Annotated in this window: 43 protein-coding genes and 1 tRNA gene; 15 read left to right on the forward strand and 29 right to left on the reverse strand. The window is 61.6% G+C overall.

Translation table 11 applies throughout. The annotated features are described in order from the left end of the window. Positions 1-212, reverse strand: a 212-nt coding sequence (locus tag VMA09_21270; protein HUA36153.1) for a hypothetical protein, incomplete at its 3' end; no start/stop codon positions are given. A gap of 310 nt (positions 213-522) precedes the next feature. Between VMA09_21270 and VMA09_21275 the strand changes: the two genes are divergently transcribed. After that, positions 523-2,040, forward strand: a complete 1,518-nt coding sequence (locus VMA09_21275; GenBank protein ID HUA36154.1) for a choice-of-anchor Q domain-containing protein — start codon at positions 523-525, stop codon at positions 2,038-2,040. A gap of 282 nt (positions 2,041-2,322) precedes the next feature. Here VMA09_21275 and pgl read toward each other — a convergent pair whose 3' ends face one another. The 3 genes from pgl to VMA09_21290 form a co-directional block, all read right to left on the reverse strand. After that, positions 2,323-3,066, reverse strand: a complete 744-nt coding sequence (gene pgl / locus VMA09_21280) for a 6-phosphogluconolactonase (GenBank protein ID HUA36155.1) — start codon at positions 3,064-3,066, stop codon at positions 2,323-2,325. 62 nt (positions 3,067-3,128) lie between these two features. Beyond that, a complete protein-coding gene (gene tkt / locus VMA09_21285) occupies positions 3,129-5,159 on the reverse strand; it encodes a transketolase (protein HUA36156.1) in 2,031 nt (676 codons plus the stop codon). A gap of 123 nt (positions 5,160-5,282) precedes the next feature. Next, positions 5,283-5,582: a hypothetical protein gene (locus VMA09_21290; GenBank protein ID HUA36157.1), complete on the reverse strand. Its 300-nt coding sequence runs from the start codon at positions 5,580-5,582 to the stop codon at positions 5,283-5,285. Between the two features lie 224 nt (positions 5,583-5,806). On the opposite strand from VMA09_21290, the gene fabF reads away from it, so the two are divergent. The 5 genes from fabF (at position 5,807) to VMA09_21315 (ending at position 11,667) form a co-directional block, all read left to right on the forward strand. Continuing rightward, on the forward strand, positions 5,807-7,057 hold the full coding sequence (fabF, locus tag VMA09_21295) for a beta-ketoacyl-ACP synthase II (GenBank protein HUA36158.1): 1,251 nt from the start codon (positions 5,807-5,809) through the stop codon (positions 7,055-7,057). A 17-nt stretch (positions 7,058-7,074) separates the two neighbouring features. Continuing rightward, complete coding sequence (locus tag VMA09_21300) at positions 7,075-8,052, forward strand: beta-ketoacyl-ACP synthase III (GenBank protein ID HUA36159.1); 978 nt, start codon at positions 7,075-7,077, stop codon at positions 8,050-8,052. A gap of 33 nt (positions 8,053-8,085) precedes the next feature. Next, a complete protein-coding gene (locus tag VMA09_21305) occupies positions 8,086-9,042 on the forward strand; it encodes an ArsA-related P-loop ATPase (GenBank protein ID HUA36160.1) in 957 nt (318 codons plus the stop codon). A 194-nt stretch (positions 9,043-9,236) separates the two neighbouring features. Next, positions 9,237-11,177: a methylmalonyl-CoA mutase family protein gene (locus VMA09_21310; GenBank protein HUA36161.1), complete on the forward strand. Its 1,941-nt coding sequence runs from the start codon at positions 9,237-9,239 to the stop codon at positions 11,175-11,177. Positions 11,178-11,196: 19 nt separating this feature from the next. After that, positions 11,197-11,667, forward strand: coding sequence for a hypothetical protein (locus tag VMA09_21315; GenBank protein ID HUA36162.1), 471 nt, complete (start codon positions 11,197-11,199; stop codon positions 11,665-11,667). A 7-nt stretch (positions 11,668-11,674) separates the two neighbouring features. On the opposite strand, the gene VMA09_21320 is transcribed toward VMA09_21315, so the two are convergent. The 18 genes from VMA09_21320 to VMA09_21405 all read right to left on the reverse strand — a co-directional run bounded on the left by VMA09_21320 (position 11,675) and on the right by VMA09_21405 (position 34,567). Continuing rightward, entirely contained in the window at positions 11,675-12,229 is a 555-nt protein-coding gene (locus VMA09_21320) for an MFS transporter (protein HUA36163.1), read from the reverse strand. A 1,137-nt stretch (positions 12,230-13,366) separates the two neighbouring features. Then, positions 13,367-13,858: a hypothetical protein gene (locus tag VMA09_21325; GenBank protein HUA36164.1), complete on the reverse strand. Its 492-nt coding sequence runs from the start codon at positions 13,856-13,858 to the stop codon at positions 13,367-13,369. A gap of 346 nt (positions 13,859-14,204) precedes the next feature. Beyond that, positions 14,205-14,280, reverse strand: a tRNA-Cys gene (locus VMA09_21330). A 106-nt stretch (positions 14,281-14,386) separates the two neighbouring features. Next, on the reverse strand, positions 14,387-16,816 hold the full coding sequence (locus tag VMA09_21335; protein ID HUA36165.1) for a response regulator: 2,430 nt from the start codon (positions 16,814-16,816) through the stop codon (positions 14,387-14,389). Then, positions 16,816-17,262, reverse strand: coding sequence for a response regulator (locus tag VMA09_21340; protein ID HUA36166.1), 447 nt, complete (start codon positions 17,260-17,262; stop codon positions 16,816-16,818). The genes VMA09_21335 and VMA09_21340 overlap by 1 nt, the downstream gene beginning before the upstream one ends. Next, a complete protein-coding gene (locus tag VMA09_21345; GenBank protein ID HUA36167.1) occupies positions 17,216-19,501 on the reverse strand; it encodes a CHASE3 domain-containing protein in 2,286 nt (761 codons plus the stop codon). Before VMA09_21345 ends, VMA09_21340 begins: the two co-directional genes overlap by 47 nt. A 233-nt stretch (positions 19,502-19,734) precedes the next feature. Continuing rightward, entirely contained in the window at positions 19,735-21,156 is a 1,422-nt protein-coding gene (locus VMA09_21350) for a cytochrome b N-terminal domain-containing protein (protein ID HUA36168.1), read from the reverse strand. Between the two features lie 12 nt (positions 21,157-21,168). Beyond that, positions 21,169-21,681: a Rieske 2Fe-2S domain-containing protein gene (locus tag VMA09_21355; GenBank protein ID HUA36169.1), complete on the reverse strand. Its 513-nt coding sequence runs from the start codon at positions 21,679-21,681 to the stop codon at positions 21,169-21,171. Next, positions 21,671-21,904, reverse strand: coding sequence for a hypothetical protein (locus tag VMA09_21360; protein ID HUA36170.1), 234 nt, complete (start codon positions 21,902-21,904; stop codon positions 21,671-21,673). Before VMA09_21360 ends, VMA09_21355 begins: the two co-directional genes overlap by 11 nt. 3 nt (positions 21,905-21,907) lie before the next feature. Beyond that, a complete protein-coding gene (locus VMA09_21365; GenBank protein ID HUA36171.1) occupies positions 21,908-22,729 on the reverse strand; it encodes a cytochrome c oxidase assembly protein in 822 nt (273 codons plus the stop codon). Next, positions 22,726-23,283, reverse strand: a complete 558-nt coding sequence (locus VMA09_21370) for a cytochrome c oxidase subunit 3 (GenBank protein ID HUA36172.1) — start codon at positions 23,281-23,283, stop codon at positions 22,726-22,728. Before VMA09_21370 ends, VMA09_21365 begins: the two co-directional genes overlap by 4 nt. A 2-nt stretch (positions 23,284-23,285) precedes the next feature. Further along, a complete protein-coding gene (gene ctaD, locus VMA09_21375) occupies positions 23,286-24,950 on the reverse strand; it encodes a cytochrome c oxidase subunit I (GenBank protein ID HUA36173.1) in 1,665 nt (554 codons plus the stop codon). Continuing rightward, positions 24,947-25,879 carry a cytochrome c oxidase subunit II gene (coxB, locus tag VMA09_21380; protein ID HUA36174.1) on the reverse strand — a complete coding sequence of 311 codons (933 nt, stop codon included), beginning with the start codon at positions 25,877-25,879 and terminating at the stop codon, positions 24,947-24,949. The genes ctaD and coxB overlap by 4 nt, the downstream gene beginning before the upstream one ends. Before the next feature lie 148 nt (positions 25,880-26,027). Beyond that, positions 26,028-26,723, reverse strand: coding sequence for an SOS response-associated peptidase (locus VMA09_21385; GenBank protein ID HUA36175.1), 696 nt, complete (start codon positions 26,721-26,723; stop codon positions 26,028-26,030). 39 nt (positions 26,724-26,762) lie between these two features. After that, complete coding sequence (glgP, locus tag VMA09_21390; GenBank protein HUA36176.1) at positions 26,763-29,285, reverse strand: alpha-glucan family phosphorylase; 2,523 nt, start codon at positions 29,283-29,285, stop codon at positions 26,763-26,765. A 9-nt stretch (positions 29,286-29,294) separates the two neighbouring features. After that, positions 29,295-30,467: an acetate/propionate family kinase gene (locus VMA09_21395; GenBank protein ID HUA36177.1), complete on the reverse strand. Its 1,173-nt coding sequence runs from the start codon at positions 30,465-30,467 to the stop codon at positions 29,295-29,297. Positions 30,468-30,472: 5 nt separating this feature from the next. Further along, on the reverse strand, positions 30,473-32,137 hold the full coding sequence (gene pgm, locus VMA09_21400; GenBank protein ID HUA36178.1) for a phosphoglucomutase (alpha-D-glucose-1,6-bisphosphate-dependent): 1,665 nt from the start codon (positions 32,135-32,137) through the stop codon (positions 30,473-30,475). Between the two features lie 63 nt (positions 32,138-32,200). Beyond that, a complete protein-coding gene (locus tag VMA09_21405; GenBank protein HUA36179.1) occupies positions 32,201-34,567 on the reverse strand; it encodes a phosphoketolase family protein in 2,367 nt (788 codons plus the stop codon). 642 nt (positions 34,568-35,209) lie between these two features. Here VMA09_21405 and VMA09_21410 point away from each other — a divergent pair. Together VMA09_21410 and VMA09_21415 are read left to right on the forward strand one after the other, a co-directional pair. Continuing rightward, positions 35,210-35,392 carry a hypothetical protein gene (locus tag VMA09_21410; protein HUA36180.1) on the forward strand — a complete coding sequence of 61 codons (183 nt, stop codon included), beginning with the start codon at positions 35,210-35,212 and terminating at the stop codon, positions 35,390-35,392. A 490-nt stretch (positions 35,393-35,882) separates the two neighbouring features. Beyond that, positions 35,883-37,484 (forward strand): carboxylesterase/lipase family protein, encoded by a 1,602-nt coding sequence (locus tag VMA09_21415; GenBank protein ID HUA36181.1) that lies wholly within the window; start codon positions 35,883-35,885, stop codon positions 37,482-37,484. A 13-nt stretch (positions 37,485-37,497) separates the two neighbouring features. On the opposite strand, the gene VMA09_21420 is transcribed toward VMA09_21415, so the two are convergent. Then, positions 37,498-38,748, reverse strand: coding sequence for a family 1 glycosylhydrolase (locus VMA09_21420; protein ID HUA36182.1), 1,251 nt, complete (start codon positions 38,746-38,748; stop codon positions 37,498-37,500). A gap of 257 nt (positions 38,749-39,005) precedes the next feature. On the opposite strand from VMA09_21420, the gene VMA09_21425 reads away from it, so the two are divergent. After that, the gene (locus VMA09_21425) at positions 39,006-39,965 is read left to right on the forward strand and encodes a transporter (protein ID HUA36183.1); all 960 of its coding nucleotides are present in this window, start codon (positions 39,006-39,008) and stop codon (positions 39,963-39,965) included. A 10-nt stretch (positions 39,966-39,975) separates the two neighbouring features. Continuing rightward, positions 39,976-45,786 carry a PAS domain S-box protein gene (locus VMA09_21430; protein HUA36184.1) on the forward strand — a complete coding sequence of 1,937 codons (5,811 nt, stop codon included), beginning with the start codon at positions 39,976-39,978 and terminating at the stop codon, positions 45,784-45,786. A gap of 7 nt (positions 45,787-45,793) precedes the next feature. On the opposite strand, the gene VMA09_21435 is transcribed toward VMA09_21430, so the two are convergent. The 5 genes from VMA09_21435 to VMA09_21455 form a co-directional block, all read right to left on the reverse strand. Beyond that, complete coding sequence (locus VMA09_21435) at positions 45,794-46,744, reverse strand: oxidoreductase (GenBank protein ID HUA36185.1); 951 nt, start codon at positions 46,742-46,744, stop codon at positions 45,794-45,796. A gap of 56 nt (positions 46,745-46,800) precedes the next feature. Next, positions 46,801-47,886 carry a transaldolase gene (gene tal / locus VMA09_21440; GenBank protein ID HUA36186.1) on the reverse strand — a complete coding sequence of 362 codons (1,086 nt, stop codon included), beginning with the start codon at positions 47,884-47,886 and terminating at the stop codon, positions 46,801-46,803. A gap of 154 nt (positions 47,887-48,040) precedes the next feature. Continuing rightward, positions 48,041-51,259 (reverse strand): AAA family ATPase, encoded by a 3,219-nt coding sequence (locus VMA09_21445; GenBank protein ID HUA36187.1) that lies wholly within the window; start codon positions 51,257-51,259, stop codon positions 48,041-48,043. A 273-nt stretch (positions 51,260-51,532) separates the two neighbouring features. Further along, positions 51,533-53,098 (reverse strand): ammonium transporter, encoded by a 1,566-nt coding sequence (gene amt, locus VMA09_21450; GenBank protein HUA36188.1) that lies wholly within the window; start codon positions 53,096-53,098, stop codon positions 51,533-51,535. Positions 53,099-53,463: 365 nt separating this feature from the next. After that, complete coding sequence (locus VMA09_21455) at positions 53,464-54,084, reverse strand: response regulator transcription factor (GenBank protein HUA36189.1); 621 nt, start codon at positions 54,082-54,084, stop codon at positions 53,464-53,466. Between the two features lie 67 nt (positions 54,085-54,151). Between VMA09_21455 and VMA09_21460 the strand changes: the two genes are divergently transcribed. The 5 genes from VMA09_21460 (at position 54,152) to VMA09_21480 (ending at position 57,008) form a co-directional block, all read left to right on the forward strand. Next, on the forward strand, positions 54,152-54,430 hold the full coding sequence (locus VMA09_21460) for a hypothetical protein (GenBank protein ID HUA36190.1): 279 nt from the start codon (positions 54,152-54,154) through the stop codon (positions 54,428-54,430). Positions 54,431-54,529: 99 nt separating this feature from the next. Beyond that, positions 54,530-55,486, forward strand: a complete 957-nt coding sequence (locus VMA09_21465; protein HUA36191.1) for a hypothetical protein — start codon at positions 54,530-54,532, stop codon at positions 55,484-55,486. Between the two features lie 163 nt (positions 55,487-55,649). Then, positions 55,650-55,988, forward strand: a complete 339-nt coding sequence (locus tag VMA09_21470) for a hypothetical protein (protein ID HUA36192.1) — start codon at positions 55,650-55,652, stop codon at positions 55,986-55,988. After that, a complete protein-coding gene (locus VMA09_21475; GenBank protein HUA36193.1) occupies positions 55,985-56,413 on the forward strand; it encodes a hypothetical protein in 429 nt (142 codons plus the stop codon). The genes VMA09_21470 and VMA09_21475 overlap by 4 nt, the downstream gene beginning before the upstream one ends. Before the next feature lie 109 nt (positions 56,414-56,522). Next, positions 56,523-57,008: a hypothetical protein gene (locus tag VMA09_21480; protein HUA36194.1), complete on the forward strand. Its 486-nt coding sequence runs from the start codon at positions 56,523-56,525 to the stop codon at positions 57,006-57,008. A 43-nt stretch (positions 57,009-57,051) separates the two neighbouring features. Here the strand turns inward: VMA09_21480 and VMA09_21485 are convergent, their stop codons facing one another. Then, complete coding sequence (locus VMA09_21485; protein ID HUA36195.1) at positions 57,052-57,576, reverse strand: hypothetical protein; 525 nt, start codon at positions 57,574-57,576, stop codon at positions 57,052-57,054. Between the last annotated feature and the right edge of the window lie 95 nt (positions 57,577-57,671).

Raw genomic sequence — 57,671 nt, forward strand, 5'->3', positions numbered from 1 at the left:
CACGTTTCCCTTGCGCTCAGTCGCGCCAATAACGCCGGTGTGCCGTATCCGACGTTCTCACCTAGTTTCTCCAATCCAGCGCGCGGAGCGCGGCCCGAACGCCGCTGCGCGCTCTTTTTCTTCCAGTGCCGATTGCGGTCCTTGCCGCCAATGTAAGTCTCGTCCATTTCAACGCGATTGCCGCCGGTGATGTCGAACGCATCGCCATGCATCGCAGAACGAATGCGATGGCAGATATACCAGCAGGTCCGCCAATCAGTGGTGGGGGCTGCGCTACCGCGCGGTGTACCGTCCAGAAACCTTTCCCGCAGGAGTCCCAGAAGCCACCAGCCCTTTCCTGTGCTGGAATTTCTAAACAGTTTGTTGTTCGGGATTTGCCTCTAAGTTTTGCGCCGGGTAATCTCCGTCCGCGAGTTAAAGCCGGCCAGCGCGCTTCAAGGCACAACGCGGCCGCGAACTATCCGGGCGTGCCTGCCAAAAACCGGCTCTGCGAGCCGGGCCTACCGTTTGGGGGAGAACGACATGGGTCAGGGAACCTGCCGACGAATCCTCAGCCAGGCGAGCATCTTCACGGCAACAGTCATCGGAATGATCGCAGTACTCGCGGCGACTGCAAATGCCACGAGCTACACGGTCACTACGACCTCCGATACCAGCTCGTCGGGACAATGCACCCTGCGTGACGCGATCAACGCGGCCAACGGCAGCGTGACATCGGGATCGAGTTGCTCGGCCGTAAACACCGGGACTGACACCATCGTCTTTGCTGGCGGCGTGACCGGTACCATCGCAATCGCCACGAACGGTACCTTGCCAGCCATCGTGAGCGGCGAGACGCTTACCATCACCGGCCCGACCACCGCGCCTGGAATTACGATCGATGGCGGCATGGCGGTGGAACTGATGAAGGTGAACCAGGGCGCTACGCTCAATTTGCAAAGTCTGACGCTGACCAACGGCAGCGTCACTTGCTCCAGCGAGAAGTGCGGCGTCGAGGGCGGTTCCATCGATAACTTTGGGATTCTCACGATCACCAACGGCACTCTTTCAAGTAACCAAGCCACCTGCACTAGCGCGGGCTGCCTAGCTGACGGAGGCGCAATCTTTAGTGCCGGACCGTTGACCATCACCAACAGCACATTTTCCGGCAACGAGGCGAACGGCGAATCTCATGGCGCAGGCCAAGGTGGTGCCATCTATAACGCCAGTGGCCAAACCATGACCATAACGAATGCAACATTTTCCGCCAACGTGGCAGCGGGCGACACCGCATTAGGGGGCGCAATTAACACTGAGGGCGGCACCGTCAACCTCAAGGGCACCATATTGGCGGCGAGCACTCCATCCAATTGTTCCGGTTCCGCGACAACAGCCACCTACAATATCGCCGATGACGGCACCTGCTTCATCAACAGCGTCGACGGCAACCAGGTCATAACCCCGACCAGCGACATTGACCTCGCTTCTACGCCCGCTGCCAACGGCGGCCCGACCTTTACGCTCGCACTGACTTCAACCAGCAGCCCTGCCGTAAATGTGGTACCACCCGCCGATTGCCCAGCTACAGATCAGCGCGGGTATATTCGTCCCGCGCCGGGCCAGACCAACTGTGACGTTGGCGCGTTTGAGTTGAACGCTCTGCCCCCGGTCACTGTTGATTGCAGCAAGGCTGCGGCGAGCACTCCGAATCTGACCGCAATCTCGCCGTTCACCTTCTACCCTGAGAACGTGACGGGCGTGACCGATTCGAGTGGCGGCGGATTCAGCATCAGCATCACCGGCGTCGCGCAGAGCGCGCCGATCATCGATTTCCCGCCGCTCTTCTGTCCCAACGCCACGGTCCTCGGCTCAACGGCATTCGTGCGTACTACGAGCCCGCTGGGCTCTAGCGGGATGCTCTACGGGATCGCATTTACCGCGACCGACAAGTCAAGCGGTACGAGTTGCAAGGGCAACGTTCCGGTCTGCGTGCAAGGTGTTCTCAATCACGGCAAACCCTGCACCGGCAGCGCGACCTACAACGCGACCAGTTGTCGCTAGAAGCGAGCGCCAGGGGGCTTAGCAGCCCGTGGTGTAAGTCCGTGAGGATTCGAAGGATGGCCAGAAAGGAGTGATCGCTGTCAACTGTTGGGTAAGGCGATAGAGACCTGGAGTTGGTGCGATGAGGAAATCTCGAGCAGCCAGCGTCGGGTAGCGCTCCGAAGCGCCTGATGAAGCACCCGACTACGAGCAGGGCTACGAGAGCACTCGGATTGAGACCCGAGACTGTCAGCCTTACGCGGCGGTCGTCAGCGTTCATGACTCCGCCGCGCCCAGCTGAACTCAGCGCTTCGTCAACAGGCTGGCGGCGGCTTTGTCGAGGAACCAGAAGAGTTCGCCGCCCGTGGGAGATACTATTTGCGCGGGATACTTGTCGGGATCGCGCGGGCCTTCGAGGATGTCGCGGACGGCTTCGGCTTTGTTGGCGCCCGCGGCGAGGAACATCACCCGCTGTGCGTTGTTGATGACCGGCGGGGTGAATGAAAGTCGCTTGCGGGGCTCTGCGTCGACGTCGACCGCGACGACCAGCCGCTTGCGTTCGTGGATCTCAGGAGCGCCGGGAAATAGCGACGCGGTGTGACGATTGTCGCCGAGTCCCAGCATGACCAGATCGAAGCGTGGGAACTCGCCCTCTGCTACGGAAAGGGATTTCTTGATTTCCGCTTCATACTCGAGCGCGCCCTTTTCAGGCTCGAGTTCGCCGCGCATGCGATGCACCTGCTCGGGGCGGAGTCCCAGCTTGCCGAGAAGGGTGCGGTTCGCCATCCCATAGTTGCTCTCGGGACTGTCGGGCGGGACGCATCGCTCGTCGCCCCAGAAGAACTGCACTTCCTTCCAATCGACGCTGTAATGGAACCGCGTTCCGAGTAGCTCGTAAGTCGCGGCGGGAGTCGATCCGCCCGACAAGCAGATCGTGAACTCGCCGTGCAAGGACACCGCTTCGCCTGCGATGTGCGCGATTTCTTCGGCGGCATGCACGAACAAATCCGGCGGATCGTTCAAAACAATAATTTTCGGCTCGGCCATCCTCAGCGATCAGCCTCCACTTCCTAGATTAGCCAAGCGCGCGCGCGACTGCATCTGTGGCGTTACTTTCCGATAAGCTTCGTCGCCCGCTCGACGACGTTCTCCACGGTGAATCCGAAGAACTTCATTACGTCAGCGGACGGCGCGGAGCGGCCAAACTCCGTCATGCCGAGCATATCGCCCTCCGGACCGATCCAGCGGTACCACGATTGCGGCACTGCGGCTTCGACTGCGAGCCGCTTCTTGACCGCCGGCGGCAGCACGCTGTTGCGATAGGCTTCGTCCTGGGCCGCGAAGATCTCCATGCTCGGCATGCTGACGACGCGCACGGCGTGGCCTTTCTTCTCGAGCTCGGCTTTCGCATCGACGACGAGCGAGAGCTCCGAGCCGGTGCCCATGAGAATGATCTCAGGCGTTTTGCCCCTGGTCTCGGCGATCACATACGCGCCGCGCTTCAGCTCGCTCGCGGGCGCCATGTTGGTGCGATCGAGAGTCGGCACTTTCTGGCGGCACAGCGCGAGCAAAACGGGGCCGTGCTTGTGCGTCATGATGTAACGCCAGGCTTCGACCGACTCGTTGGCGTCGCCGGGGCGAATCACGGTGAGATTCGGAATCGCGCGCAGCGCCGCGAGATGCTCGATCGGCTCGTGCGTCGGACCATCTTCGCCAACGCCGATCGAATCGTGGGTGAAGACGAATACGACTTGCAGACCCATGATCGCGGCGAGCCGGATCGATGGCCGGCAATAGTCGGTGAAGACCATGAAGCTCGAGCCGTAGGGAATGATGCCGCCGTGCAGCGCCATCCCGTTGAGGATCGCGGCCATGCCGTGCTCGCGAATCCCGAAATGCGGATTGCGCCCGGCGTAACTGCCGCGCTCCAAGTCGCCGCCGCCTTCGACATCGGTGAAGGTCGATTCGTTGAGGTCGGCGGAGCCGCCGAACAGGTTCCAAACCTTCTTGGCGATTGCGCCTTGCGCCTTCGAGGCTGACTGCCGCGTCGCGAGGGAATCTTTGGGCGTGAACGTGGGCAGCTCGGCGTCCCATCCCGCGGGCAGCTCGCCCGCGACGATGCGCTTGAACTCAGCGGCGTCCTGCGGATACTTGGCCGCGTATTTCTCGAAGCGCGCGTTCCAGTCCTTCTCGGCCTCAGCGCCCCGCTCGATACACTTGCGGAAGGTCGCCATCGCCTCGTCAGGAACGTAGAAGGCGGGCTCCTGCGGCCATCCGTAAAATTCCTTGGTCAGCTTCAACTCTTCAGGGCCGAGAGGATTGCTGTGAATCTTCGAGGTGCCCTGGCGATGCGGGCTGCCGTAGCCGATGATCGAACGGGTGCGGATTAGAGTCGGTCGATTCTTCTCCGCGATTCCCTTCTCAACCGCCGCCGTCAGTGCGGCCAGATCGTTCGCATCGTTGACGACCTCGGTATGCCATCCATACGCCTCGAAGCGCTTGGTGACGTCTTCGGAAAAGCTGAGCTCGGTGTGACCGTCGATCGTCACGTGATTGTCGTCATAGAAGAAAATCAGGTTGCCGAGTCCCAGATGTCCCGCGATCGATGCCGCTTCGTGCGAGATTCCTTCCATCAGATCGCCGTCGCTGCAGATGCCGAAGATGCGATGGCTGAAGAGGCCAGAGTCGTCGTGCTCGAAGCGTGCCTCAATATGCTTGGCCGCGAGCGCCATCCCGACCGCGTTGCCGATGCCCTGGCCGAGCGGCCCGGTCGTCGTTTCGACGCCCGGCGTGATGTGGCTCTCAGGATGACCGGGAGTTTTGCTGTTCAACTGGCGGAAGCGCTTGATCTCGTCGAGCGAGAGGTCGTAGCCGCACAGGTACAGTATCGAGTACAGGAACATCGAGCCGTGACCGCATGAGAGCACGAACCTGTCGCGCCCGAACCACTTCGGGTTCTTCGGGTTGTGGTGCATGATTTTCGTGTAGAGCAGGAAGCCGGTCGGCGCCATTCCCATCGGCATCCCGGGATGCCCCGAATTCGCCTTCTGCACCGCGTCGATCGTAATTACGCGGATCGAGTTGATGCACTGCTGGTTCAGATCGGTGCTCATGCCTGTGATTTTGCTTGCAGCTGCCACTTGTTGTCCCCTGATGTTGCGGTGAATTGGCCCCGCCAATTGCCTTGTTTGATGCCGCGCTGGATGAAGGGTTTCCTCGCACCAAGCCGATCGCGGCCCGCTTCGCCGCCGGGTTAGCTCGGTCTACCAGTCGTTATGATCGTCGTCTTTGGGGTCGCCGGCTTTCTGACGCATCACGTTGACCACCGTCTTCGCTTCGCCCTTGAGGTCCTTCTTCATAGCCTCGGCAAAGCGCTCAGCGATCATCCGCATCATCGTGCCCTCTTCGGGATCGAGCCCCGCGCCAAGTGCGGCGAGACGTTCCATGGCGCTGCGAATCGACGAGAGCGCGCCCGGAATGTCGCCGCGCTCGCGGCATGCGATCGCGTCGCCCAGCGCGGCACGCACCTGCGCGATGGCAGGACGCGCTTGTTCGCCGATCACCACTTCAAGCTCGCCAAGGTTTTGCGCGAGCCTCGAGAAAGGATCGTCTGCGGAAAAGCTGGACGGCACGCGTGAATTGTTTCACTTGTGTCCGGCGGGATTCAAGGCTGGATTAGTTACCCGGTCGCGACACCGGCGTTACGCGACGGCGCCACCTGCTCGACCGCGAATCGGATTTGGTAGAATATGAAGGCTATCGCCCACGGAAGGATGATGAGGTTCAGATGAGAAAGATTCTGGATCGACGCGTGGTGATCACGGGCGTGGGCCTGGTGACACCGCTCGGAACCGGAGTTGAGAAAAACTGGGAAGCGCTGATGGCCGGGCGCTCGGGCGTCGGTCCGCTCACCCGCTTCGATACGGCGACGTTCCCGGTGAAGTTTGGCGGAGAAATCACGGATTTCAAAGCCGAAGACTGGATCGAGAAGAAGGACATCAAGAAGATGGACCTCTTCATCCAGTACTCGCTGGCCGCGACCGAGCAGGCGATGCAATCGTCGGGATTCAAGATCACCGAGGACAATGCCGACAGCGTCGGGGTGCTGGTCGGCGTCGGCATCGGCGGCCTCACGACAATCGAAGAGTCGCACAAGATCCTGCTCAACACGGGGCTCAACCGCCTGACGCCCTTCTTCATCCCGAAGCTGATCGGCAACCTCGCTCCGGGTCAGATCTCGATCAAATACGGCGCACGCGGCGTGAGCTTCACGACCACCAGCGCCTGCGCGTCGAGCTCGCATGCGATCGGCGAAGCCTATCGCATGATTCGGCTTGGCTATATCGACGCCGCGATTACCGGCGGGGCCGAGGCCGCGCTCACTCCGCTCGGCGTTGGTGGCTTCGCTGCGATGCGCGCGCTATCGACGCGCAACGACGCGCCGCAGAAGGCGAGCCGGCCCTTCGACAAGGAGCGCGACGGATTTGTAATCGCCGAAGGCGCCGCGGCGCTGATCCTCGAGACGCGCGAGGCCGCGATCGCGCGCGGCGCGAATATCATCGCCGAGATCTGCGGCTATGCCGCCAACAGCGACGCCAATCACATCACGGCGCCCTCGCCCGAAGGGCGCTTCACCGCGCGATGCATGATGATGTGCCTCGAAGACGGCGACCTCGATCTGAACCAGGTCGATTACATCAACGCTCACGGCACCTCGACCGAACAGGGCGATATCGCCGAGACGCAGGCGGTAAAGCGCGTGTTCGGCGAGCGCGCGCGCCAGGTCGCGGTCAGCTCGACGAAGTCGATGACGGGCCATACTCTGGGCGCGGCGGGCGCGATCGAATCGGTGTACACGGCGCTGGCGGTACAGCGCGGGATGCTGCCGCCGACGATCAACCAGGAAGTGCCTGATCCGGAATGCGATCTCGATTACGTGCCGAACGAAGCGCGCCCCTGCCAGGTGCGGGTCGCGCTCAATAATTCGTTCGGTTTCGGCGGCACCAACACTACACTTGCCATCCGCCCGGCGGATTAACGCGAACGGATTTTGCTATGGGTTCCAGAATCGTCGCCACGGGGCGTGCCCTTCCCCATACCGTCCTCACCAACAAGGACCTGGAACGGTACATGGACACGTCCGATGATTGGATAACGACCCGCACCGGAATCCGGCAGCGCTTTGCGATGCGCCAGGACGAATCGCTCGCCGATATCACGGCGGCGGCGGCGCGAACCGCGCTGGATCGCGCGGGCGTGAAAGCTTCGGAACTCGACGCGATCGTCGTCGGCACGGTTTCCTCCGAGTACGGCTTCCCCTCGTTCGGCTGCCAGATCCAGGCGCGCCTCGGCATCGATTCGATTCCGTCGTTCGACGTCGCCGCGGCATGCTCAGGCTTCATCTATGCGATCAGCGTCGCCGACTCGATGATGCGCGCGGGCGATTTCACGCGCGTGCTCACGATCGGCGCCGACGCGTTATCGACGATGGTCGACTGGAACGATCGCCGCACCGCAGTCCTGTTCGGCGACGGCGCCGGCGCAGTCGTGATGGTCCGCGAGCCGGGCGATCGCGGCGTGCTCGGCAGCCTGTTGCGATCTTCGGGACGGCAGGCCGACTTGCTCGCGGTTCGCGCAACCGGAGTGCGCAGCACGATCGATTCCGAAGTGCGGCGCGATCCCAACGACTCGATCCAGATGAAGGGGCCCGAGCTTTTCAAAGTCGCGGTGAAGAGCATGGCCGAAGTGACCGCCCAAGTCGCGGAGCGAGCGGGTGTTGCGCTCGGCGATATCAACCTGGTCGTGCCGCATCAGGCCAACATGCGAATCCTCAGTGCGGTGGCAGAGCGGCTCGGAATCCCGCAGGAAAAGCTCTTCACCAATATCGATCGTTACGGCAACACCTCAGCCGCATCGGTCCCGATCGCGCTCGACGAGGCGATGGAGCAAGGGCGAATCCACGACAACGACCTGGTGATGCTCAACGCATGCGGCGGCGGTCTGACCTGGGGCGCCAATCTGCTGCGTTGGTAGAACGCTCGCACACCGCGCGTTGCCGCGCCGTCGATGCTTAAAGAACTTCTCGCGCGGCGCGTTGTCGTCCTGCTCGGCAAGGGCGGCGTCGGCAAATCGAGCCTGAGCGCGGCCCTCGCGCTCGCGGCGAGCCGGCGCGGCGCGCACACGCTCGTGATGGAATGCGATTCGCGCGCGCCGATCGCGTCGCTCTACGGCATCGAGCCGGTTTTCGAACCAACGGAAGCTGTAGGCTTCAATCTGATGGTGCTCGACGGGCGGCACACGCTCGAAGAATACCTGCGCATCGTCGTACCCGGACGACTTCTACTCAAGGCCGTGTTCTCGAGCCGCCTCTACCAGTTCTTCGTGCAGGCGGCACCCGGACTGCGCGAGCTGATGGCGCTCGGCAAGATCTACTATGAAACCGAGCGCAAGCCGGGCGATGACAGGCGCTGGGATCTGATCATCGTCGACGCGCCCGCCAGCGGGCAGGCGCTGAGCTGGCTCAAGATGCCGACTGCGGCGCGCGCCACCTTCGGTGACAGCATCGTCGGCAAGGAAGCCAACAACATCACCGGGATGCTGACCGATCGAGAGCGATGCGCGATCGTGCAGGTGACGACCGCCGACTCGCTCGCGGTCTCGGAAACGATCGAAACGTTCGATGATCTCGACAAACTTGAACTGACACCCGCGGCGATCTTCTTCAACCGATACGTTAAGTTGTCCTTCAGCGAAGACGATGCGGATGCGCTCGCCAAGCGCCGCGTTGCTCGCGAGCAAAAGAAAGCCATCGAGCATCTCGGTGAGATCGCGCGCGCCGAGCTGCGCCGCAATTCGGAATCCGCCGCCGCGCTCGCTCAAGTCCAGCACAAAGCCGGCGATATCGTGATCGAAATTCCGGAGCATCGCGGGCTCTTCGGCACGACACTCGTCGACGCGCTCGCCGACGACCTGAATGCGGTGCCCGCACGAAGCCGCTCACGCCGCGCCGCCGTGAAGCGCTAGCATCGCACGACTGGAAACGCTCGCCCCGCGCCGTTACGCTGAGGTTCTGTGAATTTGAATCGCCGCCTGCCTATCCTTCATCCCGAGCAAAGTCGAGGGATCTTGGAGGCCCCAAAGGGGCCGGTGCCAGACATCGCGCGCAGCGCCTTGCTTGGTTTCCGGCGCTCCTATGGCACAACGCACGAGGCATCGAAATGAGCGAGGCCAAGCCAAAAGCATCGGAGAGCGCGAAGAAGCCGCGCGAGCCGTGGATCATCCGCACCTACGCCGGCTTCGGCGATGCGCGCCAGGCCAATGAGCGCTTCCATCAGAACCTCAAGGCGGGGCAGCGCGGACTTTCGATCGCGTTCGATCTGCCGACCCAGAACGGCTACGACCCCGACGCTCCGGTCGCGCGCGGCGAAGTCGGCGGCGCGGGCGTTTCGATCTGCCATACGCAGGACATGGAGCAGCTCTTCGCCGGTATCCCGCTCGGCTCGATCAACACCTCGATGACGATCAACTCGACGGCGCCGTTCCTGCTGGCGCTCTACCTCGTCGTCGCCGAAAAACAGGGCGTGCCATGGACGGAGCTGCGCGGCACGACGCAGAACGATCTGCTCAAGGAATTCGTCGCCCGCGGCACCTCGATATTTCAACCAGAACTTTCATTTCGTCTTTCGACCGAGCTGATTCGCTTCTCGGTCGAGCGCGTGCCGAACTGGAACCCGATTAATTGCTGCGGCTACCATTACATGGAAAGCGGCGCAGGCCCGGCCGAGGAAATCGGCTATGCGTTCGGCAACGCGCTGATGATCCTCGATGCGCTGCGGCCGCAGCTCAAGCCCGAAGCCTTCGAGCAGACCGTTCGCCGCATCTCGTTCTTCATCAACAGCGGAATCGAGCTGGTGCCCGAGATCTGCAAGGTGCGCGCGTACTTCAAGCTGTGGCGCGAGCTGTGCCAGAGCGAATACGGCATCGCGGACGTCGCCTTCCGCGCCGGATGCCAGGTGCGCTCACTCACGCTCACCGAGCAGCAACCCGAAGTTAACATTATCCGCATCGCATACGAGGCGCTGCCGGTCGTGATTTCCGCGAGCGCGCGCGTCAACGCGCTCCAGCTTCCCGGCTTTCGCGAGGCACTCGCCCTGCCCGACCAGGCCGAACAGATGCTGAGCCTCCGCACGCAGCAGGTGTTGATGCACGAGACCGAGCTCGCGCGCTACGGCGACATTTTCGAGGGCAGCAAGATCATCGAGAAGCTCACCGACGAGACCGCGGCGAAAGCCCGGGAGATCACGGTGCGCCTGCGCGAAGCGGGCTACGCGCGCGCGATCTCGATCGTCGGCGGAGAACTGACGCAGCAGCTCGCGGAGCGGCAGCGGCGCCTCGAAACTGGTGAGATCTCGCAGGTCGGTGTGAATGCGTTCCTCGGCGAGATCGGACTCACGCCACCGCCGCGCGATCTGGTCGATCACAACGCGCAAGCGCGCGGCGAGCGCGAGCGTATCGCGGCGATCCAGCAATGGCGCGCGCATCGCAATAACGCATCGGTGGCGAAGGCGCGGGAAACGCTCGCGCGCACGACCGCCGAGAATGGTCCGCTGATGGACGCGACTATCGAGCTGGCGCGCGCGGGCGGCACGGTCGGCGAATGGACCGAGACGCTCGAGCAGATCGGGCGCGGCCGCTATACGCCGGAGATTCTGTCGGCGGGGGCCAACGTGCCGCATCTGGATGTGCCGAGCACATCGCACAAGATTCGTATCGCGCTGGGCAAGGCCGGCCTCGACGGGCATATCAACGCCGTCAAGTTGCTCGCGCACGCATGTATGCAGGCCGGGATGGAAGTCGTGCTCGCAGGCTTCAAGCAGACGCCTCAGCAGATGGTCGAGACGGCGTTGCAGGAGGACGTCGACGTGCTCGCGATCTCGAGCCTCGCGGGCGCGCACATGACGATCGCACGCGAGGCGCTCGAGCTGCTGAAAGCGCGCGGCGCGGACGACATTCCGCTCGTGATCGGCGGCATCATTCCGGAAAACGATCGCCAGGCGCTGCTCGGCCTCGGTGTCCGGGCAGTCTTCACCCCGAAGGATTCGAACCTCGGCCAAATCGTCACGAGCATCGCTGCGCTCGGTGCAAAGCGCGCGGCATAATCTTCACTGGAGAGGCATGATGGCGGAGCGGCGGGATTTGCAAACGATAGTCAGCAAGCTGACTCGACTTTTTGTCACAATCGCGCTCAGCATCGCTTGCGCGGCGCCGCTCGCGTCCGCCGGTGAAGCTCGGCCATGGCTATGCCGCGATAAGCCGGTGTTCTCGTACAACAGCGGGATGCGCTACACGCTCACCTCGAGCCGCGGCCGCGCTTGGAAAGTATTTTTCATGGCCTTCGACCCGGCCGGCGGGCATGACGGCTTCGAGATCGTGCGCTCCGCCGCTCTCGCGGGCGGTTCATCCGCGTCGGGCTTCCTCGAAGGCGGCAGATATTTCGCGGTCGCGATGTATCATCAAGGCAGCAACTGGATCTGCCCCGGCTACGCCCAGGACCAGGAGCATCCCCCCGCAGGACAGCTTAACAACATCTGCTACGGCGAAGACGGCCCCCCCTGCCTCGTGAGCCTCGCCGTCTTGGCGGCGCATTAGGCAATCGTCAAGCGGCTCTGCGTTGAGTCGCGCGAACCTGGTCGCGGCCAGCGGTTCGGCTTAACGCAGTCGCGATAACGAGGCCGGCGATCGCGAGCACCGCGAAGACCGCGAAGGCTCCGGCGTAGCCGCGCTCAGCATGCGTCGCTGCTAACGCCATCAGCGGCGGCAACACGAATCCTCCGAGCGCGCCCAATCCTCCGACCAGGCCCGCAGCGCCGCCGACTGCGTCAGGCACGCACTGCGGGACCATCTTGAAAATTCCCGCGTTGGTGACGCCGATCGCGATCGCGATGATCGCCGTGCCGGCAATCGCCGAGACGTAACTGTTCGCTCGCATCATGACGAGGGCGCCGCATAGCAGAATCGTCAGCGCAATCGATACCAATCTGCCTCCCCCGTTTCGATCTGAAAATGGTCCCGCTACAACGCGCACCGCTGGCGCGAGCAGCGAGAAAAATGCTGTCAGCGCGCCGGCGATCGCGAGGCTCGCGCCGGGCCCAGCGCGCCAATTCAGCTCGGCGCAGGGGTCTATCGCGAATTGTGCCTCGCCTATCACCACGGCACCCAGCTATCCGGCGTGCGCCGCAACTTCCTGCGAATCTGCGCCGAAGAAATGCCCCGCCTGCTCAGCTCAGCCTCGAAGTTCGACCTGCAATACGCGAACGGCGCTCAGCATCAATTGTCGGAACCTACGACAGCGCAGACGTCTTCTGATTCGGAGTCCGATCTCAGTTAAGCTTCGCGAGCAAATGGATCGGCAGACCGATACGGCTTGTGCTGTTCGTACAAGGATAGACGCGCTTCCGTCACGCTGGTGTCCCAACCCATATGAGGCAGCGACATCGCCATCCGCTCCCACTTGATCGCATCGGCAAACTTCCCCGACTCGGCGGACCGGAATCCCGGAATACCGCAAAACCGTGGATCGGATCGTCGAGCGCGCATCCGCTCATGATCAGCAGCGATACGAAAACAATCTCGAGCAGCAACCGGCGGCGACCTGGCATTCGACCCGACTCGACAATGAGTCTAACATGCTGTCGACACAAAGTCATTCAACCAGGAACCGGTGCGGCAGCCAGGCGCGGGCGGATCAGGCCGAAGGCATCCACCAGCACCAAAAACTCCGCTAGCAGTTCGAGGCCGCGAATCGGAAGCGGAAGACGCACACTTTGCACAGCAGCAGTGCTGCCAGGACATGACAACAATCATTCGGTCCGTGCCGGGAGCTCTTTCATCCAGAGCGACCGCCAGGCACAGAATCGTTCCCGGCAGGATCGGCACCGCGTGGTAGGGCTCGAGCCAGGGACTCGATGGCAGAGGCGCCAAGAGCAGGACGGTCCAGTCGGCCAGCGCCGCTCGCGACGGCGCCACCGCGTATCCGCCGCTGAGCGCACGCGTCGCATACCATCCAAGCGCCGTGAGCCAAATCGCCCACATCACGCCGAGCAGCCATCGCGTGATTACTGCGTCGGCCCGCGCCCTCGTCAACACCATGGTAACAAATACCGGTACTGAGGCGCGGAACTTTGTGTGCGCAGTAATGCGCTGGATATCCGAAGCGATGTTACGTTTCCGGATGCGTGCTGGTGTGGCTTTTCGAGCGGCGAACCGAATTTAGTATTCAGCAAAAAGTGAAACAGACGCACCCAGCCAGATCCAGCGCTGACCAGGTGCGTCGTGCTTCATCAAATCGTCACTTCACCAAGTGAATCGTACCGAGGATGTCATTCAAATAGAATGCATTCAGTCGCTCATCGATTTCGTAGGCCCGCAATGCCTGTTCCATCGGCATGACGCTTTTCAGCGAGTGCAGGTAAGTTGACTCGGCGATCACCCGATTTCTGTCCAGTATGAGGTTAGCATTGAGAATCCTGGTCGCATCGGCATCCGAGATTACGCCGTTTTGCTGCTCGTTCTGGTATTCGTCAAGCAGCTTCTTACGCTGCTTGAGGTTGTTCATGAGCTTTTCCTGGTAAGGAACGTAAATCGCAAGAAACTTTGTTTTTTGTTCATCGTTGGAAAACTTCATGTTGGCGACGACGATTTCCTGGCGGCGATTTTCGAACTCCTCGCGTCCCAATCCAGCCAACGCGTCATTCTTCATCTCAGCCTTGGCCTGAGTTGCAGGGGCGGTATCCTGCGCCCACGAGTTGATTGGAAGCAGACCGGCGACCAGGACGAGCATACTCACTTTCTTGATTAGTTGATTCATTGCGACCATTCCTCCGATGGTTGTGGTTGATCGACCGTTTATACGAACCGTGATTTTCCCCCTGACGCCGAAATACTACGTAGCGATTCGGACTTCAGCCATTGGCCCTTAGTACCATGTCGGTGAAAGCGCTATTTCAAATGATACGAAGAATATCGCTCGCGGGAGATGACTCATCGCGGAAGATTTTTGGACGGTTTTTGGTGATTGTGACCGGCGCGCGGCCAGACCAACCGGCACATGATCACATCGTCATGTGCGCCGGCAGGCGCTAAGCCGGATCCTGATCTGACATATTGGATCAGTTTGAGGATAAAAATGGAGGCGGCGATCGGATTCGAACCGATGCGTGGAGGTTTTGCAGACCTCTCCCTTAACCACTTGGGTACGCCGCCCCCCGAGCCGAGCGTATCGGCGCTGCAGGAGTGAGACACTTATCACGCCCTGTCAGACGCATCAATTACGAGGACTTCCGACCGCTCTTGTACCATGCCGACCCGCCTAAGAAGCGCGCGCTTGCGGAGCACGATGCACTTCCAGTGCGGCCGACACACGCGCCGCCTCCCTCAGCAGCTCTTCGATTCGTTCACCCAACCCCTCAACGGCACCCGCGCGACTCGCCCGTTCCACTTCTGCACAGATACGCATCAGGCGCCGTCCGCCGAAATGGCTGCAACTGCCCTTGAGCGTATGAGTCACCTGCGCCAGCGCCGCGGAATCGCGGTTCGCGAATGCCTCGCGGATCGTCGCCAGCCGCTGCTGCAGGTCATTTAGAAAGACGTCGATCATCTGGAGAGCGAAGCTGTCGTCGTCAGGATCGCCGAGCTTACTTATCGCTGCGGGATCGATCGGCGATTCATCATCTTCCTGCCCCGCAATTGGAGGTTGGCTATCAATCGCTGGATGATCGGTTTCGGCGGCGGGCTTTGCCAGCCATTTCGTGATAACGCGAGCAAGATCCTCGGGCTGCACCGGTTTGCTCAGATAGTCATCCATTCCCGCTGCGATGCATTTTTCGCGATCGCTCTCGAGCGCATGCGCGGTGAGCGCCACGATCACCGGCTGATGCTCGAGGCTTTGGGCGCGAATCTCGCGCGTCGCCTGGTAGCCGTCCATCTCCGGCATTTGGCAGTCCATCAAGATCAGGTCGTAACCCTGCGCACTTACGGCGCTCAAAACCTCGCGCCCGTTGTGCACGGCGTCGGCAAAAAATCCGAGCCGTTTGAGCATCCGCATTACAACGCGTTCGTTAACCGGATGATCTTCGGCCAGAAGAACCTTCGCATGCTGTCTTATCGATTGCGGGATCTGCCGCGAGGTGATGTCGAGCGCGCCGGGCTTCGATCGCGCAAGATCGAACTCGTGATGGCTCTGCAACTGGCCCGCCAGTGCAGATGCGAGGCGATCATAGAGCTGCGATTGACGCACCGGCTTGGGAAACCACGCCGAGATACCCGCCTTGCGCATCGCTTCTTCGTCCGGGCGATGACCCAGCAGGTAAGCCACAACCATTTTGGGGGATCCATAGCGAGGATCGTCACGAATCGCGCGAGTCAATTCGTAATCGTCCGCCGTTGCGAGCTGCGAATCGGCCACAACGAGCCGATAGGGATTGCCGTCAGAAGTGGTGCGGGCAAGCGTGGCGAGGGCTTCTTCTCCGGTTAATACGCTATCGCACTCGAGGCCCCAGCCAGTCAGTTGGCGGCGGAGGAATCGGGCGCTTACGGCTGCCGGATCGGCCACCATCACGCGCGTGCCCCATAAGAGGCGGCGCAATTGTCCCTCGGTCTGGAATTTACCAGGCGCCCGCTCGAATGCCGCCGTGAACCAGAAGGTGGCGCCATGGCCGAGCGTGCTTTCGACGCCGATCTGCCCGCCCATCAGCTCGACTATCTGTGCCGAGATCGCCAGCCCAAGTCCGGTGCCGCCGTGGCGGCGGGTCATCGAGTTGTCGGCCTGGTAAAACGGAGCGAACAGTTTCTGCTGCGCTTCGATTGGGATTCCGGGTCCCGTATCGGCGACCGTAAAGTGCAGCATCACCGCATCCTGGGTCTCCGAATGCTTGCGCACCGCGAGCGAAATCTCGCCGTGCACGGTAAACTTGGCGGCGTTGCCGACCAGGTTGATCAATACCTGCCGCAGCCGCCCGGGATCGCCGCGGAGCGCGGCCGGTACGTCGCCATCGACCAGCGAGGCGAGCTGGATCTCGCTGTTCTGAATTCGCTCGGCGAAAAGCTCGATCACACTTTCCACCACGGCGGTGGGGCTGAACTCGGATTCGCGCAGGGTGGTCTTGCCGGATGAGACTTTCGAGATCTCCAGGATGTCGTCGATAACGCCGAGCAGCGCGTGCGCGCTGTTCCATACCGCCTCGGCGAACTCGCGTTGATCGGGATCGAGGGGAGTGTCGAGGAGCATCCGCGTCATGCCGATAACCGCGTTCATCGGCGTGCGAATCTCGTGACTCATGTTGGCAAGGAAGCGAGCCTCGTGCCCGGCGGCTTCGACGGCGGCGTCGCGCGCGCGCGCCAGCTCCTCGCGCGAGCGCTTCCGTTCGATCGCATAGTAAAGGGCGCGCGCCAGGAGACGGCTGTCGAATTGGCCCTTGACCAGGTAGTCCTGGGCGCCGAGCCTCACGACCTCGCGGCTGAAGCGCTCGTCCTCGTAGCCGGTCAAGACGACGATCGGCAGATGCGGTGCGGCCGCGGCGATGCGCGACACGGTTTCCTGCGGCAGGCAATCCGGCAGCGACAGGTCGAGCAGCACGATATCGATCCGGCTACGCGCCAGGATCTCGATTCCATGCGAGAGGCGAGAGGCGATGCTCAGCTCGAAGCGATCGCTGGGACTTTCACTCAGTGCAATCTCAACCAGGCGCGCGTCGCCGGGGTTGTCCTCGATTAGGAGGACTTTGATCGTTCCCTCGGGCATCATGCCTCCGGCAACTTGACGATCGTCAGCCAGAAGTTCTGGATTTGCTGGATGATGCGCGTGAACTGGTCGATAGTGACGGGCTTGGTGATGTAGCAATTGGCGCGCAGATCGTAGCTGCGCAACACGTCTTCATCGGCCGACGAGGTGGTCAATACTACTACCGGGATCTGCCGGAACTGGGGCTGGTTCTTCACTTCTTCGAGCACCGCGCGCCCGTCCTTGCCAGGCAGGTTCAGATCGAGCAGCACCAGGTCGGGCCGGAAAGCGTTGGCGTAGGGGCCCCGGCGATAGAGGAAATCGACTGCGGATTCGCCGTCGGTCACGACTTCGATCCGGTTACGAATTTTGCTCTCTTTGAGCAATTCCATCGTTAACCGGATGTCACCGGGATTATCTTCAACCAGCAGAATGTCCACTTCCTTCCAGCTCGCGGGCTCGCTCATCCCGTCCGCCTCCTTCGCCACACGGAATTGAAAAGAAAAACGTCGCGCCGGTGCCGGGCGCCGATTCAACCCAGATTCGTCCGTGCAACCGCTCGACGACGCGCTTGCAGATGGCCAGCCCGATGCCGGTGCCGCGATACGCCTCGCGCCCGTGCAGCCGCCGGAACATCACGAAGATTCGTTCCTGGTACTGCGGCGCGATCCCGATACCGTTGTCGCGCACCGAGAAGATGTATTCGTTTGCGTGCCGCACACAGCCGACGTGGATCTCCGGCGGCTTTTCGGCGCGGAACTTGACCGCGTTCTCGAGCAGATTCTGCAGCAGCTCGCGCATCCGCACCGGATCGCCGAGCAAGGTTGGCAGCGTATCGCTGGTGATATGGGCCTTCGCTTCGTCGATCGCAAGATGAAGATTGGCAACCGCCTCGTCACGGACGCGATTCATGTCGACCGGCTCGTGGCGCGGGGCCTGGCCCGCGCGCGAGAAATGCAACAGATCGTCGATGAGCTGCTTCATCCGCGTCGCACCATCGACCGCAAAGGCGATGAACTCGTCGGCATCGGAGTCGAGCTTGCCCCGATAGCGCCCCGCGATGAGCTGCAAGTAGCTCGTGACCATGCGCAGCGGCTCCTGCAGGTCGTGCGACGCGACGTAGGCGAATTGCTCGAGCTCGCCGTTGGAGCGCGACAGCTCTTCGGTGCGCGCGATAAGTTCGCGCTCGACGCGTTTGCTTTCGGTCACGTCGCGCGCAATCGAACCGATCGAGACTCGGCCAGTTTCATCCGCGATCGGAAAATCGGTAATCGATGCGTCGAACTCGATGCCGGTCTTTCTGAGCCGGCGCGTCTCGAACTGAACCGAGCAGTCACCGGATGCAACGCGGCGCAGCGCAGCACGAAATTCCGGGCGCAGATCCTCCGATACGACCAAGGTCTCGTAGAACTGTCCGACAGCTTCGGTGGCGGTGTGTCCGTACATGGCTTCGGCGCCGCGATTCCAACTGCGAATCATCCCGTCGGGGGCGATCGATACGACTGCGTCGGGCGTCGCGGAGACGATCGCGGCCAGGGCACCCTGGCTTTCCTCGAGGCGCTTGCGCTCAGTGTCGTCGCGAAACACGAGCACGCCGCCGCGAATCGCGCTTTTCTCGTCGCGCAGCGGGCGTAGACTCGCAACGAAGCGGCGCATCGACCCGCCGCCATCGCGGATCGTCAGCTCGATATCGTCGCGATTCGCACCATTGGCGATGAGCGCAAAGGGACTGGCGCCGTTTGAAAGCCGACCTTCGGGCTCGGAGACGATTTCCGCCCCCGCGAGCCATCGCGCAAATCCTCCCGGAGCGTCCGCGATTCCAAGCAGTTGGCGCGCGGCGGGATTGAGTTGCGGCTCGGCTTCGTCTTGCAGCGAAACGATCACGCCCTCGCCCATCGACGCGAATACCGATTGCAGGACTTCCGTGTTGGCCGTCAGCTTGAGCTCGGCAGCGTCGAGCTGCCGCGCGCGACTTGCCGCAAGCTCGGTCGCCCTCCGAAGGCCGCCAAGCGCGAGGCCGATGTAGACGCCAGTGATCGACAGAAACACAAAGCCGAAGATCCAGCCGACAGAAATCACGCGATACGCAAGGCGCGCGGCGCGATGCTCCGCCGTTGTTCGCGTCGCCATCAAGCCATCTTCGTCAGCGCTCATCAGACGAATAAGGTCGCGCACCTTGCTTCCAAGGCCGCCGCTGGAGTGCGCAACGATGAAGTCCTCGGCTGCTTGATTGCCGGAGCGCTTGCGGATCTCGATCCCCTGGTCGAGGAACTCGAGCCGTCTATCAATCAGCGGCGAGATCCGATCGAGATTGCGAACCTGCGCGGGATTGTCGGCCGTGAGTTTGCGAAGCGCGGCGAGATTCTCGCGGGTTTCGCGCTCGGCGTTGGCAAACGAATCCAGCCGCGCCAACTGTCCGCTGATAATAAAGTTACGCTGCGCGTTCTCCGCTTCGCTGATCGACGAACGGAGCGCTCCCAGGTGCTCCATCACGAAGTGCGTATGCTCTACCCATTGCGCACTGGCTTCGAAGTTGTAGCTCGCCCAACCCACAACTGCCGACACCAACGCACACACCAGCGCCGCCAAGCCGAACCCGATCCAGATTGGCGCCGAATGAAAGGTCACCTCCGAACGCTCGCTGAAGCTCAGGCGCGATGCGGAAGACGTCAGTCCCAGGGTAACCCGACTCTCAGCGTGAACCATCTCTCGAACTCCGCGAGGAGTGAGAGCTCCACGCGATTTCAGGTCTCAATTCAAATCGCATGCCACGGCGAACTCGGCGTCGATGGAATGTGTTGCTTAGTCAGGAGCAGGAAGGACGAGATAAGTCTCGCTCAATCGCTCATGGAGAGACATCCGAAGCGACGATACTCACGGCTAGCGACCTTAGACGGACGCTCGCGCCCGATGCGCGGCAAGAAAATGCCGATTTGCCTCTATTGGGCTGCCGAGGATTCGTACGTGTGCTTGCGCGATCCCAGGAACATGACGATGTCATCGAGTTCGCCCGGCTTCAGATTCGCCGAGAACGACGGCATGTTGTAGCCGCCGTTCATGATCCTGATCACCAGGTCGTCGCGCGTCAGCCGATCGCTAACGTAGGTGAGATCCGGCCCGCGATGCCCGCCGTAGCCGCTCACTGCGTGACAATATTCGCATCCCTTTTCGTGAAACAGTACCGCCCCTTGGGCGATCGATGCGTCATTCGACGCGACTATCGACGGCGGCAGCTTCTCGGCGGTGAAATCGGGCGACCAGGGCTCGCGCACCCCCTCAACCCATAGCGTGCCGATCATCAGAACGATCGTCAGCACCGATGCGACCGCCCACGGCCGTCGCGACGCATGACGCTCGCCCCTGTTCGATGCGATCGGAACCACGAGCAGGATCACCAATCCCACCATCGGCGAGAGCAGAATTACCGGCGTGGTCCATCCATGCGGAATCAACGCGAGCACGGCGAAGTACCACACGAGATACCAGTCGGGACGCGGGTCGCGTGCGAGCAGACTCGGATTCGGCGGAGCTCCCAGGAGCGGCGGTCCGAAGGTCAGCGCGAGCAGGAACACCGCGACGACGACTGCCGCGCAAAAGACCGCATCACGCCACGCAGCATCGGGCCAGAACGGCACGCCGCGCTCATGAACGAGCTTCTCGTACTTCGCATCGTAAGTATCGGGATCGACGGGCTCGCCAGCGACGGGCGGCTCCGAGATTCCGTCGTGCATCACGAGATACAGATGAATCCCGACCACCGCGAAGATAATCGCCGGGATGAAAAACACGTGGAACGCGAAGAAGCGGCTGAGCGTCGCGCCGCCGAGCGTATTCCCGGCGAGCAGAAAATGCGCCATCGTCTGGCCGATGAAGGGAGTGCGCCCCGCCTGCTCCGCACCGACGACGACCGACCACACCGCGTTCTGATCCCAGCGCAGGAGCTGTCCCGTGAATCCCATCCCGAGCGTGAGGAACAACAGGATCGCGCCCGACACCCAGTTGAACTCGCGCGGATATTTGTAGCATCCCATCAGGAACACCTGTCCCATGTGGATGCCGATCAGCAGCACCATCGCGGAGGCACCGAAATAATGCATCCCGCGCAGCAGGTTGCCGAACATCGCCTGGTGCGTGATGAACTGCAGCGATGCGTAGGCATCGCCGGTCGATGAGATGTAGGTCGTCGCCAGCGCGATACCGGTCACGACCTGGATCATGAATGCGACCAGGGTCGCGCTGCCGAACACGTACCACCATCCCGTATCCGGCGGCACCGGATGCTCGGCGAGGTCCGTCATCAGCTTTATGAGGCCGGTGCGTTTCTCGAAGGCGTCGACGAGGCGCTTCAGCAGGGTGAACAAGGCAGCCTCCGCTTAGACGATCGGTACCGGGCTCGTGCGAATCTGCACGATTCCGTTTACGACGCGTACCGGATAGCGCGACAGGGGATGCGGCGGCGGACCGGCCGCGACGCTGCCGTCGTTGTAGTAAACGCCGCCATGACATGGGCACATAAAAAGATTGGCGGATGGCAGCCAGCGCACGGGACAGCCGAGATGAGTGCAATTCATCGCGAATGCAATGAAGGTGTCGTCGCCCGTGCGGCGCAGCCACGCCGCGCTCTCGGCGGTTACGCCAGCCCACGCAAGCGGCGACGGATCGCGGAAGTTCACCTTGACCGTCGTGCCCACGATGAACTCCTCGAGGCGGCCGATATTGCGCCAGCCCTGCGGCGTCTTCTTGATCAGCGGGCCGAGGATAAATCCCACTACCGGCACCGCGACGAACATCGCCGCGATCCCCGCGAGCGCCATGCTGAGCTTGCCGAGAAACGCCCTGCGCTCGGGGCTCAGCGCCTCGCCGCTTTGCTGCGTCTCATTCGTCATGCACGAGTTCTCCGATCCATTTGCCGAGCGATAGGGCGAAGAGCCCGGCGCCAACGATGGTGAATGCCCATGAAGTCACCACACCGAAAAAAGCGAAGTTGATTCCGAGCGCCATCGCAGCCGGCCAAAACGTCGGATTGGGCAGCTTCGCCGGCTGCGGAATGTTCCAGTCCGATTTGTCGATCGCGCGAAACGCGCCGCTCTGTCCATTCTCCGATGCCATGAGCTAGTTCGCGCCTCCTTGATGATGTGCGTAAATGCCCGCCGTGACGCGTTCTTCGCCGTACCAGCGCGCCATCACCGCGATGATTGCGAGCAGAAATACGGCGCCGCCCGGAACCCACATCAACAGCCCGCCGAGCTGCTGATCGGCCGCCGCCGTGATTCCCCAACTGTCGCGGACGAGACTGAGAATTCCGTACACGTCGTTCGGCTTGAGGTACGCCGGATAAAGGCCCGCGTCCGCAAACGTGAGGAGGATTCCAAGCAAGCTGCCAGCGAGCGCGCCGGCGGCCAGGTAGAGCATCGCGGCCAGTGGCGCGAGCCGGCATCGCGCCAGCGGCGCAAAGATCGGCCACCAGAAAATCACCGCGCTGACAAGGAAGCAGAGATGCTCGACGACATGGAGGCTCTCGGACGCGAGGGCCGCATTGTAAAACGCGGGCCAATGCCACAGCCATTCGGTCGCGATGCCGATCGTCCATGCGAGCGCGGGTTGTGCGAGGATTCGCTCGCCGCGCGCAACGCCAGGAAGCTTGAGCGCGCGTTCGATCAGCGTCGCGGGCAGCCCGAGAATCAGCAGCGGTGGAACGACGAGGATCAGCAGCATGTGCTGAACCATGTGCGCGCTGAACAGGTAGTTATCGGCGAGCGCGTCGAGCGGCGACACCAGCGCGAGGAACATTACGACCACGCCGCTGACGAACCACGCCGCACGCGAGAATGGGCGCGGGCTCGCCGCGAAATATCCCGCGAGCAGGGCCGCGCAGCCGATAACGATCGACGGCTCGAAATCCCAGGCGGTCAGCATGAAAGCGCCGAGGGTCATAGGAACGCCCACAAGTAGACGAGGGTGAAGATCACCACCCAGACCGCGTCGACGAAGTGCCAGTAGAGACTCACCGCCTCGAACGCCTGGACGTGGCGCTCCTTCTCCTTCATCTCGCCCAGCAGCACCAGCCACGCGACGATTGCGATCGCGGTCAGGCCGACGAACACGTGGATACCGTGAAAGCCGGTCAGCGTGAAAAACGTCGTCCCGAACATGTTGCGGCTGAACGTGACTCCGTGTGAATAGAGCTCGATGTATTCGTAGATCTGCCCGAGCAGGAACGCACCGCCGAGCAGAATTGTGAGGATCAACCACACGGCGACGCCGCGCTGACCTTCGCGCTGATAGCATCGACCCGCCATCCACATAGTTGCGCTGCTCGAAAACAGCAGCACCGAAAAGGCCGCGGTGCGCGGAACGTCGAGGCTGTCCGCAGCGGTCGGGCCCGCACCGGGATACGCGTGGTAGAAGGCGTAGGCGACGATCAACAGCAGGAAGAAGTTAACTTCCGACACGATGAACATCGCGACTCCGAGTTTCGCCTTCGACATCGCTAGAGCCCCGCCTTATCCAGCACAGCATCGGTGCGGTCAGGATGCTTCAGATCCCACAGCGGCCGGCGGCCGCGGATCGGCGGCACCCGATCGAAATTCTCTTCAGGCGGCGGCGAGGTCGTCAGCCATTCCAGCGTCCAGCCGTCCCACGGATCGTCGCCCGCGCGTTCGCCATTGAGGCGGCTGACATAGATGTTCCAGACTAGCAGCAGAACCCCCGCGGCGAGCATGAACGCGCCGAAGGTCGAGATGAGGTTGAGCGTCGCCCATCCGGGCAAATCAGGATAGGTGAAAACCCGCCGCGGCATGCCCATCATGCCGAGGAAATGCTGAACGAAAAACGTCAGGTAAAAGCCGATCACGGTCAGCCAGAACTGCCACCTGCCGATGCGCTCGCTCAGCATCCGGCCCGACATCTTCGGGAACCAGTAATAGAAGCCGCCGAACATCGCGAACGCGGCGCCGCCGAAGACGGTGAAATGAAAGTGCGCGACGACGAAATAGGTATCAGTTAACTGCCAGTCGATCGGCACGACACCGAAGGCCACGCCCGTAAGCCCGCCAATCGTGAACGTGACCAGGAATGCAATCGCAAACAGCATCGCGGTCTTAAGCCGGAGCTGGCCGCCCCACATGGTCGCGATCCAGTTGAAGATCTTTATCCCGGTCGGCACCGCGATCAGCATCGTGCAAGCCGCGAACACCGCATCCCAGTAGTGGCCCATCCCGACCGCGAACATGTGATGCGCCCAGACGGTGAAGCTCAGGAACGCGATCGCGAGCGTCGAGCCCGCGACGAATTCGTAACCGTAGATCGGCTTGCGCGAGAACACCGGCACGATTTCCGAGATAATGCCGAAGGCCGGCAGTATCATGATGTAGACTTCAGGATGTCCGAAGCCCCAGAAGAAATGCTGCCAGAGCATCGCCGAGCCGCCGCCGGACGGATTGAAGATATTGCTGTACAGGAATCGGTCCGCGACCAGCAGCACGATCGACGCGTTGATAATCGGCATCGCGAGCAGGATAAGCCACGAGTTGATGAAGCTCATCCACACGAACAGCGGCACCTGCGACATGCGCATTCCCGGCGCGCGCAACGTGATCACGGTCACGATGAAGTTGAGGCCCGCCGCCAGCGTGCCGATTCCAATCGCGGCCAGGCCGATCGCCCAATAGTCCACTCCGAGTAACGATGTGTATGCGTGTTCGCTGAGCGGCGCGTAGGCGAACCACCCCGCGTTCGGGGCGCCGCCCGCGGCGAAGCTGAAGTAGAGCAGGATGCCGCCCAAGGCCTGCGTCCAGAAGCTCATCGCGTTGAGGCGCGGAAAGGCCATGTCGCGAGCGCCGATCATGAGCGGGACCAGGTAGGTCATAAAACCCAGCAGCATCGGCACGACCACCAGGAAGATCATCGTCGTGCCGTGCATCGTGAAAAGCTGGTTGAACATGTCGGGCGAAACGATGTGCAGGCCAGGTGCGGCGAGCTGCACGCGCATCACGAGTGCCTCGATCCCGCCGATCACGAAAAACGAGAACGACGAGATGAAATACAGGATGCCGAGCTTCTTGTGATCGACCGTGGTGACCCAGGCCAGCAGGCCCTCGTGACTCTCGGCGACGGGCAACGCGGCGACAGCTTCGGGCGCGACGGCCTGACTCATTTCAACGTCTCCAGGTAAGCGGTCAGCGCGTGCGCATCGGCGTCGCTCAGTTGAAAATTGGGCATATGGCTCTGCGGCTTGATCGAATCAGGATCCTTGAGCCATCGGTAGAGATTCTCCTGCGTGTTCTCGGCAGCACCCGCGCCGAGCGTGGTGCGGCTCGCGATATGGGTCAGGTCCGGACCGATGCGTTGATTGCCGGGCGTGCCGACGATCGTATGGCAGTTAACGCAGGTGTCGGCGACGAACAGCTTGGCGCCCTGCCCCGCCTCGCCGTCCGCCGGGGTAGCCGGCACGCTCAGTTGCGCGCGCTGCCACGCGTCGAAGTCCTCCTTGGATTGCGCGATGACCTTGATTCGCATCCAGGCGTGCTCCTGGCCGCAGAACTCAGCGCACGCGCCGAGGTACTCTCCGGGCTGATCGGCCTGTAGCCACAGGTGATTTGGATGGCCCGGCACGGCGTCGACCTTGCGCGCCAGCTCCGGCACCCAGAAATCGTGAATCACGTCCGCGGAATCGACCTGAACCAGGATCGGAGTATCGACCGGGATATGAATCTCGTTGGCGGCCATTACGCCTGATTGTAGATAGTCGGCCTCCCACCACCATTGATGTCCGACGATGTCGATATCGGGCTTGCGGTCGCCGGGCGGCGGATCGGCGGCGTGCATAGTTCGCACCATGAAGAAAAAGATGATCACCAGGCTGAGGAACGGGATCGCAGTCCAGGTGATCTCGATCACCCGCGAGCCGAACACCGGACGCGGCTCGCCGCCGTCGGGCCGCTCACGAAAGCGCAGCACGATTATCGTGATCAACGAGGTGACGAGCAGAAAAATCGCAAAAAGAAAAAAAAGAATGCCGACGAACAGACTGGAGATCGAATGCGCCTGCGGCGAAAGCGGATTAAGTGTGGCGATGCCGAGCATTCAATGAGACCTTGCCGGCGGCCGACCACGATGGCCGCCAAGGGTCCAGCGCGGACCTCATCTTTGCCGCAAATTACCCTTGTGGCCCGCGGAGTTGCAAGCAATCAGTGCTTAACAACGAATTAAATCGCGCCGACTTATCGCGTAGTTACAGCAACAGCGCAGCCTGTTGCGGAGGGGAGACGAGCAGCTCGGGCCCTTCGTTTCTTGCGTTGTTGGCGAGCGGTGAGGCCGGCGTTGCGATCAGAAGATCTGCGGGCGCCGGGACCAGCAGGCGCTTGAGTCCCACCGGATCGGCTTCGCGCGGGTTCATCCAGTCTTCGGCATCGCGATCGGCGAGGATCACCGGCATTCGATCGTGAATCGGCGCGACAGTTTCGTTGGCGTCGCAGGTGACGATCGTGAACGTCAGTTCGGGCCGGTTCGGCTCGGGAAACCATGATTCGTAGAGGCCGGCGAAAAGTATCAGCCCCTTGTCGCGCGGATGAATCCAGCGCGGCTCGCGCTTGTTTTTCGGCCCGATCCATTCATAGAAGCCGTCGGCCGGGATGACGCAGCGGCGATTCTTGAACGCGTCCTTGAATGCACCACGCGTGTCGATGGTCTCGGCCTTGGCGTTGATACATTGCGCGGCGCGGCTCGCATCCTTGGCGTACGAATTGACGAGCCCCCACTTGGCGAGGCTAACCTGCCGATTCTCGTATCGCGTCGTGACGATATAGTGATGCTGCGTCGGCGCGATATTGTAGCGCGGCAAATGATCCGCGAACTCGCGCAGATCGACGCCGAGCAGCTCGGCGATCTCGCGCCCGTCGCGCCGCGTGAGTGTAAAGCGCCCGCACATCGCGATCGGATCATACCCGATTCACGCACGCCGCGGCGATCAGCGTTGCCAGATGATCTCGTTGGCCTCGAGCGGCACGCTCGCGTCGGGATGATAAGGAACGATCCGCGGCGTGTAATCCGCCGCGGGCCGCTTGGCCGGCACGGTCGCGACGAAGACGAATCCGTTGACGGCGCCGACCAGCGGCACATCGCGCGTCATTCTGACTCGTTCGAGCGGACCGTGCGCGTCGATGTCGGCGAAAAGCTCGACACTGACTGCGTCGGGATCGATTTCATCGAGATAGACCTGCAACGTGAACAAATGCGACTCCGCCGATGACTCGATGCCAAGCGAGCCGAAGCGAAGGCGCGGGAAGTGCTGCGAGAGCATTCGCTGCCAGTTGCGGATTTGTACGCCGATCGCGCCGGCGTCGCCCTCGCGGCGCCGCACCGCGCTCGCGGCGGAAAGATAATATTTCTCGGTGTATTCGCGCACCGTGCGATTGGCGGAGAACTGCGGCGTCAGGCGCGCCATGCTCTCACGCATCTTCGCGATCCACGCGCGCGGCATCCCCTGCTGGTCGCGGTCGTAGAACGTCGGGATAACTTCCTGCTCGAGCCGCTGGTAAAGCTGCTGCGCCTCAACCGCGTCCCATCCGGGGTCGTCGTCATGCTCTTTGCCGTCGCCGATCGCCCATCCCACTTCGGGCGTGTAGGCCTCCGCCCACCATCCGTCGAGCTCCGAAAGGTTGAGCCCGCCGTTGACGAGGATCTTCATGCCGCTGGTGCCGCTCGCTTCCCAGGGCCGGCGCGGATTGTTGATCCAGACATCGACGCCCTGCACCATCCGCTCCGCCAGATGGAGATCGTAGTCGGCAAGGAACACCGCATGGGGCCGCACGTCGGGCCGCCGCACGAACTCGATCCACTTGTGAATAAGAGACTTGCCCTCGTTGTCAGCAGGATGGGCTTTGCCGGCGATCACGATCTGCACCGGGTATCGCGGGTTGGTGAGAATCCGCGCGAAGCGTTCCGGATCGGAGAGCAACAGCGCGGGCCGCTTGTAGGTGGCAAAGCGGCGCGCGAAGCCGAGCGTGATCGCATTGGGATCGAAGACGTTGCGTGCCGTGGTGATTTCCTGCTCGGAACCGCCAATCGCGGCGATCTGGCGCGCCAGCATCTCGCGCGTGTGCGTTACCAGCTCGCGCCGATTCGCCGTACGCAGGCCCCACAGTAGCTCGTCCGACGCGCTGCGGATCGAGTCGCCGGTGGACTCCATCGTGTCGAGCCATCGCTCCGGCCCGGCAGTGTCTGTCCACAAACGGTCAGCATATTCGGAATCCCACGATGGCGTATGAACTCCGTTAGTGACCGAGCCGACCGGCACCTCGTTGGTTGGCCAGCGCGGGAATAGCGGCGCGAAGATTCGGCGGCTCACTTCGCCGTGCAGACGGCTGACGCCGTTGACGGCGCCGCTCCCGCGCATCGCAAGATATGCCATGTTGAACGGCTCGCGCTGATCTTCGGGATCGAGGCGGCCGAGCGCGAGCAGATCGTGCAAATCGATCCGCAGCTGGCTCGTCGCGTAACGCTCGAGATAAATTTTCATCAGGCCCGCGTCGAACCGATCGAATCCCGCCGCGACCGGCGTATGCGTGGTAAACAGATTCCCGGCGCGCGTCACCGCGAGCGCCGCGTCGAAGGGCTGTCCCGTCTCGTCCATGAAATCGCGGGCACGTTCGAGCACCGCCAGCGCCGCGTGCCCTTCATTCAAATGGCAGACGTCGGGCCTGAGGCCGAGACGGCGCAAAAGCCGCCATCCGCCGATGCCGAGGACCATTTCCTGCTGCAGGCGCAGCTCCGGACCACCCCCATATAGTTCGCTCGTGATACCTCGCACGTAGGGAGGATTGGCGGGATCGTTGCTGTCGAGCAGATAGAGCATCACGCGCCCGACCTTCGCCTGCCACGCCCGCACCCACACCTTGTTACCGGGGAACGCGAACTCAAGCCGCACCAGTTCGCCATGCGCGTCGCGCATCGGCGAGATCGGCAACTGGATCGGCGAGTTGTACGGATTGAGCTCCATCTGGTTGCCCGCCGCGTCGATAACCTGGCGGAAATAGCCCTGCTGATACAGCAGCCCAATTCCGACGATCGGCACGCCCAGATCGCTCGCCGCTTTGAGCTGATCGCCGGCAACGTTGCCGAGACCGCCAGAATAAATCGGCAGCGCCTCGCTCAAGCCGAACTCCATGCTGAAGTAGGCGACGGAACCGAGACCGGAGTGTGCATGCTCGCGCTGGAACCACGCCGGACTGGTTTCATACGCGCGGCGCGCGAGTACCAGGTCCTCGACACGGCGGCGAAACGAGGTGTCATTAGCAAGGTCCTTGAGCGTTCCCTCGGAAGCAGACTGCAACACGACCCATGGATTGCGGGTGAGATCCCACAGTTCAGGATCGATCCTGCGCCAGATGTCGTCGGTGGAATGGTCCCACGAGGCGCGCAACTCGAGCGCAAGTTCTGAGAGCAGCTCCACCCCGTGAAGCTGCGTAGCGAGCGGTTCCGGATGGCGCATGTTTTCCCCTCAGCTCCGCCCCTCGGTTGAGATTAGCGCCCGTGTGTGACGGGCGATCATCAGGTTCTCGTTGGTACGAATCACCCGCACGATGCAGCGGCTCGCGATCGAACTGATCGTATCGGAGTTCAAACCGTTCTTTTCCGCATCAAGCACAATTCCCAGATGCTCTAGTTCCGCGCAAACCTCGGATCGAATCTCCGGCGCGCGCTCGCCGATGCCCGCCGTAAAGATCAGCAGATCGAGGCCGCCGAGCGCTGCCGCGAATGCACCGATTTGCTTGCGAATCTGGTAACAGAAAATCTTGATCGCGAGGTCGGCGGCTGGCTCGGCGCGGCGCTTCTCGAGCAGCGTCTTCACGTCAGAGCTGAGATCCGACACGCCGAGCAATCCCGCGTGATGATCGACGAGGTTCTCCAGCTCGCGCGCGTTCATCTCCTTGACCTTGAGCAGGTAGAGCAGCACACCCGGATCGAGGTCGCCGCTGCGCGTGCCCATCATGAAGCCGCCGGTCGGCGTGAATCCCATCGTCGTATCGATACCGACTCCGTCGCGAATCGCGGCCATGCTCGCACCGTTGCCGAGATGCGCGATGATGATTCGGCGCGGCGGATTCGGCCCGAGCGAATGCATGATGTATTCGTACGAGATGCCGTGAAAGCCGTAGCGGCGGAGCCCCTCATCGTAGAGCGCGCGCGGCAGCGCGAAGCGCTCCGCGACCAGCGGCATCCGGCGATGAAACGCGGTGTCAAAGCATGCGACTTGCGGCTGTTCGGGCATGCGTTTGGTGATCGCCTCGATCCCCGCAATCGCCCCCGGCATGTGCAACTCGTCGTAAGGAATAAGGCGCTTCAGATCGGCGACCAGCTCCGGCGTGATTCGCTCGGGCGCAGCGTGATTGAGGCCGCCATGCACGACGCGATGCCCAACAGCATCGGCAGTGAGCGTCGTCGCGCGCTGCGTCTCGTCAACCAGCGCGTCGAGGGCTTCGGCGATGCCTTTGAAATTGCGCTGCTGGTCGGTCTTGCGGCCGTCGGCGGTGCGCATCGTGAGCGATCCGCCGTCGAGTCCGATTCGCGCGGCCTCGCCGGACAGCACAAGCTTGTCGTCGCGATCGAATATCGAGAATTTGCAGGACGACGAACCGACGTTCAGGCAAAGTATCGTCTGCTCATTCGCCAATGGCGTCAGCCTTTGCGCGCCGCGCCGGCGTCGGCGAAGGCGCGCGCGATAATCGACTGTGCCTCCTCCTGGATCCGCCGCAGATGATCCTCGCCGCGAAAACTCTCGCCGTAAATCTTGTAAACTTCCTCGGTGCCCGACGGTCGCGCCGCGAACCATCCATTCTCGGTGACGACCTTGATCCCGCCGAAAGCCTCGTTATTGCCCGGCGCGTTGGTCAGGACTTCACGGATCGGCTCGCCCGCGAGTTCCTTTGCTGTCAGATTATTCGGCGAAAGCTTCTTCAGGATCTCCTTCTCGGCGGCAGTCGCCGGCGCATCGATACGTTCATAAATCGGAGCGCCGAACTCGTTGGTCAACTCCGCGTATATCTCGCCCGGATTGCGTCCCGTCTTCGCGGTTATCTCGGCCGACAGGAGCCCGAGGATGATGCCGTCCTTGTCTGTCGTCCAGGCGCTGCCGTCCTTGCGCAGAAACGACGCGCCGGCGCTTTCCTCGCCGCCGAAGCCGATCGATCCGTCGACCAGGCCATCGACGAACCACTTGAACCCGACCGGCACCTCGACCAGCTTGCGGCCGAGCTTTTTCGTGACCCGATCGATAATGCTGCTGCTGACCAGGGTCTTGCCCACGCCCGCATCGGAGCGCCATCCGGAACGATTACGGTAGAGATACGAGATCGCGACCGCCAGGTAGTGATTAGGATTCAGCAGACCGTGCGAGCGCGTCACGATTCCGTGGCGATCGGCGTCGGTATCGTTGCCGAACGAGACGTCGAACCGATCGCGCAACCCGACCAGCCGCACCATCGCGTATGGCGACGAGCAATCCATGCGGATCTTGCCGTCCCAATCAGCGGTCATGAAGCGGAACGTCGGATCGACGGCGTCGCTCACTACCGTCGCATCGATCTTGTAGCGCTCGATAACGGCCGGCCAGAAATGGACCGCCGCGCCGCCCAGCGGATCGATTCCAACCTTCACGCCGGCGCTGCGAATCGCATCCATGTCAACGACGTTGCCAAGGTCGGCCGTGTACGCGTCGATATAATCATGCGTGCGCGTCGTCTCGGCCTTCATCGCGCGCGCAAACGGAATCCGCTTCACGCCGCTGAGACCATTGGTGACAAACTCGTTGGCCTTGTCTTCGATCCACTTCGTCGTATGCGTGTCGGCAGGTCCGCCGCTCGGCGGATTATACTTGAAGCCGCCGTCGGGCGGCGGATTGTGCGACGGCGTGATCACTATACCGTCGGCCAGGCCCGACTTGCGGCCGCGGTTGTAGCACATGATCGCATGCGAGATTCCGGGCGTCGGCGTGTAGAGCCGATCCTTGTCGATCAGCGTCTCGACGCCGTTGGCCGCGAGCACTTCGAGCGCACTCGCGAACGCCGGCTCGGCGAGCGCATGCGTGTCCATGCCGATGAACAACGGCCCCTCGATTCCGTTCTGCTTGCGATGAATGCAGATCGCCTGGCAGATGGCGACAATGTGATCCTCATTGAATGCGCGATCGAACGCCGACCCGCGATGCCCCGACGTTCCGAAAGCGACGCGCTCCGAGGCGATCTTCGGATCGGGATGCTCGGCGTAATAGGACGTGACGAGGCGCGGCACGTTGACGAGCGTTGCAGGATCGATCGGCTTGCCAGCCAGTGGACTAACTCTCATATGAAGATGCCTCGGGGACATGCGACTTCGCACCGCACGTCCCGAGGCGTGACCTCAGACGCGCTAGTCCGGAGTCCATCTCCAGTTGCGCACGTCGGGCATATCTTCCTGATGCTCGACGACGTACTTGCGGTGAATGTCGATCTGTTCGTTGCACGAATCGATCAGCGCGTGCGCCTTGTCCTGCTGCTTGGGCAGCCGCCGCATCGCCTCAATACACAAGTGGTACCGGCTCGCGCGATTTAGCACCAGCATATCAAAAGGGGTCGTGGTCGTGCCTTCTTCGGCGTAACCGCGAACGTGGAAGCGCCCGGGATTGGGCCGGCCGTGCAGAATCTGATGGATCGCGCCCGGATATCCATGAAAGGCGAAGATCACATCCTTGTTCTCGGTGAACAGTTCCCTGAAGTACGCGTCGGTCATCCCGTGCGGATGCTTGTCGGGCGGCCACAGGCGCATCAGATCGACGACATTGACCACGCGCACGCTGAGCTCCGGGAACTGGCGCCGGAAGATCCAGGCCGCCGCGATCGTTTCCTCGGTCGCGACGTCGCCCGCCGCGCACAGGATGACGTCGGGCTCCTTGCCATTCTCGGTTCCCGCCCACGGCCAGATCGTCGCGCCGAGCGAGCAATGCTCGCGCGCCGCATCGATATCGAGCCACACCGGATGGAGCTGCTTGTCGATCACGATCAAATTGATGTAGTTGCGGGTGCGCAAACAGTGGTCCGCCACCGATAACAGGCAGTTAGCATCGGGCGGCAGATAGATGCGGGAAATGATGCCTTGCTTGGTGACGAGCGTGTCGATGAAACCGGGACCTTGGTGGCTGAACCCGTTGTGATCGTTGCGCCAGCAGGTCGAGGTCAGCAGGTAATTGAGCGATGGCACCGGCTTGCGCCATGGCAGCTCGGTGACACAGGTCTTCAGCCACTTCGCGTGCTGCGTAACCATCGAATCGACGATCATCGCAAACGCCTCGTAGGTCGCAAACAGACCGTGCCGTCCCGTCAGCGTATAGGCTTCGAGCCAGCCCTGGTGCGAATGCTCGCTCAGCACCTCCATCACGCGCCCGTTGGCGGCGACGTGATCGTCATCGGGCAGGATCTCGCTGACCAGGCATCGATTCTCGACATCGAAGACGTCGCCCAGGCGGTTGGAGTTGGTTTCGTCGGGACAGAAGAGGCGGAAGTTCGCCTGCCGTGCATTGCGGGTGAAGATGTCGCGCAGCATCTTGCCCATCGGCCGCGTCGATTCGACATACGCCGTCCCGGGCATCTCAACTGGAACGGCGTAGTCGGCAAACGACGGGATGTCGAGCGAGATCGTGATCTGCCCGCCATTAGCGTGCGGATTGGCGCCCATCCTTTTCAGGCCCTTGGGCGCGAGCGCGCGCAGCTCTTCGACCGGACGCCCCTGGCGATCGAAGAGCTCCTCTGGTTTGTAGCTGCGCATCCATTGCTGGAGGATTCGCAGATGGTCGGGATTCTCGCGCACCGCCGATAGCGGCACCTGGTGCGCGCGGAACGTGCCTTCGATCTTCACCTGGTCGACGACGTTGGGCCCGGTCCAGCCTTTCGGGGTGCGCAACACGATCGCGGGCCATCGCGGCGTGCGGTGCAGTCCGTCGCGCCGCGCTTCGTCCTGCGTCGAGCGAATCGCCTCGTAACAACGATCGAGGATCGCGGCGAACTCGCGATGCATCAGGATCGGCTCATCACCCTCGAGAAAATGCGGCTCGTAGCCGTGCCCCTCGAGCAGTCGGCGGATGTCCTCGTCGGCTGCGCGGCCGAGCACGGTCGGCCCCGAGATCTTGTAGCCGTTAAGATGAAGTATCGGCAGCACCGCGCCGTCGCGCCCCGGATGCAGGAACTTGATGCCCTTCCATCCGCCTTCGAGCGGCCCGGTCTCCGCCTCGCCATCGCCGATGACACACGCAACGATCAGATGAGGATTATCGAATGCTGCACCGAACGCGTGCACGAGCGAATAGCCCAGCTCGCCGCCCTCGTGAATCGATCCCGGCAGGTGAGGGCCCGCGTGACTCGGCACTCCGCCCGGCGACGAGAACTGCCGAAACATCTTCAGCATCCCGTACATATCCTGCGACACGTCGGGATAGACCTCCGAGTACGATCCTTCGAGCCAGGTGTGCGAGATGAGCGAGGGCCCGCCGTGCCCGGGTCCCGAAATGAAGATGACATCGGCGTCATGCTCGCAAATCAGTCTGTTAAGGTGAACGTAAACAAAATTCTGTCCCGGCGACGTTCCCCAATGGCCGAGCAGCCGCGGCTTGATATGCTCGGCACGCAGTTGATCGCGCAGCAGCGGGTTATCGCGCAGGTAGATCTGCCCTACTGTGAGGTAGTTGGCCGCACGCCAGTAGGCATCCATCGCGTGCAGCGTTCGATCGTCGAGCGTCTTCGGCATTTCCCCACCCTTTTCGCAGACAACGACATTGCGATTGCTGTTTGATCAAACCATTGATCGGCAGGCGTCGCGAGCCGCGATCGGGCGCGTGCCTACCGTGCATACGATTTGGATGCGGCAGAACAACGAGGGCCATTCGTTCGAGTCGTGAGTAAGAAATGGAAGGACCGCGGCGCCATAAGACGCCGCGGCAGGGTGGGACAACCGGGTGGCGGTGAGCCGCTCGGTTGCTCATGCGAGACTGACATTCAGTCAGTGCACACTTGATGCCGCCCCGCCGGCATGAGCTTCAGCTAGCATCGATACGCCGCAGTGACGAAATGGTCGATCTCGATACGGCCGAACGTCCAGTAGCGTCCTGCCAAAGAACACATCAGCGTACATCCTCGCGAATCGTGTCATCCAATGAGCTGCCGGATACGGACTGCATGCAATCGATGTGAGGCTGCGGCGTGCGAAGCGGATGCGAGAGCGATTGCCCGCGCAAAGCTTGGCGTTTCTCGCAACGGCCATTAGACGTTTGCGAATCGCGAATAGTTCAGATCCCCCGTCGGCGGGAATTTCCCAGCAAAATCAACGATTTCGTCCTTGGCAAAGCTCTTGCTCTAGCCACTGCCAAGAAGTTTACGGGAGGTAACGACGATGGCTGCTATGACTACTGCGAATCAGGCGAATGTTGCGGGTCTTACTCCGGTGGTGGATCGCGTGGAGTCAGGGGCTGCTGTGCGTGCGTCGCAGAACGCGCTGCTCAGCGAGCTGCCGGGAATGACTTTCGCGTTCCTCACCCTGGCGTACGTGGTTTTCTCACTGGTCGCGCTCAGCTGAGCAAATAGTCAGTTCCGCGCGGATCGCGAACTCAGTCGATCAGTTCCTCGATCGACAAAGAGTTGAGCGATCTTCCGAGGCGATCCGCGCGATACCGCTCCAGCACCTGCGCGCACCCGGCACCACGGCCGCAACCAGCGGAAATCATAACGATCGCGGCGAAGAGATTCTCGGCGCCGCATAGAAAAGAAAGGAGATCGCCATGTTCTCCATGGGCACGATTGCATTGCTCCTGGCGATTGCGGTTGCGACTATCATGATCGCGAAGCCGTCGCTGCGCGCGATTCGCGAATAGTTAATCGCGTGAATACCAACATCAAAATGCGAGGCAGGTTCGTCAGCGAACCTGCCTCGCAAATATAGACTGCTACGTTTAAGTAAGATTCTCAGTTCTGGGCTCGTGGTCTCGAAGAGCGTTCGCAGCTTCACATTTCCGCAGTCGTAAACCTGCCTTGCTCGGCGATGCGGTTGCGGTATTGTCTCCGCTGTCATGAGCCGCACCAAGCACCCTCTGCCGATTTTTCATTTTCGCAATATCGCGATTGTGTTTCTGATGATCGTGAGTTGCACATTGCTCGCGATCGACACTTTCGCAGCGGGATCGAACGAGCCCCTGACACCGACGCCGGTTGTGAAAACCCAGAGCGGGGAGGTCCGCGGCAAGATCGTTGGCGGGGTTTACCAATACCTGGGGATTCCATTCGCTGCGCCGCCGGTCGGCGATTTGCGATGGCGTCCTCCCGTGCCGCATCCGAGCTGGGATGGCGTGCTCGAGGCCACACGTACGCGAGCCTGGTGCCCGCAACTCAGTGCTACTGGTTTGCTAAAGGTCTATGGATCCGAAGACTGTCTCTATCTGAATATCTACACGCCGAAGCCTGCCACGCCGCGGCCCGTGATGCTCTGGATTCACGGCGGCTCGTTTCTGGTCGGTTCGGGAGCGCCGTTCAATGGCAGCAATCTCGTGCGCGATGGAAATCTGATCGTCGTCACGATCAACTACCGACTGGGCGTGCTCGGCTACCTCGCCAGCCGCGCTCTCGATGCGACCGACCCGCGCCACACATCGGGCAACTACGCGCTGCTCGACCAGGGGGCTGCGATTCGATGGGTCGTCGATAATATCGCGGCGTTCGGCGGCGACCCGCGCAACGTGACGGTCGCGGGCGAGTCGGCGGGCGCGATGAGCGCCGGATTGCTGATGGTCACGCCGAGCGCCGCGGGAACTTTCCAGCGTGCAATCCTCGAAAGCGGCCCCTATCTGCAAACCTTTCAGACGCTGGCCCAGGCGGAAGTGCATGGTGACGAGATCGCCGCGAGGCTCGGCTGTGCGAACGTACCCGACATCGCGAAATGCATGCGCGGCAAGACCGCGGAGCAGATCGTGGACGCTGCGCCGGGCGATCCGCTCAGTTGGGCGAGCTTGATCTGGGCGCCGATCGTTGACGGCAAGGTGTTGCCGAGCCAGCCAGCCAGAGCGATCGCGGCGGGGCGTGTCAGCAAAATGCCGCTGATCAATGGTTCAAATCGCGACGAAGGCACGCTGATGTTCGCATACGGCAAACAGGTAACTGCCGATCATTACAATCAAGCGATGCATTCGCTGCTGGGTGACCGCGCCGAGGAGGTGCTGGCCGCTTATCCGCTCGCCAACTATTCGCAGCCCGCGCTGGCCGCCGCCGGAGCCAACGGTGATGCGTTTCTGAGTTGTCGAATCAACGACGCTGGCGTGCTGCTCGCGCCGCAGATGCCGGTTTACCAATACGAATTCAACGACCCGAACGCGCCGCCGATGTTTTTTAAGAATGCGCAAATCCCGCTCGGATCGTTTCACAGCGCGGAACTCCAATATGTCTTTGGCTCGATCGCGCACGACCCGGCAGCAACGCCGGCGCAGCGCAACCTGGCGACCGCGATGCGGGGCTACTGGATTCGCTTCGTCACTTCGGGCGACCCGGGCGGCTCACCGCGATGGACTCCGTATCAGGCCAACGATCCGAAGCGCATCTTATTCACGCCGGGATCAATTGCCTTCGAGTCGGACTTCGCGACGATCCATCACTGCGCGCTGTGGAACTCGATTCTCAAGTGACCCTGCGAGAATTCTAGTCTGCGGTCTCGATCGCGTTTGCGCGCGCGATATCGCCTAGCCATCGCGCGCTCGGACGCGGCATGCGCTCCTGCGTCTGCCAGTCGATCGCGACGATGCCGAAGGTCGGCTTGTAGCCGGAGTTCCACTCGAAGTTATCGAGCAGTGTCCAGTAGCAGTAGCCACGCACATCGATGCCGTCGCGGATGCATCGCGCGACGCCGGCGAGCGCCCGCCGCACGTATTCGACGCGACGAGTATCGTCGGTGGCGGCGATGCCGTTCTCGGTGACGATTACCGGCACCTGCGCCATTTTGCTCGCATAGCGGATCGTCGGCTCGAGTGCCTCGGGCCAGAACTCGTAGCCCATGATCGTCGTTTCAACGCCCAGCGCGGGCGGCAGTGTGCCCTTCTCGCCGATGCGCTGGCGAGTATAGGTCTGCACTCCAACGAAATCGTCGCCGCGAGCAGCTTCGAAAAAGATGTCCTGGCATTCGGCGCGAATCGCGGCGACGCGCTGCTCGCATCCGGGCTCGGGCTGGAAGTCCGCGAGCGCGAGCGTGATGCCGACCGGGAACCTGTGCGGCGACGATTTAAGCGCGGCTGCCGACCGGCGATGCGCCAGCAGCATCGTGTCGCGCGCCTTCATCTGATGACACATCAGGTATGGCGCGAAGCGATCCGGATCGGCGCCGATGCTGCGTGCCGCCGCGGAAAACCATTTCGAGCGCGCGGGATCAATCTTCTCTCGAGCCTCGCCCGTCAGGTACAGGTACGCGCCGAGATTCGCCTCGTTTATCGTGCAGGCGGTGTGAATGAGATCGCCGAGATGTTTTACGGCACGTTCGCAATAGCGCGCGAAGCGCTCCGCCGTTTTCGGATCCTCCCACCCGCCATCAGCCGCGACCCAGCGCGGCGAAGTGAAATGATGGAACGTCACGATCGGCGCGATGCGATTTTCATGACACGCGCCCAGCACGCGCCGGTAGTGATCGAGCTCGGCGATCGAAAAGTGCCCTTCGTCGGGCTCGACCCGCGCCCATTCGATCGAAAAGCGGTAGGCGTTGAAGCCGAGCCGCGCCAACATCGCAATGTCCTCGCGATAGCGATGGTAGTGATCGCAGGCGTCGCCGGAGGGCTCGAGAAAGGGCGTGTTGGGCGTGTGTTCAATCGCCCAATAATCGCTGTTGAGATTGTTGCCTTCGACCTGATGCGCAGCGGTCGCCGCACCCCAGATGAAATCGGGACGCAACTCGATTCGTGCCATGCTTGCGAGCCTAGCCGTTTGCGATCTTTCGGGCGAACGCGCAACCGGCCGGTCACATCCTGAAACGCCCTATTTCGGGACGCAATGAAAATGGCACAACCGGCGCGATTCGAGTTTCGTCGGCGAACAGGATCGACACGCCGCGTCTCATCCCTGATTGTCTAAAGCTGGCGCCCCGGCGGCATCGAACTTGCGCCAAAGTCTCTGGGCAATGCCGCGCCCGCAACATCAATATGTTGCCGCGAGGGGAGCCAGCGATGCCGCATCGTCGAAACCGCCACTGCGAAGAACATCTTTTCGCCACGATTCTCGCGATCCTGTTCGCGTGCTGCTATTGCAGCGCCGCAGGTGCGTCGGAATACGGAGTCAGTTCGTATCGGCCGGGCGTGATGGATTTATTCTCGGGCTATCTTGCCAACCCCGGCGCGACAATCGCCAAAAACTATTTTCTTTTCCAGGACGCTACCGACAATTCGACAACCTCGAACGGCCGGCTCGCCGCCGATGCTCACACGGTCACATACACCGAGGCGCAGTTCATCGGTCATACGACGAATTTCAGTCTGCTCGGCGCCTACTGGGCGGTCGCGATCTTGTTGCAGGAGCGGATCGCCGATCAGTCTCTGCGTCTTGGTCCAGCAGGGCATCTCGGTCCAAGCCAGGATCTCACGATCGGCGGATTCGGCGATCTCGAGATGATGCCGGAGATGATGTCCTGGAAGATTGGGAACTTTCACCTGATGGAAGCGCTTGCGGTCTATGTGCCGACTGGCAGTTACGAGTCGCAGCGCATCATCAATATCGGTCTCAATCGATGGGCGCTCGAGCCCGACATCGGCATGACGTGGTTCGATCCTGAAACCGGTCGGCACGCCTCACTCTTCGTCGGCTACACTATTAACAGTGAAAACACCGCGACGAAGTATCACAGCGGTCAGGAGTTTCACGCCGACTTCGTGGGCGCGCAGCATCTGCCGCACGGATTTATCGCCGGCGTTGCGGGTTATGCCCTGCAGCAAACGACACCCGATACTGGAAGTGGCGCGATCTTCGGCGGATACGAGGGACGCGTCATCGGCCTCGGGCCGCTGCTGGGAAAGGTATTCCAGGTAGGCGCGGTTCCGCTGACGATTACTGCGAAATATGACTTCGAATTCGCAACCGCAAATCGTTCGGCCGGCAATGAACTGTGGCTGACGGCAGGGATCAAATTTTAGGCGGTTCCTGATGATCACCGACTTCAAACTTCCGGAGCAATCGAATCAGCGAATCATTCCGCAATCGCTGCGATCCGACATTTCCCTGTGGCCGATCGCGGCGATGATATTCGGACTCGACGGCAGCGTTATCGAGTTGAACTCCGGTGCGCTTTCGCTCTTCGAGGCGGATGCACCGGCGGAGCTGATTGGCAGAGACATCTTTTCTTTCAACGCGCGCAAGTCAGCCGATTGCGAGAAAGTCATCGACCAGTTGCGCCGCGGCGAGGGCACGCAGTTTCAACTCGAATTTGTGTCGCTCAAAGGCAACGCACGCACCGCGAGCATCGTCGCGATGCCGCTCCTGACGCCCGACGGCAAAGTCGAGCGGCTGCTCGGGTTTGGCCGCGATATTACCGAGCGCGTGCGCGCCGAGCGCTCGCGCCAACTGCTCGCCGCGATCATCGAGGGCTGCGACGACGCGATCATCAGTATCTCGCCCGACTTGAAAATCATGACCTGGAATGGCGGTGCGGAGCGCCTGCTCGGCTACACCGCGCAGCAAGCGCTCGGCCAATCGTTCCCGGAATTCTACATCCCCGCGCGCGATCACGCGCTGGCGAAGTCCGTGATGCAGCAGGATATGGGCACGGACCACCAGGCCGGCGAAGTGCGCCGCCTTGAAGTCGAGATGCAGAGGCGCGATGGCACGCTGGTCGATGTCTCCGTGGTCGTATCGCGAATCCTCGACGCCAGGGGCGAGCTGGTCGGCATTTCATCGATCGTGCGCGACATCACCGCGCAAAAGCGCGCCGCGCGCGAGCACGCGCTCTTCGCGGCGATGGTCGAGAGCTCCGACGACATGATCGTCAGCGTCGATCAGAACTACCGCGTGATGACGTGGAACAAGGGCGCCGAGAAACTGGTCGGTTTCAACGCCGCCGAAGCAATCGGCCAGACGATCTTCGAACTTCACGTCGCTCCGGAAGCCCACGACTGGGTGAAGGCGAACATCGACGAGGATTGGGCCGAACTGCAGCACAATCCGCAATGGGTCCGCCAGCTCGACTCGCGGATCCGGCGCAAAGACGGAACCGTGGTCGAAGTCTCGCTGGTCGCGTCGGGAATTTTCGATTCGGCGGGCAAACCCATCGGCATGACCACGATCATGCGCGACATCACGGCGCGACGCGAAGCAGAGCGCGAGCAGGCTCGGCTCGCATCGATAGTCAACGCCTCGGAAGATTCGATCATCAGCTTTTCTCCCGACCTCAAGATACTCACCTGGAACCAGGGCGCCGAGAAGAACTTCGGCCTCAGCCGCACCGATGCAATTGGCAAAGGCCTCGAGTTTTTCGTACCGCCGAACGAACTGGCGCTGCAGACTGAGCTCTGCAGTAGCGTCCTCGCCATCGGCGAGCCGATGCGCTTCGAGCAGCGGCAGGTACGCGACGACGGCAGCGTTTTCATTTCGTCGGTCGCGATCTTCCCGACGCGTGATGCCGACGGAGCGATCTGCGGAATGGCTGGAATCGGCCGGGATATCACCGAGCAGCGCCGCGCCGAACGCGATCAGGCATCGCTCGCATCGATCGTCAATGCCTCGGCGGACGCGATCATCAGCGTTTCTTCTGATCTCAAGATCAGAACCTGGAATCGTGGGGCCGAGAAAACCTACGGCTACACTGCCGAGCAGGCGATCGGTCAGGGGCTCGAGCTGTTTGTTCCGCGCGAAGCCCTGCAGTCACAGGTCGACGCCTGCAATCACGTTTTGAGGACTGGCGAGGCCCTTAGTTTTGATCAGACGCAACCGAACTCCGATGGCAGCTCGTTCGTCATGTCGGTGCGAATCTTTCCTACCTGCGACGCCAGCGGGGCAATCAACGGCGTGGGCGGCATCGCGCGTGATATCAGCGAGATTAGAAAGGTCGAGCGCGAGCAAGCGCTGCTGGCCACGATTGTCAACGCTTCTGAAGACGCTATCCTGACGACCTCAACCGATCTTGAGATCATCAGCTGGAACCGCGGTGCGGAGAAACTCTACGGCTACAGCGCTGAGCAGACCCTCGGTCGCGGCATCGAATGCTTCGTTCCCGCCGACGCCCTGGAGGCATCGATCGCCGCCTGCAAGCGGGTAATCGCGACGGGTCAGTCGTTGTCGTACGAAGTAGCCGGCACCAATCCACGCGGCGAGGAATATCTCGCATCGGTCATACTGTTTCCGACCCGTGACGCGGCGGGGAAAATCTTCGGCGTCTCCGGGATCGGCCGCAACATAATCGAGCAGCGTCGCGCGCAGCAGGAGCAGGCGCTGCTCGCGTCGATCGTCAAAGGATCGGAAGACGCGATCTTGGGTATCTCCAAGTCAATCACATTCCGATCGTGGAACCCCGGCGCCGAGCGGCTTTACGGTTACAGCGCAGCCGAGGCTATCGGGCGCGGGGTGGATCTGATCGTGCCGCGCGAAAATCTCGCTGAAGTAACTGCCGCGATCGGCAACGTTATCAAGACCGGCCGCGCGACGGCCTACGAGCAGCGCCGCGTCAGGAGCGACGGCAGTTCCTTCCAGGCATGGGTGGTCCTGTTTCCAACTTACGATCACTCCGGCGAAGTCACGGGCGCGGGCGCGATGGTCCGCGACATCACCTATCAGAAAAAAATTGAACAGGAACTGCGGCAATCACACGAATACACGCGCGGGCTTATCGAATCCTGCATCGATGCGATGGTGGTCGTCGATCGCGAGCTGCGCATCACCGATATCAACGAGCAGTTGGCAAAGCTGACCGAAGTGCCGAAGAAATTTCTGATCGGCAGCCGCTTCGACACCTACTTTGCCGACCCTGCGCGCGCCAAGGAGGCGGTTGAGAAAACCCTCGCCGACGGCTTCGTCACCAATTACGACCTCGTGTTGCGCGCGGCCAGCGGGCGCGAAGTTCTGGTCTCGTTCAATGCGTCGATCTTTTACCGCGGTGGCAAAATCTTCGGTATCTTCGGCGTTGCGCGCGATGTAACCGAGCAGCGCGCGACCGAGAGCAAGCTGCGCGAGGAGCGTGAATACAGCACCAGCCTGGTGGAGTCGGCCCCTGACGCGCTGTTCGTTTGCGACGCGTCGCTGATGCTCACCGACGCCAACGGCCGTGCGCAAGAACTGACGGGATTTGGCCGCGACGATTTGAAGGGCATCAGGATTTCTTCGCTCTTCAGCGATCCTTCGACGGTCGAGGACGCGGTCCGCCATTCGATCGAGGAAGGCGCGCCGCTGGAAACCGAGCTTTGTCTGCTCACGCGCGAAGCGCGCGAAATACCGGTTTCGGTCAATGTCTCGGTTTTCCACCGTCACGACGGATCGTCGCGCGGCGCTGTCATCGTGCTGCGCGATATCTCGGAACGTAAGCGCTCCGAGAAGGAACGCTCATTGCTCGCGTCAATCGTCGATACCTCTGGCGACGCGATCTACAGCGAGGCACTCGATCTGACGGTCACGAGCTGGAATGCCGCTGCCGAGCGCCTGCTGGGCTACAGCGCGAATGAAGTCATCGGCCGCAGCGTTCTCTTGCTCGTGCCAATCGACAGGCGGTCTGAAGTGCTCGGGTATGTCGAGGAAGTGACGCACTGCAAAGCCAGCCGCTACTTCGAAAGCCAGCGCCGTCACAAGGATGGACATCTGGTCGACGTTGGGATCACCGCCTCACCCATGTTCAGCGCGCCCGGTAAACTCGCCGGCTACTCGATCACCGCGCACGACATCTCGGCGCGCAAAGCGATCGAGGCCGAGCTGACGCAGGCGCGCGACGCCGCGCTCGAAGGCGCGCGGCTCAAGTCGGAATTCCTGGCCAACATGAGCCACGAGATTCGCACGCCGCTCAACTCGATCATCGGAATGACCGGCCTGCTGCTCGACACGCAGCAGACCGACGAGCAGGCCGAATTCACACGCGATGTCCGCGAAAGCGGCGAAACCTTGCTGTCGCTGATCAATGAGATTCTGGACTTCTCGAAAATTTCGGCCGGCAAGCTGCTACTCGAGGATATCGATTTTAATCTATCGACGGTCGTCGAGGGGGCGGTCGAGATTGTTGCCGAGCAGGCGCGGCGCAAGCGCCTGGAAATCACCATCGCGATCGACGCCGATACTCCCCACTTCCTACGCGGCGACCCGGGTCGCCTGCGCCAGATCCTGCTGAATCTGTTGAGTAACGCGATCAAGTTCACCGAGCGCGGCGAGATCGGCATCCAGGTCAGCAAGCTTGGCGAGAATCCGGTCGAAACGGCGCTGCGCTTCGAAGTACGCGATACGGGCATCGGCATCCCGCTCGAAAAGCAGCACCTTCTCTTCCAGCCGTTTACGCAGGTCGATGCCTCAACGACCCGCCAGTTCGGCGGCACCGGTCTCGGACTTTCGATCGCGCGAGCTTTGGTGGAGCAGATGAACGGCAAGATCGCCGTCATCAGCACGCCCGGGACCGGTTCAACGTTCTGGTTCACGGCCAAAATTGGCAAGCAAAAGGACGTATCGAAACCGGTCGAGCACTCGGTGTCGCTTTCCGGTATCAAAGCGATTGTCGTTGACGACAACTCCAACAGCCTCGAAATCTTGCAGCGTCAGACCTCCGCGTGGGGCATGGAGACCGCGGTCGCGCTCTCAGCCACCGAAGCGCTCGATGCACTCAGGGCGGCCGCATCGGCCCGCCGCCCATTTCGCATCGCGATCATTGACGTGATGATGCCCGAAATCGACGGGATCGAGCTGGCACGAACTATTCGTGGCGACCCGCTATTTGCCGAGACCAGGTTCGCCTTCATCTCGTCGGTGGGATCGCGCAAGGACTTCGAGGCGCGCTTGCGCGGGTTTGAATCGATTCCGTGGTTGATGAAACCGGTATCGCAGGCGACGCTGCGCAGAACGCTCACCGAGCTTTTGCCAAATCCATCTGAGCCAGAAGCCGAGGGCGGCGCGAAAGTCCACGCCGGCGCAATTACGCCCCAGGTTTCACCGCGACTCAAGGTGCTGGTTGCCGAAGACAATCCGGTAAATCAGAAACTCGCGAAACTTCAGCTCAAAAAGCTCGGGCTCAAAGCCGATATCGTCGCCAATGGCGCTGAAGCCGTCGATGCAGCGCTGCGCTTCCCCTACGACGTGATCCTCATGGATTGCCAGATGCCCGAGATGGACGGCTATGACGCAACCCGTGAGATTCGCCGCCTCCAGGCTTCGACCCGCCACACGATCATCGTCGCGATGACCGCCAACGCGCTCCAGGGCGATCGCGAAAAATGCCTCGCTGCGGGAATGGACGCGTACATCACCAAACCCGTCGACGTAAAAGTGCTGGCCTCGGTCCTCGCCGGCATTACCCCGGCGGAAATCAAGGCGCCATCCGCAGACGAACATATCGAACACCACAACTGTCCGACAAATTCCGGCGAGCAGGTAGCCGCCGGCAAAGATGAGGAAGCTATGCCAGCAAGTAACCACGATGCGACACCTGTCGATGCGACAACAATCCGTGAGCTTCGCGAGGAAGGCGATGACGTCCTCCGCGAGTTGATTGATCTGCTGTTAACCGATGCACCGAAACGCGTCGCCGCTTCACGCGAGGCGATCGAGCGCGGCGATCTGAAGACCGTCGGTTTCGAGATCCATCGGCTCAAGGGCGGGACCGCCAATTTCGGCGCCTTCAAAATGACAGAGCTGTGCACGGAGCTGGGCAAGGCCTGCTCGGCCGGCGATGCGAATCGGGCACGCGAACTGTTTGCGCGTGTCGCCTCCGAGTATGAGCGCGTCGAACGCGCACTCGACGACGAGCGCCAGCGTCTGGCGCCTGCGACTGCTGCCTGACTGTTTGTTATCGAGCCTGGCTGAGGGCTTCGTAGTGAACGTCAGTCAGCTTTTCTGAAACGTCCCATAATTGCGCCGCGACAGCAGTGTCGCGAGCCGCTGCGCTCATGGGAACCTTCGCCGGGTAACCCCACATTTCCTGAAATCCATCCGGTCCGATGTAGTCTCCGCCCTCCACTTCGGGCGCAACCGCGGCGTAGAGCGTCGGCAGCGCGCCCATCGCCGCCGTCTGAGAGAACATCGAATTCATCAAGTTCCAGAACTGCTCCGCGAACGACGAACCGCGCATCCGCGCCGCGCCGAACTGAAGATTGGTCGCGGCGTATCCCGGATGGCATCCGATGCTGGTCAGCTTCGCACCCGCATTCTCGGCCTTGCGCTGCAGCTCCCGCATGAAGAGGAGATTGGCGAGCTTGCTCTGACCGTATGCTCTCCAGCGATTATAGCCTTTGTCCCAGTTGAGATTGTCGAAGCGGATCGCGCCGATCTTGTGCGCGCCGCTGCTCACTGTGACGACGCGGGCACCGTCCGCCGCGAGCAGTGGCTCGAGCAGCAAACCGGTCAGCGCGAAATGGCCGAGATGATTGGTGCCGAACTGCATCTCGAATCCGTCGAAGGTTTTCGAATACGGCAGCGCCATCACACCGGCGTTATTGCAGAGCACGTCGAGCTTGCGATGTGTCGAGCGGAACTCGTCGGCGGCGGCACGGATTGAAGCGCGGCTCGAAAGATCGAGCGCGAGCACCTCAACCGTCGAGCCGGGAAACTGCTTTACGATTTGATCGGCAGCCGCGCGAGCGCTGTCAGGCCGCCTGCACCCCAGCACCACATCGGCGTGCATGCGGGCCAACTGCAGCGCGGCTTCGTAGCCGATGCCGCTGTTCGCACCGGTGATAAGGATCGTTTTACCGGATAGATCGGGCAGATCGTCGGCCGTCCAGTGCTTTAACTCTGGCATGGCCGACAATCATCCCGTCGGGAGCGGCGAAACTCAACTGCCCGTGAATCGGCGAGTCAGCTCGCTTTCTTGAGCGCGGCGCTCTTTTCGATGATGCACTCGAGCAGGTCATCCCACGACTTGACGAACGACTCCGCGCCCTCTTTCTGGAGCTGATCCGCGAGCGCGTAGATGTCGATACCGGCTTTCTTGAACTCGGCCAAAACCGGTTCGGCGTCACCGCCATCCTGCGGGAGCATCGCACCGATCTCGCCATGATCTGCCAGTGCGAGCAGCGTTTTCTCAGGCATCGTATTCACGGTATGCGGGGCGGCCAAAGCACTCACGTAGAGCACGTCCGATGCCTTGGGATCCTTGGTTCCAGTGCTCGCCCACAGAAGGCGCTGCGAGCGGGCGCCGTAGTTGAGCAGCCGCAGCCATCGATCCGAGGCCAGCAGTTCGCGATACGCCTTGTAGATCCGGCGCGCGATCGCGATACCGAGCTTCTCGCGCAACGCCTCGGGAACCTTGCTCTGTACCGCAACGTCCCAGCGACTCACGAATACCGACGCGACCGAACCGACGCGAGGGTTCAGCCCGGCGGCGACGCGGCGCTCGACACCGCGCATGTATGCCTCTGCGGCTGCGACGTATTGCTCGCGCGAAAAGAGCAGCGTGACGTTGACCGGAACGCCGCGGAAGATCGCCTCTTCGATCGCGGGAAGACCCTCGGGCGTGCCTGGAATCTTGATGAACAGGTTGGGCCGCGCCGCGCGCGCATGCAGGTCGGTCGCGGCCGCCACGGTGCTCTTGGTGTCGTAGGCGAGCTTCGGCGAAACCTCGAGCGATACCCAGCCATCGACGGCGTTCGAGTTGTCGTGAATATGGCGGAACAGATCGGCGGCCGCGGTCAGGTCCTCGATCGCGAGTTCGAAGAATAGGTCCTCGCGGCTCTTGCCGGCGGCGGTCTTCTTGACGATCGCGTCGTCATAGTCGTGGCTGTTCTTGATTGCGAGGTCGAAAATCGTCGGGTTCGAGGTCAACCCCGTCACCGACAACTCATTTATATAGCGCTTGAGAGTGCCGCTGGTGAGCAGCGCGCGAGTGATGTTATCCAACCAGATGCTCTGGCCGGCTTCGCGAAGTTTCTGCGTAGCTTTCATTGCTCTCGCTCCTTGCGGCTGACTGGGATTGGGGTGCGCCGCCCCTTCTCACGCCCGACGTCGCACCCTACTCCTTCATAGTACCGGTTTTGATGCCAGAGCAAACCTCGCGGTATCACGAGGCTGTCGGCAGCAATCGCCACGGGCAGAGCTATTAGGCAGCGGAATGCGGTTGGTCGGCGCCCAGCAGTTTGCTCGCGCCGCGCAGCCAGCCGGTCATCCTCAAGAGCTTGAATTGATTGATCGCTTGACCGAGCAGAGCGGCGCCGGCTCGCTCGTCGCCCGGTTCACCGCGCCGCAGATACATCAGGGCCTCATCGTAATCGGTGATGGCACGAAGTGGACGCGCGCCCATTTCATCGAGCACTGCGCGCGCCTTGGCGAACCATTCGACAGCCTCATCATATGCGCCACGTAAGGCGCACAGACGCGCCAGCGCGAGGCGGCTGTCGCGCATCGGCCAGCGAAAGTCAGGAATCAGGACCTTGTCGCGAATGTTGCGCTCGATCAATTCGATCGAGTCTTGTTGGTTGGCGTACCACAACGTAGCAGCGACATCGCAGGCCACCGCGTTGTAAGTGGCTTCCCACGGCGCCCCGCGCTCGAGGGCGTTGCGCAGGCTTCCGACAAGCTGCATCGCAAGGTCGGCCCGATCGGTGCGAACCGAAAGATAGGCGCCATTGCTGCACGTCATGGCGAAGGCCCAGTTGTTCTCGGGCTTGGGCTGAAAGAACAGATCGCTGGTGCCGTCCTCGAACGCCGCGTCCCAACCCTCGTCGAGCGCGATCCGGAGATCATGCCTGGCGCCCGCCAGGTCGATGTTCGCGAAGTCTGGCGACATCGCTTTGGCGCGAATCGAAAGGACGAGCGCTCTATCACACGCAGCTTGCGCGGCAGGAAACTCTCCCAGCCCGACGTGGCAAACGGCAACATCAGCCCACGTTCTCGCTGCTTTTGCGATGCGGCCCTGGCGCTCCGCGTCGGCGGCTATTCGCTGAAACAGCGGCAGGCTGCGGCGGCAATCGCCGGCGAGAAAGAGCAGCGCGATCGGATATGCGTCGGGATCCTCAATCAACTCGCTACGCGATTCATAAGCTGGAGGAAGCTGGCGCTGGCGAATCCGCTCGCGCGGCAACGATTTCAGTACCTCGCGCAGCTGCCGCTGATTCGTTGTATCCGAGCGCATCCCGGGATTCGACGGATCCGCGGCTTCCTCACGCAAGAGATCAAGTTCTCTAAGACTGGCCCAGACGATATCGCGCCGATCGCCGATGTGGAGCAGCCCTGATCCGGCCAGCTCCCAGGCGGCACTCGTCAGTCCAGCGGAATGCATGGCGAACGCAGCGCTTTCAAAGTAGTCGGCAGCGGCGGCGGCTCCTTCCAGGCGGGCGATGATTTCGCCGGCTTCGCGTGCGATCTTTGCCGCTTCCTCGCGCTCCAGAGTCCAGATCATAGCCAACCCAAGGCGCGCCAGAATGCGTGCCCGCCGCGGGTCGTCCGCAGCAAGGAGTTCGAGCGCGATGCGAAGAAACGACACGGTTTCGTCGTAGGCGTAGGCGAGTTCAGCGTTGTCAGCGGCAGCAATCGCGTACTCCACGCCGCGGGTCGCGCCGGAGGCCTTCCCCGCCCGCCAGAAATGGTAGGCGACTTCGGCCGCATGCTCGGTCGCCCGCTCACTCCAGGCCGCTTCCATCGCTTCGGCAATTTTCTGATGCGTCCGAGTTCGCCGCAGCGGATTCAGTTGCGAATAGAGGGTGTTACGGATGATGGCGTGGGTGAACTCGAGATTCTCGTCACTGCCGGCCGAGCGCAGAATGCTCGCGCCCATGGCTTCTTCGGCCGCGTTCAGGGCGGCCTCTTCGTCCATGCCCGCTACGGCAGCTGCGATCGAAAATGAAAACGCACCCTTGAAAGCGCCGGCGACCTGGAGGAACCGGTTGGTTTCATCTGATAGTCGAACCAGTCGGCCCTCGACGAGCGCTCGCACGCTCTCGGGAATTCCGCCCTCGGTCGAGCTGGCGAGCGCTCTCCATCCAGTTCCTTCGCTCAGAATCTTCCCCGATTCTTTCAAGTGCAGCAGCAGCTCGCGGATAAAAAAGGGATTGCCGTCGGTCTCATTGGCAATAGCGGCTACCGCCTTATCAGGTGCGCGCTCGTCGCCGATAGTCTCGAGCAGCTCAGAAAGCTCGGCGGATGTGAGGCCGTCCAACTTCAATCGCTCGAAGTTTGGAAGCCGCGAGATTGCCGCGATAGCCGAGGCGAGCGGATGACGGCGATCGATTTCAGAATCTCTGTAGGCGCCTATCAACAGAATACCGGCGTCGCCAACGACCCGGCTCAGGTGATGCAGGATAGCGCTGGTGCCGCGATCGGCCCAATGGAGGTCGTCGAGAATCAGAACCAGCGGTCGGTCGCGCGAAATCTCGATGAAGAATCTTCCGATTGCATCGAGCATGCGCGACCGCTCTTCGTCCTTGTCGAACGCCGGCGGATCGGAAACATCGGGGAGCAAGCTGCGCAAGCCAGGCGCGATACGCACGAGCAGTGGAGCTGAAGGGCCCACGACTCGCTCGAGTTCTTTGCGATCGACGCTTTGCGCATAATTGGTCAGCGCCTCGGCAAAGGGCGAATATGGCGGGTACCATTCGCCCTCGTAGCAACTGCCCTGTAATACCTGCGCTCCGTTTGCCCTTGCGATCTCGCTGAACTCTTCGAGGAGGCGGGTCTTTCCGATCCCCGCTTCGCCCGTCAGCATCGCAATCGCGCCCTTCCCGGCCGATGCGCCTCCGAGTTTTTCGACTAGCTTATCCAGTTGCGACACGCGGCCGACGAAGGGGGTGCGATTGATTAACGACGATGGATTCTTGCGCTCGAAGATTACTTCGCAGATATCGACCGGCTGGCTGATGCCTTTGAGCGCGAAGGCGCCCAGTTCGTGAAACCTGAGCGACTGCCGGGCGGCCAGGAAGTCGGCGATCAATTTGCTGCACAGAATCTGGCCGCCCTCGGCCTTATCACACAGGCGCCGGGCCAGAACCAGGGGCGTGCCGAAATATCCACCTTCGCGTTTCAGCACTTCGCCGGCGTGAACTCCGGCTCGAATCTGAAGTCTTTTTCCTGAGACGGGACGATAGGACGCCTGCTGGATGCTGATCGCGCATTGCACCGCAGCAGCGCTCGAAGAGAATGCGGCCAGCATGCCGTCGCCCAGCCATTCCAATTCTTCGCCGCCGCCTGAGCTGACGGCATCGGACATCATTTTGTGAACCAATCCGAACGTGTGCTGCGCTGCTTCGTCGCCAACTTGCTGCAGAAAGGCGGTCGAAGCCACCAGATCGGTGAACAGAAAGGTCAGCGTTTCTGATTGAGGCACCCTTATCGCCTTCGAACCGCTTGGCGAGCCATCGACCGAATGGTTCGCTACCAATTCGAGCGTGAAGATTACCATCTCTAACTGTATTAGAACAACTAGAAGCATCTCACAGTTAGTAGAGACGGCAATAGATAAGGTCTGACTGAGCTATGAAAATGCGCAAGGCCCGAATTGCTTCGGGCCTTGCGTGGTTTTGAGCCGATTATCGCGAGCGATGGAGGAAGATCGGCCGGCTCCTTGTGGAGAGGAGCCGGCCAATCCGGCAGAAGCGTATCAACCCGCTTCTTTCATTTTGATCTTCGGCAACTTGGTGCCCGTGCGTCGTCCGACCGGAACATCGTCGATCGTCTTGGGGCATCCGTCGTCGCCCGTCACGACATACTCGGGATATGCCGGGAAGCCGTGCTCGCTGATGTCCAACCCTTCGATTTCGCCCTCGGTCGGGATACGCAAGCGGAAGGCGAAGTGCACTGCATACATCAGCGCCATCGCGGCGATAAACGTCGCAAGCGTGATCGAGAAGCTGCCGATCATCTGCGCCTTGAGCACTCCGAATCCGCCGCCGTAGAAGAGTCCTGTGACTACAGTGCTCGTGTCAGCTCCGAGCGGAGTCGGCGAGCCGTACTTGCCCGCGGCGAAGAGGCCCAGCGAGAGCGTGCCCCAGATACCTGCGATAGCGTGCACAGGAACTGCGCCGATCGGATCGTCGATACGCAGGTATTCGAGCAGATCGATACCCCACACCACGACGATGCCGGCGCCAATTCCGAGCAGGAACGCCCCCTCGGGATCAACCCAGTAACAGGGGCATGTGATTGCGACGAGTCCCGCGAGGAATCCGTTGACGGTCAGAGCCAAATCCCACTTTCGACCCTTGATGTATGAGTAGAAGAGCGAGGTCAGTCCGGCCGAGCAAGCCGCGAGCGTGGTGTTAAAGGAGACGCGGCCAATACCCTGTGCATCGAGGGCAGACAGCGTGCTGCCAGGGTTAAAGCCGTACCATCCGAACCACAGAATCAATCCTCCGGTCGCGCCGATAATCAAATCGTGCGGTTTCATCGGTTGTCCGCCGTCGCGCTTGAACACGCGGCCGAGACGGGGACCGAGCACGATTGCGCCAGCCAGAGAGATTACGCCGCCGATAGTATGAACGACAGTCGAACCGGCGAAGTCATGGAACGGGATCGGACCCATGTTGGCGAGCCATCCGTCCGGACCCCAGGCCCAGTGGCCGATGATCGGATAGATGAAGCCGGTGACGCCGACGCTATATAGCAAGTCGCCGATAAAATCGCAGCGGCCGATCATTGCGCCGGAGGTAACCGTCGAGCAGGTATCCGCAAATGCATACTGGAATACCCAGTACGCAAGCAGCGGAACACCAGTCGTTCCATAGGTGGCGGGAAGTCCATGCAGCAGAAATCCCGTCGTGCCGATCCAGGGCGTGCCGGGGCAGAACATGAAGGCGAAGCCCCACGCCCAGAAGGTCACGCCGCAGATGCAAGTATCGGCGATACCTTCGACCAGGATGTTAACTGTCTCGCGGGAGCGCGCGAACCCCGACTCCAGCATCACGAATCCGACCTGCATGCAGAACACCAGGTAGGCCGCGACCAGAGTCCACACCGTGTTAATAGCGTTGATGTGAGGAGGCGGAAGCGGTGGAGTCGCGTCAGCGTATGCCGCGTTGGGCAAATACCACTTCGAAATGAGTAGTACGACGATGCCGAGGCCGATCATCTTGCCCAGCATCAAGTAGGCAGCGTTTTTCCGTATCGACGGATCACGCCACCGCTCCTTAAACAAATGATAGAAAGAAACTATACCTTCAGCGAGCACTGGCTATTCTCCCTCCTGCTTGGGGTTTTGCTATTTGCTCCTCGCGACATCGAAGACCCGGGTCATCGACTAATCGCTCGTTGCGCTAGCGAGCAGACGAGTCGAGGGCTGCATCAGCAACGGACGTGCCGTATCGCGCGAAACGAAGATTTAGTTCCGCCGCGGGAAGTGCATCTACGACTAGTAGGTGATATAGGTTCACCGGGTAGTCGCGGTTTTTGCGTCCGAATTACTCAGATGCCGCGACACTGAGATTGCGATGTGCAACGCGACTGCCCATTTAATCGGCAGATGCCGACGAAATATCGGGCGTCGATCGAGGGACGAAGAAAGCGGTGCTTGGTGAGCGGGAAAACGGAGCGGAATTAACGATTTTGAACGGCGACGAGACCCGTTCTTATCGCGTAGTGCGTCAGTTCCATGCGATCGCGGATGCCAAGTTTCTGAAAAACGTTGGTCAGGTGCGTCTTGACGGTGTTCTCGCTGACCGACAGCGCCTCGGCAACTTCGGCGTTGCGCATCCCCATCGCAACGAAGCGCACGATCTCGGACTCGCGAATCGTGAGCCGCTTGGCGCCCGCCGTGTCGGACCGCGCAAACGCGGCTTGCAGCACCGGCGGCATCCACACATGTCCTTCTGCCACCGCGTGAATCGCCGTCACCAGCGTCTCGATCGCAAAACGTTTCTGCACGATCGCGCGCGCGCCGAACCGCAGCGCCATCATCCCGTTTTCCACGCTCTCACTGGCGGTAAGCACGATCACGGCGGCCTTTTCCGCCAGCGCCGGGATGTCGTCCATCGACCAGCGCTCGAGCTGCAAATCGAGCAACACGATGTCGCACGCAAGTTCCGCCATGACCGCCGGAAGCTTGCCCGCCCGATCGACTTCGGCCACCACCTCGACATCCGGCTGCAGCATCAAAAGAGAAATGAGTCCCTGCCGAAACAGGGCATGATCGTCGGCGATTATCAAACGTATCGGCATCGTCACGGCTATCCTGCCCGAAAAATCAGCAAGATGCGCGCCAGCGCGTCAAGGCCAATCAACGCAAATGTCTGATCAAACCTCATTCAGCGTATTCGTCCCCTCCCCCGCACATCAAGCGACCGTTGGCATGTCGTCGGCCGCCGCCGCGCTCGTCGCGTGGCCGCTCATGCTCATCGCCGCGATGGCGGCGATGCGGATGCTGCGCCTGCGGCGGCTGCGCAGCAAAGTTCGGTTCGTCTATTCGGGAGGACGCTCGCGCACTCCGGGCCGAATCATCAAGCCGGTTCTGCATGCGCGCGCGATGAATCCGACGCCCATTCGGCCCGGCACTCGCCGCCGATAGCTGTCACTCCCCTGGAGTGAATATTTCCGAAGTTCGTCGACTTGTTCGTCGGCCCTGTTCCGAAGGTTCTGCTAGAACGATGCGAGCCTCGGAGGTCTGATGGAACCAGAGCCGCAGAATTCGCGACGCCTGGCGGGCGAAGCGCTGGCGCTTGTCTATATCGCAGTGGTCGCGACCATCGCGGCGATCAGCGGCGCAGTCTATGTCATGTTTCCGGAGCTGGGTGCCCTGTCGCACGACATCATGACGCGGCCGCGCGGCTCGTGGGCGCGCGCGCCGATCCTGCTGATAGTCACTCCCGTCGCGACGGCCGCGATCGGAACGCTCGTCACGCGGCATCTTCCATATGGCTATTTGTCCGTGATGCTTACGGTAGGCGGCGCGCTGACCGTTTTACTAGCGCTGCGGTCGCCCATCGCGCCTGCGATATCAGCGGGATTCCTGCCGCTGGTGCTCGGGGTGAAGAGCTGGTGGTATCCGCCGGCGATCGTGCTCAGCACTTCGATGCTCGCGGCGCTGTCATACGTGTGGCGGCGGCAAATCGGCGCGAACGAGAGCCTTCGCCAGCGTCCAGCTTACGAAGTCAGCTCCGGAGAAGAATCGCTCGCGCAAATCGCAGCGCTATTGTTGTTCGTGCTGGCCGGCGTGTTCCTGGTCAAACTGACGAATTTGCGATTCATTCTTTTTCCGCCACTCGTGGTTATCGGCTTTGAGATGTTCGTGCACAGCGCGCACTGCCCGTGGGCATCGCGGGCGATGCGATTGCCGATCGTATGTCTGCTATCGGCGAGCGGCGGACTGCTCGCGCATCATCTGCTCGGTGTCGGGCCGCTCGCGGCGATCGCCAGTATGGCGTGGGGCGTCGCGATGCTTCGTCTGTTCGATCTGCACGTGCCGCCCGCGCTTGCCGTCGCGCTGCTGCCCCAAGTAATGGAAGCGCCGACAATTCTCTATCCGCTGTCGGTCGGCGTCGGCACGTCACTGCTGAGCGGCTCGTTCGTCTTGTATCAACAATTCCGCGAAGCCCGCCTTCAACCAGTTGACTCCCGCTCCTGAGCGCACGAGCAAGGACATAGTGAATGCTCATTGATTCACTTGCCCGTGCTCTAAAAATTTCTCTTCCTTACAGACCCATGGAGAGGTCGGTGCTCCTCTGAAATCCCTCTCCCTGGTCAGGGGAGGGAATAAAGGGAAGGGAGAATCCGCGTGGAGTGCAAATATGCCGGATATCAAACTGTACCAGTTCATTCCGGTGTTGGGACGCGAATCGGCGTCGCCATTCTCCGTCAAACTCCATTATGCATTCCGCTACAAGTGTGTCCCGTTTGAAGTAATCAATATCGGTAATCCATCCGAACTCAAGAAATATACAAATCGCGGCAAGCTGCCCGTCGCCGCGGCCGAGGTGCGCAAACTAAAGCGTCTGCTCGCCCATTACGAGCGCACGCTGCCGCGGTCGCCCAAGCAGCCTGTTCAGAAGGGATCCCGCGGCGGAAAGCACGCCCTTGACGCCGCGTCAGGCAAGCGAGTATCGCAAACAGGGAGGACCTTAGAATGAACTTTCAATGGTCCGGACAATCCGCTGGATTTGTAGTGATCGTGGCGACTCTGGGCTTCGTGTTGGGCAGCTCCACGGGCTCCCGTGCGCAATACGGCATCAGTTCGATGACACAGTCTGCGCAGGCGCTGACTGGCGATCAGCAGTCGGCGGCCAACCGCGCACTATGCGCCGCCGTGGGAAGCCAGGTTCCCAATCCCGCCTCCGCGTCGCCTTCGCTCCTCAGCAGTCCATCGGTGATTTCCACCGCGGCTTCGACATTCGCAGGCAGCGCCAACCTGCCGCTGCCGAGCGCAACCAGCATGCTGCAGACATACGTGGCGCAGCACGCTACCGACATCCTGGCGTCGTGCGCAGTGAGCAACGCGACCGGCGGCATAACCTCGAAGATTCCTGGAGCCAGCAGCTTGCCCTCCATACCCTGAATGCCTTGAGCTTGAAATCCGACGATCGCGCAGACAACTGGGAGGCTCGATCGCCGTCCGCTCATTTTCCATCTCGCCGGGCGCGTGCCGACGATTTATTATTTGGAACATGAACGCACGCAGGAAGCTCAACACGATCTTCGCGGCTCTAGCTGTCGCCGCGGCAGTCAGCGTTCCTTTTTCGTATGCAGGCACGGCGGATAACCTGAAGCTCGCGCCCGACCTTTCATTTACCGATGATTCGAGCGCGAACTTTCCAATCGTCACGAATCCAGGTGACGCGGCCGGGCCCGTAGCCAACGAGGCTACGGTGATTTTCTTCGGTACGGCGCATTGCTGGAACACCAATCGCGAGGCCGAGCGCCTGGTTGCGCTCTATCCGAAGTATCGCGGCAAGATGCATTTCGTGATCGTCGATCTGAATAACGTCTCCGCGGACCAGAAGCCGCTGGTCGCGAAGTATTATCGCGGCGCAATCCCAACGATCGCCATCGTGGATTCCAGCGGGCACGTAATCTACGACCGCGCCGGCGAGACCGCGGCCGATCGCGGCGACACTTCGAATCTTCAGAGCCTCCTGAACTCTGCGCACTGAAGATATGTGGCGGGGCGCTGAACGCCCCGCCCTCTGACTCGAGCTACGGATTTGGCGGCACTTCCAGCGCGTCGTTGATTTCGATGCGCGTTACGTTCTCGCCTGCTTTCAGGTTCTTCATTACGTAGTGAGCCTTGCGGTCCTGCACGTCGAAGTCCTGCGCGAAGACGGGATCGACGGCGTAGTCCTTGTCGCCCTGGTTATCCAGCTTTCTCGCCTCACCAAGACTGTCGATCAGGCTCGCCGTGGCTGCGGGCGAGCGCGGCTCGTCGGGCACCACGAGCGCGTCATCGATTTTCGATTGCGGCACATCGGCTCCAGCCTGCAGTTGCTTGAGCGCAAAATTCGCGGCCTCTGCCTGCGCGTAGAAGTCCTCGCGTGATACAGGATCCACGCCCGCAGCGTCAGCCTTGCTGTAGTCCATCTCCTCCGCGGCCTGGAGCTGCGGGATAGCCTGGGACTTTCGATTTGCCGCGAAACTCTGCGCGCCCTGCTGGCATGCCGACAGCGCAAACATCGCGAGCGATCCCAAAATCACTACTGCGACCTGACTTATTCTCGTCTGCATTGAATCAGCCTCACTGAAAAACGACCTTGCCTTGACGTGCCGATACTCCCGCCTACCCGTAACGCGGCGGCTATCGGCGCCACGAAATCGGACAA

The organism is Candidatus Binataceae bacterium, from assembly GCA_035508495.1.
Classification (GTDB): Bacteria; Desulfobacterota; Binatia; order Binatales; family Binataceae; genus JASHPB01.

Excerpts from the sequence above, each read along its gene's own strand:
- coxB (HUA36174.1), bottom strand. The coding sequence starts at position 25,879 with ATGCTCGGCATCGCCACACTTAATCCGCTTTCGCCGCAGGCGCATTCG.
- VMA09_21455 (HUA36189.1), bottom strand. The coding sequence starts at position 54,084 with ATGCCGATACGTTTGATAATCGCCGACGATCATGCCCTGTTTCGGCAG.
- VMA09_21315 (HUA36162.1), top strand. The coding sequence starts at position 11,197 with ATGGCGGAGCGGCGGGATTTGCAAACGATAGTCAGCAAGCTGACTCGA.
- VMA09_21335 (HUA36165.1), bottom strand. The coding sequence starts at position 16,816 with ATGCCCGAGGGAACGATCAAAGTCCTCCTAATCGAGGACAACCCCGGC.
- VMA09_21410 (HUA36180.1), top strand. The coding sequence starts at position 35,210 with ATGGCTGCTATGACTACTGCGAATCAGGCGAATGTTGCGGGTCTTACT.
- VMA09_21465 (HUA36191.1), top strand. The coding sequence starts at position 54,530 with ATGGAACCAGAGCCGCAGAATTCGCGACGCCTGGCGGGCGAAGCGCTG.
- VMA09_21275 (HUA36154.1), top strand. The coding sequence starts at position 523 with ATGGGTCAGGGAACCTGCCGACGAATCCTCAGCCAGGCGAGCATCTTC.
- VMA09_21425 (HUA36183.1), top strand. The coding sequence starts at position 39,006 with ATGCCGCATCGTCGAAACCGCCACTGCGAAGAACATCTTTTCGCCACG.
- VMA09_21460 (HUA36190.1), top strand. The coding sequence starts at position 54,152 with ATGTCTGATCAAACCTCATTCAGCGTATTCGTCCCCTCCCCCGCACAT.
- VMA09_21360 (HUA36170.1), bottom strand. The coding sequence starts at position 21,904 with ATGGCATCGGAGAATGGACAGAGCGGCGCGTTTCGCGCGATCGACAAA.
- pgm (HUA36178.1), bottom strand. The coding sequence starts at position 32,137 with ATGAGAGTTAGTCCACTGGCTGGCAAGCCGATCGATCCTGCAACGCTC.
- VMA09_21415 (HUA36181.1), top strand. The coding sequence starts at position 35,883 with ATGAGCCGCACCAAGCACCCTCTGCCGATTTTTCATTTTCGCAATATC.
- VMA09_21305 (HUA36160.1), top strand. The coding sequence starts at position 8,086 with ATGCTTAAAGAACTTCTCGCGCGGCGCGTTGTCGTCCTGCTCGGCAAG.
- VMA09_21340 (HUA36166.1), bottom strand. The coding sequence starts at position 17,262 with ATGAGCGAGCCCGCGAGCTGGAAGGAAGTGGACATTCTGCTGGTTGAA.
- VMA09_21435 (HUA36185.1), bottom strand. The coding sequence starts at position 46,744 with ATGCCAGAGTTAAAGCACTGGACGGCCGACGATCTGCCCGATCTATCC.
- VMA09_21370 (HUA36172.1), bottom strand. The coding sequence starts at position 23,283 with ATGTCGAAGGCGAAACTCGGAGTCGCGATGTTCATCGTGTCGGAAGTT.
- fabF (HUA36158.1), top strand. The coding sequence starts at position 5,807 with ATGAGAAAGATTCTGGATCGACGCGTGGTGATCACGGGCGTGGGCCTG.
- glgP (HUA36176.1), bottom strand. The coding sequence starts at position 29,285 with ATGCGCCATCCGGAACCGCTCGCTACGCAGCTTCACGGGGTGGAGCTG.
- pgl (HUA36155.1), bottom strand. The coding sequence starts at position 3,066 with ATGGCCGAGCCGAAAATTATTGTTTTGAACGATCCGCCGGATTTGTTC.
- tal (HUA36186.1), bottom strand. The coding sequence starts at position 47,886 with ATGAAAGCTACGCAGAAACTTCGCGAAGCCGGCCAGAGCATCTGGTTG.
- VMA09_21430 (HUA36184.1), top strand. The coding sequence starts at position 39,976 with ATGATCACCGACTTCAAACTTCCGGAGCAATCGAATCAGCGAATCATT.
- VMA09_21310 (HUA36161.1), top strand. The coding sequence starts at position 9,237 with ATGAGCGAGGCCAAGCCAAAAGCATCGGAGAGCGCGAAGAAGCCGCGC.
- VMA09_21470 (HUA36192.1), top strand. The coding sequence starts at position 55,650 with ATGCCGGATATCAAACTGTACCAGTTCATTCCGGTGTTGGGACGCGAA.
- VMA09_21385 (HUA36175.1), bottom strand. The coding sequence starts at position 26,723 with ATGTGCGGGCGCTTTACACTCACGCGGCGCGACGGGCGCGAGATCGCC.
- VMA09_21345 (HUA36167.1), bottom strand. The coding sequence starts at position 19,501 with ATGGTTCACGCTGAGAGTCGGGTTACCCTGGGACTGACGTCTTCCGCA.
- ctaD (HUA36173.1), bottom strand. The coding sequence starts at position 24,950 with ATGAGTCAGGCCGTCGCGCCCGAAGCTGTCGCCGCGTTGCCCGTCGCC.
- VMA09_21480 (HUA36194.1), top strand. The coding sequence starts at position 56,523 with ATGAACGCACGCAGGAAGCTCAACACGATCTTCGCGGCTCTAGCTGTC.
- VMA09_21325 (HUA36164.1), bottom strand. The coding sequence starts at position 13,858 with ATGCTCGTCCTGGTCGCCGGTCTGCTTCCAATCAACTCGTGGGCGCAG.
- VMA09_21355 (HUA36169.1), bottom strand. The coding sequence starts at position 21,681 with ATGACGAATGAGACGCAGCAAAGCGGCGAGGCGCTGAGCCCCGAGCGC.
- VMA09_21405 (HUA36179.1), bottom strand. The coding sequence starts at position 34,567 with ATGCCGAAGACGCTCGACGATCGAACGCTGCACGCGATGGATGCCTAC.
- VMA09_21420 (HUA36182.1), bottom strand. The coding sequence starts at position 38,748 with ATGGCACGAATCGAGTTGCGTCCCGATTTCATCTGGGGTGCGGCGACC.
- VMA09_21485 (HUA36195.1), bottom strand. The coding sequence starts at position 57,576 with ATGCAGACGAGAATAAGTCAGGTCGCAGTAGTGATTTTGGGATCGCTC.
- VMA09_21365 (HUA36171.1), bottom strand. The coding sequence starts at position 22,729 with ATGACCCTCGGCGCTTTCATGCTGACCGCCTGGGATTTCGAGCCGTCG.
- VMA09_21300 (HUA36159.1), top strand. The coding sequence starts at position 7,075 with ATGGGTTCCAGAATCGTCGCCACGGGGCGTGCCCTTCCCCATACCGTC.
- VMA09_21475 (HUA36193.1), top strand. The coding sequence starts at position 55,985 with ATGAACTTTCAATGGTCCGGACAATCCGCTGGATTTGTAGTGATCGTG.